62 protein-coding genes (2 of these 62 cut by a window edge) are annotated in these 53,986 nt (G+C 59.5%); 36 read left to right on the top strand and 26 right to left on the bottom strand.

What is annotated here, in order from left to right:
* A protein-coding gene (locus tag Q1A63_RS14895) for a hypothetical protein (protein ID WP_298973832.1) crosses the window boundary here: on the top strand, window positions 1-205 show its 3' end. Its footprint begins 359 nt before the window's first position; the window shows 205 of its 564 coding nt (coding positions 360-564); its start codon lies off the left edge, out of view; its stop codon occupies window positions 203-205.
* Entirely contained in the window at window positions 205-759 is a 555-nt protein-coding gene (locus Q1A63_RS14900; protein ID WP_298973833.1) for an SCO family protein, read from the top strand. The genes Q1A63_RS14895 and Q1A63_RS14900 overlap by 1 nt, the downstream gene beginning before the upstream one ends.
* A gap of 50 nt (window positions 760-809) precedes the next feature.
* Here Q1A63_RS14900 and Q1A63_RS14905 read toward each other — a convergent pair whose 3' ends face one another.
* Both Q1A63_RS14905 and Q1A63_RS14910 read right to left on the bottom strand, forming a co-directional pair.
* Window positions 810-2,039 carry a Coenzyme F420 hydrogenase/dehydrogenase, beta subunit C-terminal domain gene (locus tag Q1A63_RS14905; RefSeq protein ID WP_298973834.1) on the bottom strand — a complete coding sequence of 410 codons (1,230 nt, stop codon included), beginning with the start codon at window positions 2,037-2,039 and terminating at the stop codon, window positions 810-812.
* Window positions 2,036-2,797 (bottom strand): NAD kinase, encoded by a 762-nt coding sequence (locus Q1A63_RS14910; RefSeq protein WP_298973835.1) that lies wholly within the window; start codon window positions 2,795-2,797, stop codon window positions 2,036-2,038. The genes Q1A63_RS14905 and Q1A63_RS14910 overlap by 4 nt, the downstream gene beginning before the upstream one ends.
* A 220-nt stretch (window positions 2,798-3,017) precedes the next feature.
* On the opposite strand from Q1A63_RS14910, the gene glyA reads away from it, so the two are divergent.
* From glyA to Q1A63_RS14925, 3 genes are all read left to right on the top strand, one after another.
* Entirely contained in the window at window positions 3,018-4,313 is a 1,296-nt protein-coding gene (gene glyA / locus Q1A63_RS14915; protein WP_299632192.1) for a serine hydroxymethyltransferase, read from the top strand.
* A 140-nt stretch (window positions 4,314-4,453) separates the two neighbouring features.
* On the top strand, window positions 4,454-4,864 hold the full coding sequence (locus Q1A63_RS14920) for a cupin domain-containing protein (protein WP_298973838.1): 411 nt from the start codon (window positions 4,454-4,456) through the stop codon (window positions 4,862-4,864).
* A gap of 76 nt (window positions 4,865-4,940) precedes the next feature.
* Window positions 4,941-5,699, top strand: a complete 759-nt coding sequence (locus Q1A63_RS14925; protein ID WP_298973839.1) for a YHYH protein — start codon at window positions 4,941-4,943, stop codon at window positions 5,697-5,699.
* A 5-nt stretch (window positions 5,700-5,704) separates the two neighbouring features.
* Here the strand turns inward: Q1A63_RS14925 and Q1A63_RS14930 are convergent, their stop codons facing one another.
* Window positions 5,705-6,079, bottom strand: a complete 375-nt coding sequence (locus Q1A63_RS14930) for a hypothetical protein (protein ID WP_298973840.1) — start codon at window positions 6,077-6,079, stop codon at window positions 5,705-5,707.
* A 77-nt stretch (window positions 6,080-6,156) separates the two neighbouring features.
* Between Q1A63_RS14930 and Q1A63_RS14935 the strand changes: the two genes are divergently transcribed.
* From Q1A63_RS14935 to carB, 3 genes are all read left to right on the top strand, one after another.
* Window positions 6,157-6,915, top strand: a complete 759-nt coding sequence (locus tag Q1A63_RS14935; protein WP_298973841.1) for an alpha/beta fold hydrolase — start codon at window positions 6,157-6,159, stop codon at window positions 6,913-6,915.
* A gap of 185 nt (window positions 6,916-7,100) precedes the next feature.
* Complete coding sequence (locus Q1A63_RS14940) at window positions 7,101-7,766, top strand: VPLPA-CTERM sorting domain-containing protein (protein ID WP_298973842.1); 666 nt, start codon at window positions 7,101-7,103, stop codon at window positions 7,764-7,766.
* A gap of 180 nt (window positions 7,767-7,946) precedes the next feature.
* Window positions 7,947-11,306 carry a carbamoyl-phosphate synthase large subunit gene (carB, locus tag Q1A63_RS14945; RefSeq protein ID WP_298973843.1) on the top strand — a complete coding sequence of 1,120 codons (3,360 nt, stop codon included), beginning with the start codon at window positions 7,947-7,949 and terminating at the stop codon, window positions 11,304-11,306.
* A gap of 27 nt (window positions 11,307-11,333) precedes the next feature.
* On the opposite strand, the gene Q1A63_RS14950 is transcribed toward carB, so the two are convergent.
* Window positions 11,334-11,765: a hypothetical protein gene (locus Q1A63_RS14950; protein ID WP_298973844.1), complete on the bottom strand. Its 432-nt coding sequence runs from the start codon at window positions 11,763-11,765 to the stop codon at window positions 11,334-11,336.
* Between the two features lie 28 nt (window positions 11,766-11,793).
* On the opposite strand from Q1A63_RS14950, the gene Q1A63_RS14955 reads away from it, so the two are divergent.
* The 3 genes from Q1A63_RS14955 (at window position 11,794) to Q1A63_RS14965 (ending at window position 14,138) form a co-directional block, all read left to right on the top strand.
* Window positions 11,794-12,522: a Crp/Fnr family transcriptional regulator gene (locus Q1A63_RS14955; RefSeq protein ID WP_298973845.1), complete on the top strand. Its 729-nt coding sequence runs from the start codon at window positions 11,794-11,796 to the stop codon at window positions 12,520-12,522.
* Window positions 12,523-12,615: 93 nt separating this feature from the next.
* Complete coding sequence (locus tag Q1A63_RS14960; protein WP_298973846.1) at window positions 12,616-12,903, top strand: hypothetical protein; 288 nt, start codon at window positions 12,616-12,618, stop codon at window positions 12,901-12,903.
* 110 nt (window positions 12,904-13,013) lie between these two features.
* The gene (locus tag Q1A63_RS14965; protein ID WP_298973847.1) at window positions 13,014-14,138 is read left to right on the top strand and encodes a beta-ketoacyl-ACP synthase III; all 1,125 of its coding nucleotides are present in this window, start codon (window positions 13,014-13,016) and stop codon (window positions 14,136-14,138) included.
* 24 nt (window positions 14,139-14,162) lie between these two features.
* Here the strand turns inward: Q1A63_RS14965 and Q1A63_RS14970 are convergent, their stop codons facing one another.
* Window positions 14,163-14,627, bottom strand: a complete 465-nt coding sequence (locus Q1A63_RS14970; RefSeq protein WP_298973848.1) for a hypothetical protein — start codon at window positions 14,625-14,627, stop codon at window positions 14,163-14,165.
* A 287-nt stretch (window positions 14,628-14,914) separates the two neighbouring features.
* Between Q1A63_RS14970 and Q1A63_RS14975 the strand changes: the two genes are divergently transcribed.
* The gene (locus tag Q1A63_RS14975; RefSeq protein ID WP_298974374.1) at window positions 14,915-15,496 is read left to right on the top strand and encodes a thymidine kinase; all 582 of its coding nucleotides are present in this window, start codon (window positions 14,915-14,917) and stop codon (window positions 15,494-15,496) included.
* Between the two features lie 4 nt (window positions 15,497-15,500).
* Here the strand turns inward: Q1A63_RS14975 and Q1A63_RS14980 are convergent, their stop codons facing one another.
* The 5 genes from Q1A63_RS14980 to Q1A63_RS15000 form a co-directional block, all read right to left on the bottom strand.
* Window positions 15,501-16,439, bottom strand: coding sequence for a D-glycerate dehydrogenase (locus Q1A63_RS14980; protein WP_298973849.1), 939 nt, complete (start codon window positions 16,437-16,439; stop codon window positions 15,501-15,503).
* Between the two features lie 11 nt (window positions 16,440-16,450).
* Complete coding sequence (locus tag Q1A63_RS14985; protein ID WP_298973850.1) at window positions 16,451-16,789, bottom strand: tRNA-binding protein; 339 nt, start codon at window positions 16,787-16,789, stop codon at window positions 16,451-16,453.
* Entirely contained in the window at window positions 16,782-17,597 is an 816-nt protein-coding gene (gene proC / locus Q1A63_RS14990; protein WP_298973851.1) for a pyrroline-5-carboxylate reductase, read from the bottom strand. The genes Q1A63_RS14985 and proC overlap by 8 nt, the downstream gene beginning before the upstream one ends.
* A gap of 36 nt (window positions 17,598-17,633) precedes the next feature.
* Window positions 17,634-18,134, bottom strand: a complete 501-nt coding sequence (locus Q1A63_RS14995) for a YbjN domain-containing protein (protein ID WP_298973852.1) — start codon at window positions 18,132-18,134, stop codon at window positions 17,634-17,636.
* A gap of 301 nt (window positions 18,135-18,435) precedes the next feature.
* The gene (locus tag Q1A63_RS15000) at window positions 18,436-18,678 is read right to left on the bottom strand and encodes an accessory factor UbiK family protein (RefSeq protein ID WP_298973853.1); all 243 of its coding nucleotides are present in this window, start codon (window positions 18,676-18,678) and stop codon (window positions 18,436-18,438) included.
* A gap of 94 nt (window positions 18,679-18,772) precedes the next feature.
* On the opposite strand from Q1A63_RS15000, the gene lgt reads away from it, so the two are divergent.
* The 4 genes from lgt to Q1A63_RS15020 all read left to right on the top strand — a co-directional run bounded on the left by lgt (window position 18,773) and on the right by Q1A63_RS15020 (window position 22,964).
* On the top strand, window positions 18,773-19,657 hold the full coding sequence (gene lgt, locus Q1A63_RS15005; protein ID WP_299632200.1) for a prolipoprotein diacylglyceryl transferase: 885 nt from the start codon (window positions 18,773-18,775) through the stop codon (window positions 19,655-19,657).
* Window positions 19,654-20,712 carry an SAM-dependent methyltransferase gene (locus tag Q1A63_RS15010; protein ID WP_299632202.1) on the top strand — a complete coding sequence of 353 codons (1,059 nt, stop codon included), beginning with the start codon at window positions 19,654-19,656 and terminating at the stop codon, window positions 20,710-20,712. The genes lgt and Q1A63_RS15010 overlap by 4 nt, the downstream gene beginning before the upstream one ends.
* Window positions 20,709-21,464: a peptidoglycan editing factor PgeF gene (gene pgeF, locus Q1A63_RS15015; RefSeq protein ID WP_298973856.1), complete on the top strand. Its 756-nt coding sequence runs from the start codon at window positions 20,709-20,711 to the stop codon at window positions 21,462-21,464. Before Q1A63_RS15010 ends, pgeF begins: the two co-directional genes overlap by 4 nt.
* Window positions 21,465-22,208: 744 nt before the next feature.
* Window positions 22,209-22,964, top strand: coding sequence for a Hint domain-containing protein (locus tag Q1A63_RS15020; protein WP_298973857.1), 756 nt, complete (start codon window positions 22,209-22,211; stop codon window positions 22,962-22,964).
* Between the two features lie 8 nt (window positions 22,965-22,972).
* On the opposite strand, the gene Q1A63_RS15025 is transcribed toward Q1A63_RS15020, so the two are convergent.
* Entirely contained in the window at window positions 22,973-23,473 is a 501-nt protein-coding gene (locus tag Q1A63_RS15025; protein ID WP_298973858.1) for an Lrp/AsnC family transcriptional regulator, read from the bottom strand.
* A 199-nt stretch (window positions 23,474-23,672) separates the two neighbouring features.
* On the opposite strand from Q1A63_RS15025, the gene trxB reads away from it, so the two are divergent.
* From trxB to Q1A63_RS15040, 3 genes are all read left to right on the top strand, one after another.
* Window positions 23,673-24,674, top strand: coding sequence for a thioredoxin-disulfide reductase (trxB, locus tag Q1A63_RS15030; RefSeq protein ID WP_298973860.1), 1,002 nt, complete (start codon window positions 23,673-23,675; stop codon window positions 24,672-24,674).
* Between the two features lie 201 nt (window positions 24,675-24,875).
* Window positions 24,876-26,195, top strand: coding sequence for a cytochrome P450 (locus tag Q1A63_RS15035; protein WP_298973862.1), 1,320 nt, complete (start codon window positions 24,876-24,878; stop codon window positions 26,193-26,195).
* A 178-nt stretch (window positions 26,196-26,373) separates the two neighbouring features.
* Window positions 26,374-28,092, top strand: coding sequence for a bifunctional sulfate adenylyltransferase/adenylylsulfate kinase (locus Q1A63_RS15040; RefSeq protein ID WP_298973864.1), 1,719 nt, complete (start codon window positions 26,374-26,376; stop codon window positions 28,090-28,092).
* Between the two features lie 59 nt (window positions 28,093-28,151).
* Here the strand turns inward: Q1A63_RS15040 and Q1A63_RS15045 are convergent, their stop codons facing one another.
* The 3 genes from Q1A63_RS15045 to Q1A63_RS15055 form a co-directional block, all read right to left on the bottom strand.
* Complete coding sequence (locus Q1A63_RS15045) at window positions 28,152-29,024, bottom strand: PhzF family phenazine biosynthesis protein (RefSeq protein WP_298973866.1); 873 nt, start codon at window positions 29,022-29,024, stop codon at window positions 28,152-28,154.
* Window positions 29,025-29,097: 73 nt separating this feature from the next.
* Entirely contained in the window at window positions 29,098-29,322 is a 225-nt protein-coding gene (locus tag Q1A63_RS15050) for a DUF1150 family protein (RefSeq protein WP_298973868.1), read from the bottom strand.
* Window positions 29,323-29,326: 4 nt separating this feature from the next.
* Complete coding sequence (locus Q1A63_RS15055) at window positions 29,327-29,740, bottom strand: Hsp20 family protein (RefSeq protein WP_298973870.1); 414 nt, start codon at window positions 29,738-29,740, stop codon at window positions 29,327-29,329.
* A 159-nt stretch (window positions 29,741-29,899) separates the two neighbouring features.
* Here Q1A63_RS15055 and Q1A63_RS15060 point away from each other — a divergent pair, with 159 nt between their 5' ends.
* The 3 genes from Q1A63_RS15060 to Q1A63_RS15070 all read left to right on the top strand — a co-directional run bounded on the left by Q1A63_RS15060 (window position 29,900) and on the right by Q1A63_RS15070 (window position 31,764).
* Window positions 29,900-30,124, top strand: a complete 225-nt coding sequence (locus Q1A63_RS15060) for a DUF465 domain-containing protein (RefSeq protein ID WP_298973872.1) — start codon at window positions 29,900-29,902, stop codon at window positions 30,122-30,124.
* Window positions 30,125-30,215: 91 nt separating this feature from the next.
* Window positions 30,216-30,704 carry a 5-(carboxyamino)imidazole ribonucleotide mutase gene (gene purE, locus Q1A63_RS15065; protein WP_298973874.1) on the top strand — a complete coding sequence of 163 codons (489 nt, stop codon included), beginning with the start codon at window positions 30,216-30,218 and terminating at the stop codon, window positions 30,702-30,704.
* Window positions 30,697-31,764 carry a 5-(carboxyamino)imidazole ribonucleotide synthase gene (locus tag Q1A63_RS15070; RefSeq protein ID WP_298973875.1) on the top strand — a complete coding sequence of 356 codons (1,068 nt, stop codon included), beginning with the start codon at window positions 30,697-30,699 and terminating at the stop codon, window positions 31,762-31,764. Before purE ends, Q1A63_RS15070 begins: the two co-directional genes overlap by 8 nt.
* An 8-nt stretch (window positions 31,765-31,772) precedes the next feature.
* Here the strand turns inward: Q1A63_RS15070 and Q1A63_RS15075 are convergent, their stop codons facing one another.
* Both Q1A63_RS15075 and Q1A63_RS15080 read right to left on the bottom strand, forming a co-directional pair.
* Complete coding sequence (locus tag Q1A63_RS15075) at window positions 31,773-32,918, bottom strand: alpha-D-ribose 1-methylphosphonate 5-triphosphate diphosphatase (protein ID WP_298973877.1); 1,146 nt, start codon at window positions 32,916-32,918, stop codon at window positions 31,773-31,775.
* Entirely contained in the window at window positions 32,905-33,696 is a 792-nt protein-coding gene (locus Q1A63_RS15080; protein WP_298973879.1) for an alpha/beta fold hydrolase, read from the bottom strand. The genes Q1A63_RS15075 and Q1A63_RS15080 overlap by 14 nt, the downstream gene beginning before the upstream one ends.
* A 72-nt stretch (window positions 33,697-33,768) precedes the next feature.
* On the opposite strand from Q1A63_RS15080, the gene Q1A63_RS15085 reads away from it, so the two are divergent.
* Window positions 33,769-34,224, top strand: a complete 456-nt coding sequence (locus Q1A63_RS15085; protein WP_298973881.1) for an NUDIX hydrolase — start codon at window positions 33,769-33,771, stop codon at window positions 34,222-34,224.
* Here the strand turns inward: Q1A63_RS15085 and Q1A63_RS15090 are convergent.
* Both Q1A63_RS15090 and Q1A63_RS15095 read right to left on the bottom strand, forming a co-directional pair.
* A complete protein-coding gene (locus Q1A63_RS15090) occupies window positions 34,190-35,038 on the bottom strand; it encodes a DMT family transporter (RefSeq protein ID WP_298973882.1) in 849 nt (282 codons plus the stop codon). The two genes, Q1A63_RS15085 and Q1A63_RS15090, sit on opposite strands and share 35 nt — an antisense overlap.
* A gap of 113 nt (window positions 35,039-35,151) precedes the next feature.
* Window positions 35,152-35,871 (bottom strand): HAMP domain-containing sensor histidine kinase, encoded by a 720-nt coding sequence (locus Q1A63_RS15095; protein WP_299402793.1) that lies wholly within the window; start codon window positions 35,869-35,871, stop codon window positions 35,152-35,154.
* A 261-nt stretch (window positions 35,872-36,132) separates the two neighbouring features.
* On the opposite strand from Q1A63_RS15095, the gene Q1A63_RS15100 reads away from it, so the two are divergent.
* Window positions 36,133-36,555 (top strand): response regulator, encoded by a 423-nt coding sequence (locus tag Q1A63_RS15100; RefSeq protein ID WP_298973884.1) that lies wholly within the window; start codon window positions 36,133-36,135, stop codon window positions 36,553-36,555.
* A 134-nt stretch (window positions 36,556-36,689) separates the two neighbouring features.
* On the opposite strand, the gene groL is transcribed toward Q1A63_RS15100, so the two are convergent.
* The 3 genes from groL to Q1A63_RS15115 form a co-directional block, all read right to left on the bottom strand.
* On the bottom strand, window positions 36,690-38,333 hold the full coding sequence (gene groL / locus Q1A63_RS15105; RefSeq protein WP_298973886.1) for a chaperonin GroEL: 1,644 nt from the start codon (window positions 38,331-38,333) through the stop codon (window positions 36,690-36,692).
* 67 nt (window positions 38,334-38,400) lie between these two features.
* Entirely contained in the window at window positions 38,401-38,688 is a 288-nt protein-coding gene (gene groES, locus Q1A63_RS15110; protein WP_298973900.1) for a co-chaperone GroES, read from the bottom strand.
* 189 nt (window positions 38,689-38,877) lie between these two features.
* The gene (locus Q1A63_RS15115; RefSeq protein ID WP_298973901.1) at window positions 38,878-39,540 is read right to left on the bottom strand and encodes a DUF2161 domain-containing phosphodiesterase; all 663 of its coding nucleotides are present in this window, start codon (window positions 39,538-39,540) and stop codon (window positions 38,878-38,880) included.
* A gap of 276 nt (window positions 39,541-39,816) precedes the next feature.
* On the opposite strand from Q1A63_RS15115, the gene Q1A63_RS15120 reads away from it, so the two are divergent.
* From Q1A63_RS15120 to Q1A63_RS15155, 8 genes are all read left to right on the top strand, one after another.
* A complete protein-coding gene (locus Q1A63_RS15120) occupies window positions 39,817-40,530 on the top strand; it encodes a VPLPA-CTERM sorting domain-containing protein (protein ID WP_298973902.1) in 714 nt (237 codons plus the stop codon).
* Between the two features lie 99 nt (window positions 40,531-40,629).
* On the top strand, window positions 40,630-40,983 hold the full coding sequence (locus tag Q1A63_RS15125) for an MmcQ/YjbR family DNA-binding protein (RefSeq protein ID WP_298973903.1): 354 nt from the start codon (window positions 40,630-40,632) through the stop codon (window positions 40,981-40,983).
* Window positions 40,984-41,074: 91 nt separating this feature from the next.
* On the top strand, window positions 41,075-41,995 hold the full coding sequence (locus Q1A63_RS15130; RefSeq protein WP_298973904.1) for a manganese-dependent inorganic pyrophosphatase: 921 nt from the start codon (window positions 41,075-41,077) through the stop codon (window positions 41,993-41,995).
* 98 nt (window positions 41,996-42,093) lie between these two features.
* Complete coding sequence (locus Q1A63_RS15135; protein WP_298973905.1) at window positions 42,094-42,966, top strand: TIGR01459 family HAD-type hydrolase; 873 nt, start codon at window positions 42,094-42,096, stop codon at window positions 42,964-42,966.
* A 90-nt stretch (window positions 42,967-43,056) separates the two neighbouring features.
* Entirely contained in the window at window positions 43,057-43,500 is a 444-nt protein-coding gene (locus Q1A63_RS15140; protein WP_298973906.1) for a MaoC family dehydratase, read from the top strand.
* Between the two features lie 80 nt (window positions 43,501-43,580).
* On the top strand, window positions 43,581-44,513 hold the full coding sequence (locus Q1A63_RS15145) for a bifunctional riboflavin kinase/FAD synthetase (RefSeq protein WP_298973907.1): 933 nt from the start codon (window positions 43,581-43,583) through the stop codon (window positions 44,511-44,513).
* Window positions 44,510-44,980 carry a YcgN family cysteine cluster protein gene (locus tag Q1A63_RS15150; protein WP_298973908.1) on the top strand — a complete coding sequence of 157 codons (471 nt, stop codon included), beginning with the start codon at window positions 44,510-44,512 and terminating at the stop codon, window positions 44,978-44,980. The genes Q1A63_RS15145 and Q1A63_RS15150 overlap by 4 nt, the downstream gene beginning before the upstream one ends.
* A complete protein-coding gene (locus Q1A63_RS15155; protein WP_298973909.1) occupies window positions 44,980-46,020 on the top strand; it encodes a beta-eliminating lyase-related protein in 1,041 nt (346 codons plus the stop codon). The genes Q1A63_RS15150 and Q1A63_RS15155 overlap by 1 nt, the downstream gene beginning before the upstream one ends.
* Here the strand turns inward: Q1A63_RS15155 and Q1A63_RS15160 are convergent.
* Window positions 45,997-46,797, bottom strand: a complete 801-nt coding sequence (locus Q1A63_RS15160; protein WP_298973911.1) for an alpha/beta hydrolase — start codon at window positions 46,795-46,797, stop codon at window positions 45,997-45,999. The genes Q1A63_RS15155 and Q1A63_RS15160 overlap by 24 nt on opposite strands.
* Window positions 46,794-47,393: a 2-hydroxychromene-2-carboxylate isomerase gene (locus Q1A63_RS15165; RefSeq protein ID WP_298973913.1), complete on the bottom strand. Its 600-nt coding sequence runs from the start codon at window positions 47,391-47,393 to the stop codon at window positions 46,794-46,796. Before Q1A63_RS15165 ends, Q1A63_RS15160 begins: the two co-directional genes overlap by 4 nt.
* 112 nt (window positions 47,394-47,505) lie before the next feature.
* Here Q1A63_RS15165 and Q1A63_RS15170 point away from each other — a divergent pair, with 112 nt between their 5' ends.
* From Q1A63_RS15170 to Q1A63_RS15185, 4 genes are all read left to right on the top strand, one after another.
* Window positions 47,506-48,525, top strand: a complete 1,020-nt coding sequence (locus Q1A63_RS15170; protein WP_298973915.1) for a ribose-phosphate pyrophosphokinase — start codon at window positions 47,506-47,508, stop codon at window positions 48,523-48,525.
* A gap of 312 nt (window positions 48,526-48,837) precedes the next feature.
* The gene (locus Q1A63_RS15175) at window positions 48,838-50,094 is read left to right on the top strand and encodes a PQQ-dependent sugar dehydrogenase (protein ID WP_299632245.1); all 1,257 of its coding nucleotides are present in this window, start codon (window positions 48,838-48,840) and stop codon (window positions 50,092-50,094) included.
* Window positions 50,091-50,666: a c-type cytochrome gene (locus Q1A63_RS15180; RefSeq protein WP_298973917.1), complete on the top strand. Its 576-nt coding sequence runs from the start codon at window positions 50,091-50,093 to the stop codon at window positions 50,664-50,666. Before Q1A63_RS15175 ends, Q1A63_RS15180 begins: the two co-directional genes overlap by 4 nt.
* 253 nt (window positions 50,667-50,919) lie before the next feature.
* A complete protein-coding gene (locus Q1A63_RS15185; protein WP_298973919.1) occupies window positions 50,920-51,318 on the top strand; it encodes a hypothetical protein in 399 nt (132 codons plus the stop codon).
* Window positions 51,319-51,572: 254 nt separating this feature from the next.
* On the opposite strand, the gene Q1A63_RS15190 is transcribed toward Q1A63_RS15185, so the two are convergent.
* The 3 genes in view from Q1A63_RS15190 to Q1A63_RS15200 are tightly spaced (at most 21 nt apart) and all read right to left on the bottom strand, a layout consistent with a single transcriptional unit that may run on beyond the window.
* Window positions 51,573-51,998: a F0F1 ATP synthase subunit epsilon gene (locus Q1A63_RS15190; protein WP_298973921.1), complete on the bottom strand. Its 426-nt coding sequence runs from the start codon at window positions 51,996-51,998 to the stop codon at window positions 51,573-51,575.
* 12 nt (window positions 51,999-52,010) lie between these two features.
* Entirely contained in the window at window positions 52,011-53,435 is a 1,425-nt protein-coding gene (atpD, locus tag Q1A63_RS15195) for a F0F1 ATP synthase subunit beta (RefSeq protein WP_298973924.1), read from the bottom strand.
* Between the two features lie 21 nt (window positions 53,436-53,456).
* Window positions 53,457-53,986 carry the 3' portion of a F0F1 ATP synthase subunit gamma gene (locus Q1A63_RS15200; RefSeq protein ID WP_298973925.1) on the bottom strand. Its footprint extends 346 nt past the window's final position, so only the last 530 of its 876 coding nucleotides appear in the window; the start codon falls outside the window, past its right edge — the gene reads right to left on this strand; its stop codon occupies window positions 53,457-53,459.

Here is a 53,986-nt window from a genome sequence, read left to right on the forward strand (position 1 = left end):
TCTGGTGCAACGCATCAAAGCGGAGGATGCCGATTGGATCAAGGCGAACACCTGGACCAAGAAATGGGCGCAGAAATATCCCGAAGCGAAGGGCAAAGGCCCCTGGTTCCGCCGGGATCCGCGCGTCAAGGATGTCATTGCGTCAGAAGGCTACTTGGGTCTGGGGCTTGAGGCAGATGTCACCTATGCCGAAGAGAACTTCTGATGTGGCGTGCTGCCGCTCTGGTCTTGTTGGCCAGTACCGCTCAGGCGGAAGCGCCGCTGCCTTTTGATATCGGTGGGCCCTATACGCTGGTGGATCAGCATGGTCAGGTACGCACGCAGGCCGACCCCGAGGGTCATGCGCAGCTCTTGTTCTTTGGCTATGCCAATTGCCTGAACATCTGCTCTGCCGCCTTGCCGCTGATGGCGGAGGTGGTAGATGCGCTGTCCGAGGACGGCATCACGGTGACCCCGGTGATGATCACCGTCGCGCCGGATCAGGACCGGGTGGAGACAATGGGCGCGCCGCTGTCGGAGATCCATCCGGATTTCGTCGGGCTGACCGGTGATGAGGCAGCCCTGCAAGCCGCCTATGATGCCTTTTCGGTTGAGGTGGAGCCGCTGTTTCAAGATCCAGAATACGGCTGGATCTATGCGCATGGCAGCTTTGTGCATCTGCTGGATGGCTCTGGAGAAACCTTGACCTTGTTGCCCCCCATTCTTGACGGGGATCGCACAGCTGAGATTGTCCGTGGTTACCTGGCACCTCGCGGCTAGTTTTGAACGGGTGCCGCAGCAGGGGGCCAGCCCCCGCCTGAGCCTGTGGCTCAGTCTCCCCCGGGATATTTTTCGCCAGAAGAAGCATGGGTTTCGTTTTCTTCAGGCGTCAGATCGTAGGGTGCGGCGATTTTCCAGACATGGTCCGGGATCATGTTTTTCATCTTGGCCGGGGCTTCACGACGCAGGTGTAACACGGTCTCGGCGGCTTTCATCTCGACCCGGGCACGGGCGAATTCCAGGCCCCTTGGTCCAATGCGTGGCTGCAGCCAGCTGACCAGCGGGCGCAGCCAATCCGGCATGCGCCGCAATGGCAGGCCACCAGCAGCACGTTTGGTATTTGCCACAAAGCCCTTTACCGCGCTGGTGCGTTTTCCTGCGGTGCCCGGCGTGGACAGGCTGATCTCCTGCGACAGGGTTTCCAGCATTTCGGCACCCCGCGCGTTGCGCACCAGCAACCATTGCTCCCCCTGCCCGCCCATGTAGCCGACAGTGATGTCCGCAAGCGCGTTCGTGTAGTCCACGCAGGTGCGACAGGTCAGCGGGAAAAAGTCGGACGGCAGGTCGGAAATCGGCAGCGACAAAAACGGGATCAGACGCTGGCTGCCATCGGCAAATCGCAACTCGACTTTGTAATCCGCGCGGAACTCAAGGTAGGTGATGGTGTCTGGGTCTTCATCCAGCAGGCTGAGGAAATGGTGGAAGTTTTCCGTTGTCGTATTGTCCGAACACGGCGTGCCGATCACATAGAGCCGGTCCAGCCCCAGGTCCTTTTCCAGGACCCGCAGGGCGTAAATCTGGCAGGGGATGCCGATCACCGCAAGCCGGGTGAAGCCCTGGTCCTGCGCGTTTTCCAAGAGGGCCAGCAGTGGTGCGTAGCCCATGCGCATGCCGCGTGCCTTTGCCATATCTTCCGCGTTGGTGATCAGCGCAGGCCTGGGGCACCACCTGTCCCTTTCGTCCGGTACCATGGTCAGAACCGCCTGCACCTGACCCTTTTCCAGCAGCTTTGCCCCCAACGACGTGGTGATACCCGTCCATTGCGCGCCCGATTTGGGTGTCTTCATCCGCGCGCGGTACATCGCCTGAAACGGGCCAAAGAATTGCTCGTCGCCGTCTTGCCGGACGCGCCCATGCACCTTTGCTTCCAATCCCGGGTAGTCGGGCGCGATAAACTGGCAGGCCTGCCCGCAGGCCTTGTCATTTTTCATGCGGGAAACGCCGCAATCCGTGCAGAGCCCGCGCGGCGCTGCCGGACCGATATCGGGCGTTTGGATCACGTGAATTGCTCGTTGATCAAACGTTCCTCCAACCCATGACCGGGATCGAACAGGATGCGGTGCACCACACTGGGGTCTGATCTGATTTCAACACTGGTAACGCCCATGACTGAATTCGCATCGGCTTCGGCCATCACAGGGCGCTTTTCGGGCTCCAATACGTCAAAGCGCACCACGGCCTTTTTGGGCAGGAGCGCGCCGCGCCAACGCCGCGGGCGAAAGGCGCTCATCGCCGTCAACGCCAGTACTTCGGAGCCAATGGGAATGATCGGCCCGTGTGCGGAGTAATTATAGGCAGTGGAGCCTGCCGGGGTGCTGACCAACGCGCCGTCGCAGACCAACTCTGCCATGCGCAGACGCCCGTCCACCGTGATCTTGAGTTTGGCGGCCTGCGGTCCGGAGCGCAGCAGGGACACCTCGTTGATGGCCAATGCCTCGGTCATCGCACCATCCGCACATATCGCCGTCATGCTCAGCGGGTTCAGTTCCGCCTCTTCTGCGGCTTGCAACCGCGCGGGCAGATCGGTTTCCGAATAGGTGTTCATCAAAAACCCGATGGTGCCGCGGTTCATGCCGTAGACCGGCGTATCGAGGCGCTGCACATCGTGGAGAGTTTGCAGCATGAAGCCGTCCCCCCCGAGGGCGACAATCACATCCGCTTCTTCGGGCGCCACATTGCCATAGCGCGTGATCAGAGCTGCCCGCGCGGTTTGTGCAACCTCGGCACGACTGGCGGTAAAAGCGATCTTAGGGGCCATGCATGTTTCCGATCCGGGACTTTGTGATCCGAAACAAGCATATATCGGCTGCCATGGCCAGCATGCCCCTCAATACCACCTTTAGGCTGGATTGCGCCGGGGCATCCAGCATTCTATGAACGCCGCACAGGATCATCCATTGGTCGCTTTACACTCTTTCCGAGCGGCTTAGTTTCCGATAGGAAACAACATCTTTACTCTTTTGACAGGGAGACTGCCCATGAACGCGCCACACCGTGCCCCCGGCTTTTTCACCAAATCGCTGGCTGACAGTGATCCGGAAATCTTTGCCTCGATCACCGATGAGCTCGGCCGTCAGCGCGATGAGATCGAATTGATCGCATCCGAAAACATCGTATCCGCTGCCGTGCTTGAGGCGCAGGGGTCGATCATGACGAACAAATACGCGGAAGGCTATCCCGGGCGCCGCTACTACGGCGGCTGCCAATACGTCGACGTGGCCGAAGAGCTGGCGATTGAACGGGCGTGCAAGCTTTTCGAGTGTGGTTTTGCCAATGTGCAGCCGAACTCAGGCTCTCAGGCGAACCAAGGCGTTTTCCAGGCCCTGTTGCAGCCAGGCGATACGATCCTCGGCATGTCGCTGGACGCAGGCGGTCACCTGACCCACGGCGCCAAACCCAACCAGTCCGGCAAGTGGTTCAACGCGGTGCAATACGGCGTGCACAAGGAAGACAATCTGCTGGACTATGATCAGGTTGAGGCGCTGGCCAAGGAGCATCAGCCCAAGATGATCATCGCCGGTGGCTCGGCCATTCCCCGCCAGATCGATTTTGCCCGCATGCGCGAGATCGCCGATAGGGTGGGGGCCTATTTGCATGTGGACATGGCGCATTTCGCCGGTCTGGTGGCGGCGGGAGAACACCCCTCGCCGTTCCCGCATGCGCATGTGGCCACAACCACCACGCATAAGACCCTGCGCGGGCCACGGGGCGGCATGATCCTGACCAATGACGAAGCGCTGGCCAAGAAGTTCAACTCGGCGATCTTCCCCGGCATTCAGGGTGGGCCGCTGATGCATGTCATTGCAGGCAAAGCCGTCGCATTTGGCGAGGCGCTGCGCCCGGAGTTCAAGGACTACATCAAGCAGGTGATCGTCAATGCACAGGCGCTTTCGGATCAATTGATCAAAGGCGGGCTCGATACCGTGACCCACGGCACTGACACCCATGTGCTGCTGGTGGACCTGCGCCCCAAAGGCGTGAAGGGCAACGCCACCGAAAAGGCCCTGGGCCGCGCGCATATCACCTGTAACAAGAATGGTGTGCCATTTGATCCGGAGAAACCCATGGTCACCTCTGGCATCCGTTTGGGCTCCCCCGCCGGGACGACACGCGGATTTGGCGAACCGGAATTCCGCCAGATTGCCGATTGGATCATCGAAGTTGTCGATGGATTGGCGGCGAATGGCGAAGACGGCAATGCCGCGGTTGAGGCCAAGGTCAAAGCGGAAGTTGCGGCGCTTTGCGCCCGTTTTCCGATGTATCCAAACCTCTGAGGGAACCGGCATTGGCAGCCGCAAGCTGCCCGACTATCAAAACGGCTCCAGTTCGCAGAACGGGGCCGTTTATGCTTGCTTGAGGGCCGCGCTTCGGGTCACATTTGACGTGTAATGCTTCCGACAAAATGGGTGGTTCGATGGACGTCACACGTGCAGGCTCAAAACCGTCAGAAACAGGTCCCGCGGACTATTTTACCGGGGCCGTGCGGATGGACCCGGTGATCAGCGCCCCGGAGCCCGCACGCCTGCGTGCCGTGATGGTCACATTTGAGCCCGGTGCGCGCACGGCGTGGCACACGCATCCCTTGGGTCAGACCCTGATCGTCACCACCGGCGTCGGGCGCGCTCAAACCGAAGGCCAGCCGGTGCAGACATTGCGCCCGGGCGACGTCGTCTGGATCCCGCCTGGTGAAAAACATTGGCACGGTGCAGCACCGGATACCGGCATGAGCCATCTCGCCATGCAAGAAGCCCAGAATGGTGTTGCGGCGGTCTGGATGGAGCAGGTCAGCGAGGCAGATTACACGCAGGCAGCTGAAGACGGCTGAGAATTTCTTGCGTTTCCGCGACGGAAATCAGCCACCGCCGCGTATCACTCCTGTCCAACAGATAGGAGGTCCCCTTATGCGCTCCCCATGGCCTGCCCCGCTGCTGCTGACAGCTGTCGTCGTGCTGCTGGGTGTGATTGCAACAAGCGGCTTTGCCCGGATTGAAAGCCAGATAAATGGCTCGGAACGGTGCATCCAATCAGATGGCTTGCCCGATCACGCGACCGGACAATTCCCCAATTCAGGCAACCGCAACAGCATCAAACCGCAAAGCATTACCGTTTGCATCACCACAACCCCTGAACGCGGTACGCGCGCGCACCCTGTGCCTGTCACTGGCATTGCAGAGAATGGTGTGTTGATACGGCCCGGCACCGCAGATTACTATGACGCCAGCAGCCCTCGGGGCCATTCGCGTGATCGCAGTTCCGGATGGAACCTTGACGGCATGGGCGCGCGCGATCTTTTGGGGTTGGACGATCAGAATGCCCACGTCGGGCCAGATGGTCTGTATCACTACCACGGCGTGGCCCCGGCCCTTGCAGGCGCCAGCGACGATACGCTGATTGGCTGGGCTGCGGATGGGTTTGAAATTCACTACCTCGGCGATGCGGGCCGCTCCAGCTACATGCTGCTGCCTGGCGCCCGCGAAACCGCGCCCGGCGGCGCGCATGATGGGACGTATAACGAAGACTGGACCTATGTCCCGGGCGCGGGGAACCTGGATGACTGCAACGGAGGCATGATCGACGGGCAGTACGTCTATGTCGCGACGGATACCTATCCGTTCTTTCCGCGCTGCCTTTACGGCACGGACATCACACGCATCAGATGATCCGCTCAGACAATACCGCGCATGCGCAGAAAGACCACGAAGGCCACAAAGAGCAGGATAAAGTTGAAGGCGAGCACCGCCAGGATCGACAAGATGCGTCCGCGGCGGGCGTCCGCGCGGTCAATCGTTGCCAGATAGTCGGATACATGCTCGTAGGCGCGGGCGATTTGCGCCGCATCATACTGGCGGGATATCTTGATGTTGTCGCGCACGGCGTCGGCCTCGGCCAGCAGATGCGCGTGTTCGCGAATGCGACGCGGCAACCGCCGCCCGGCACGTCGCACACGGTGGGCAAGCGAACGTCCCTTCACGCCGAGGTGCTTTTCCAATGCCGCGCTCAGGTTCTGCGCCCTGGCCTCGATATCTAACGGATCCTGCATCGCGGCACCCTAATCACCCGCGCGCAAAAGGTGCAATAGCGCTGGCACCAACGCCGCAAATCCGCTAGCCCTTGCGCATGCTCGCCTATTCAGAATTCGGCGCCCAGGATGTGCCCACCGTCCTGATCGTTCACGGCCTTTATGGGTCAGGACGCAATTGGGGGGTCATCGCCAAACGTCTGTCAGATGTGGCGCACGTGGTAACGGTGGACCAGCGCAACCATGGTCAAAGCCCCTGGACCGACACCCATACCTACGCCGACATGGCCGGTGATCTGGCAGAATTGATCGAGCATCTTGGTGCGCCGGTTCACGTGGTCGGTCATTCCATGGGGGGCAAGGCCTCCATGGTGCTGGCGGTGCAGAACCCGCAATTGGTGGACCGCCTGATCGTCGCCGATATTGCGCCGGTGGCCTATAGCCACAGCCAAATTCAGTTCATTACCGCCATGCGCGCCGTGGACCTTTCCGCCATCACCCGCCGCTCGGAGGCCGAAGCGCAACTGGCGGAGCAAGGGGTTGAACCCGCGCTGCAGAGTTTTTTCACGCAATCGCTTGATGTGCCCCAAAAGCGGTGGCGTCTGAACCTCGATGTGCTTGCGTCCGAAATGGACGGCATCCTGTCCTTCCCGGACCTGTCGGGCCAGTTTGACGGGTCCACCCTGTTCCTGTCGGGTGCCGCGTCTGATTACGTCCTGCCCGCCCACCGGCCGCAGATCAAATCGCTCTTTCCGCAGGCGCGTTTTGCGAAACTGCCGGATGCCGGTCACTGGCTCCATGCAGATAAACCCCGTGAATTCGAAGCCGCTTTACGCACCTTTTTGAAACTGGCCTAGCCGGAACCGAGCAGTTTCCGGATCGGGAACAATGGGCAATGCGATACCCATCTGTTGCGGTCATACACCCAATTTTCTTCATATTTTCCGGAAATTGACCATAATTCTTGCAATCAACTCCAAATGAGGCAGGGTAATCGTCACGGATTGCGACAAGCGGTCCTGTTAGGATTTTGGGGAAGATAATGCGTAACCTTTTTACCTTGGTGTTCTCAGCCGCGCTCGGCCTGACCGCAGCCGTTGGCGCGTCATCGCTCGGGTTTGGCACGTTCACGGTAGGCGACAGCGTTGCGGGCGCACAAACGGCCAGCGCGCAGTTCAAATTCAACGCTGAAAATGCGGAGTTTGGCGCAACAGGTGGCGATGTAAATGTGCAATTGGCCCCCTTCTCGGACAGCACCATTTCGTTTTTCGAAGTGAATTCCATTGGCAAACCCTTCGAATTCCAATCCATCGACATCTTTGCTGCAGACGGCATTGACGAAGACCTGAAGTTTGTCGGCTTTCTGGACGGTGCCGAGATCGTCTCGGAAGTCTTGAATTTGCTGGGTGGGCCGGTCAGCTTTGCGCCGGGCAGCTTTGCCGGCAAGCCGATTGATCAACTGCGGATCGGGTCTGTGGCGTCCTTCGGAGGCGGTTCCGGTGGCTTCGGCGGTGCTGGTGGCGGCGGCACGGGCCAGCGCGCACTTGCGCAACTTGATTTCTCTGAGGATCAGGATGGCGACGCGCCGGTAGTCCTGGACAATCTGGAACTTGCCGAACTTGCGGCGGTACCCGTGCCTGCGTCGATACTCTTGTTTGGCACGGCGCTGGCTGGTTTTGGCGTGATGCGCCGCCGCCAGAAAACCTGACACCTGCAAAAGTCGGGACTGTTTGGGCGACCTCCTGAGGGTCGCCTTTTCGTTTGTCTTGCCAATGTCGTCCAATAACGCCGCTCAAGGGCCATTCAGCCCTTGCGCACCGCCCGCTCTTGCCTATAACGCAGGACAATTTGGACGCACGGGGGTGTCCAGAACATGAGGGGCCGGACCATGCCAAAAAGAACCGATATCAAATCGATCATGATTATTGGTGCAGGTCCTATTGTCATTGGTCAGGCCTGCGAGTTCGACTATTCCGGCGCACAGGCCTGCAAGGCGCTGAAGGAGGAAGGTTACCGGGTCATCCTGGTCAACTCCAACCCCGCGACGATCATGACCGACCCCGGCCTTGCCGATGCCACCTATATTGAACCCATCACACCGGAAATGGTCGCCAAGATCATCGAGAAAGAGCGCCCCGATGCGCTGCTGCCGACCATGGGCGGGCAAACCGGGCTCAACACCTCGCTGGCGCTCGAAGAGATGGGCGTTCTGGACAAATTCAACGTCGAGATGATCGGCGCCAAGCGCGACGCCATCGAGATGGCCGAAGACCGCAAGCTTTTCCGTGAAGCGATGGACCGGCTGGGCATCGAAAACCCCAAGGCAGCGATTGTCACCGCCCCCAAGGATGCAAACGGCAAGAAAGACCTCGCTGAGGGTGTTCGGCTGGCGCTGGAGACGCTGGAAGAGGTGGGCCTGCCCGCAATCATCCGTCCCGCCTTCACCATGGGCGGCACCGGCGGCGGCGTGGCCTACAACCGCGATGACTACGAGGCGATCTGCCGCTCGGGCATGGATGCCTCCCCCGTTGGGCAGATTTTGGTCGATGAATCCCTGCTGGGCTGGAAGGAATTCGAGATGGAGGTGGTGCGCGACACCGCCGACAACGCGATCATCGTCTGCTCCATCGAAAACGTGGACCCGATGGGCGTGCATACCGGCGACAGCATCACCGTGGCCCCGGCGCTCACGCTGACCGACAAGGAATACCAGATCATGCGCAACCACTCGATCGCAGTGCTGCGCGAGATTGGGGTGGAAACGGGCGGCTCCAACGTGCAGTGGGCGGTGAACCCCGTCGATGGCCGCATGGTGGTGATCGAGATGAACCCGCGGGTGTCGCGTTCCTCCGCGCTCGCCTCCAAGGCCACGGGCTTCCCCATCGCCAAGATCGCCGCCAAGCTCGCCGTGGGGTTCACGCTGGACGAGCTCGACAATGACATCACCAAGGTCACGCCCGCCTCTTTCGAACCGACCATCGACTATGTGGTCACCAAAATCCCGAAATTCGCGTTTGAGAAATTCCCCGGCAGCACGCCTGACCTGACCACCGCGATGAAGTCGGTGGGCGAGGCCATGTCCATCGGCCGCACAATCCATGAAAGCATGCAGAAAGCGCTGGCCTCGATGGAATCCGGCCTGACCGGTTTTGATGAGATCAACATCCCCGGCGTTGGTGTTGGCCATTGGGACACAGACGGGGCCGACCGTGCCGCCATTGTCAAAGCGATCAGCCAGCAAACACCTGACCGCTTGCGCACCATCGCGCAGGCCATGCGTCATGGCATGTCCGATGAAGATATCCACGGCGTGACCATGTTTGACCCATGGTTCCTGGCCCGCATCCGCGAAATCATCGACGCCGAAGGTGAGTTGCGGAAAAGCGGCCTGCCGGTCACCGAAAAGAACCTGCGCATGCTCAAGATGCTTGGGTTCACCGACGCGCGGTTGGCCCATCTGACCGGACGGGATGAGGCGAATGTGCGCAAGGCACGCCTGAACCTCGGGGTGACCGCCGTCTTCAAGCGTATCGACACCTGCGCGGCTGAGTTCGAAGCACAGACGCCCTATATGTACTCGACCTATGAGAGCCCGGTTTTCGGCGAGGTCGAATGCGAGGCGCGCCCCTCTGCCCGAAAAAAAGTGGTCATTCTGGGCGGTGGACCCAACCGCATTGGGCAAGGGATCGAGTTTGATTACTGCTGCTGTCACGCCTGCTACGCGCTGACCGATGCGGGCTATGAGACGATCATGGTCAACTGCAACCCGGAGACGGTTTCAACCGACTATGACACCTCCGACCGGCTTTACTTCGAACCGCTGACCTTTGAACATGTGATGGAAATCCTGCGCGTGGAGCAGGACAACGGCAATTTGCACGGCGTGATCGTGCAGTTCGGCGGTCAGACCCCGCTGAAGATTGCGCAAGCCCTGCATGCCGAGGGCATCCCGATCCTCGGGACCACCCCCGATGCCATTGATCTGGCCGAAGACCGTGAGCGGTTCCAGCAGTTGGTGCAGTCCCTCGGGCTCAAGCAACCACATAACGGCATCGCGCACTCGGATGCTGAAGCACTTGAAATCGCTGCAGATATCGGCTTCCCCCTGGTGATCCGCCCTTCTTACGTGTTAGGCGGCCGCGCGATGGAAATCGTGCGCGATCAATCTTCGCTCGAACGCTATATCACCTCCGCCGTTGTCGTTTCGGGTGACAGCCCCGTGCTGCTCGACAGCTATCTCGCGGGCGCGGTGGAATTGGACGTGGACGCGCTCTGCGATGGCACAGACGTGCACGTCGCAGGCATCATGCAGCACATCGAGGAAGCCGGCGTGCACTCTGGTGACAGTGCCTGCTCGCTGCCGCCTTACTCCCTGCCACGTGACATCATCGCCGAGGTTGAAAAACAGACCCACGCGCTGGCAAAGGCGCTCAATGTCGTGGGCCTGATGAACATCCAGTTCGCGATCAAAGACGGCGAGATTTACCTCATCGAGGTCAACCCCCGGGCCTCGCGCACCGTGCCCTTCGTCGCCAAGGCAACCGACAGCGCCATCGCCTCTATCGCCGCGCGCATCATGGCCGGTGAACCCCTGAGCCATTTCCCGCAACGCGCGCCCTACGATGCCGACGCGGCCTACGACGCCACGCTGCCCCTGGGCGATCCGATGACGCTGGCCGATCCCAACATGCCGTGGTTCTCCGTGAAGGAGGCCGTGCTGCCCTTTGCCCGCTTCCCCGGCGTCGATACCCTGCTGGGTCCGGAAATGCGCTCCACCGGCGAGGTCATGGGGTGGGACCGCGACTTCCCCCGCGCCTTCTTGAAGGCGCAGATGGGGGCGGGCACGATCCTGCCGTCCAAAGGCTGCGCATTCCTGTCGATCAAGGACATGGACAAAACCGACGATATGCTGTCAGCGGCGCGCATCCTGCTCGATCAGGGTTTCACACTGGTCGCCACCCGCGGCACCGCCAAATGGCTCGCGGATCACGATCTGGCCTGTGGTGTGGTCAACAAGGTCTATGAAGGTCGCCCCGACGTGACCGACATGATGAAAGACGACGCCATCCATCTGGTCATGAACACGACAGAAGGCGCGCAAGCGGTCGAAGACAGCAAATCCATCCGGTCCATCGCGCTCTACGACAAGATCCCCTATTTTACGACCGCCGCGGGCAGCCATGCCGCCGCACTGGCGATCCGCGCGCAAGCAGATGGGGATGTCGGGGTGAAGGCGCTGCAGGGGTAAATCGAGGCCAAGGCCCGACCTGGGCCCCTATTCCACCTCGGCCCGCTGCGGACCATTTGCCTCCATCAGCCGACGCACCGCGTCAATCACCTGCGCCTGGGTGAACGGGCGTGACAGGTGTTGCCAATGCGGGAACTGAGATCGATCGCGCAGATCGAGCGTTATCACCGCGCGTTCATCCAACCACGCGAGCTCTTGCCCAGATACATCGAGGGCACCCCCGCGCGCCGCTGCGACAAACAGCAACGCAGGATCAAAATCCCCACGCGATACATCGCGGGCATCCCCAACCGTTTCGAAAATCCTGCAGACCGATCCGGCCTGCCAATAGGCGAAGGTATCCGCGATGTCCTGAGACACCAGCGGATCGCCCCCAATGATGCCAACGAAAAGTGTTTTGTCCAATGCGCAATCCCCGGTTTCCATGTGCACCATGGAACCCTTTTCGCCTTCTTGCATTAATCTATGACATAGCAAGGAGAGATTTATGACGACTGACTGCACGGCATGTCCGCTTCGCAGGCAATCATTTTTTGACGAGATGACTCAGGATGAACTCGACAAGACCAAACGCTTCAAGTCGGGTGAGCTGGCCGTCGATCCGGGCACGCCGATCTTGATGGAAGGGTCGAATGCGCCGCAGCTCTATACCGCCCTGCGCGGCATGGGTTTGCGGTACAAAACGCTGCCCGACGGGAACCGCCAGGTGGTCAATTTTATCTTTCCGGGGGATTTCATTGGCCTACAGGCCGGGATGCTGGGCGAAATGGGCCATTCTGTCGAGGCGACAACGCATATGACGCTTTGTGTCTTTGACCGAGGTGATTTTTTTGACTTCTTCCGCAGCTCAACCTCACGCGCGTTCGACATTACCTGGCTCGCCGCGACCGAAGAGCATTTTCTGGGGGAGACCCTGACCACTGTTGGCCAGCGCGACGCATTGACGTCGGTTGCATGGGCGCTTGTGCGGATGTTCCAGCGTGGCGACGCGCTTGGCATGGTGCAAAACGGCACGATGCCCTTTCCATTCAAACAACAGGATATCGCAGATGCGCTCGGGCTGTCCCTGGTACACACCAACAAAACACTCGCGCGGTTGAGAGAGCGACAGTTGGCGGTTTGGTCCGATGGCACGTTGAAAATACACGATCTGGGTGCGCTTGCAGAGGTCGCAGATCTGGAGTTGGAGGCCCTCAGAACGCGGCCTCTGATTTGACAATTTCAGCAAAACGCAGCCGTATGGGCGTGGATTATTGGCGTCTGCAGGGGCGCCATGCGATGCTCGGATCGGAATTGCAAAGGAAACCCCATGCGCTTGATCATTGCCGCCAGCCTCGTCCTTTTGAGCGCTTGTGTTCCAGTGCCTGACCCTGCGACCACGGGACTACCGCTTTTTGGCAACGGCTACCGTTTTGAAGGTGATACCTGCCGTCGCGTGGGTGAGGATGATTTCACCAATCAGTTTCTGGATGACGCCGCCGATCTTGTGGCCTGTCCGAGCGATGCGGAAAACATCGGTGTTTTTGTCACTGACACTGGCGCCCGAGAAGTCGGGCGGCGCGACGGCTATACGCTGTTCTCGGTGCCCATCCGCTAGCGGCACAGCTGCGTTGAAACACCTGCCGACGCTGCGTCACCCTGACCGGCATAACTTGACGCGCTCTTTGGTTTGCGTGCAAAACGGTCCATCCTGTTGGAGGCTCAAAGATGTATACACCCGCGATAACCGGCACCGGCGTTTTCACACCGGACAACGTGATCACCAACGCAGAACTGGTGACCGCATTCAACGCCTACGTGGACTTGTTCAATGCGGAAAACGCGGCGGAGATCACAGCAGGATCCGTGTCGGCAAAGGAGTATTCCTCAGAGGAATTCATCGTCAAAGCGTCGGGCATCAACCAACGCTATGTGATTGATAAAAAAGGCGTACTTGATCCAACCGTGATGCATCCGCTGTTGCGGCAGCGCACGGATGAGGAGCCTTCACTGATGGCGGAAATGGGTCTGGACGCCGCGCACAAAGCATTGCAGATGGCCGGTAAAACAGTACAGGACGTCGGGCTTGTTATCTGTGCCGCCTCCAATATGGAACGCGCCTACCCGGCCGTCGCAATCGAGATACAGCAACTGCTGGGTGTTGAGGGCTTTGCCTTCGATATGAATGTGGCCTGCTCGTCGGCAACCTTCGGTATTCAGGCGGCAGCGGATATGGTCAGATCCGGCAGTGTCAAAAGTGCGCTCGTAATCAACCCGGAGATTTGTTCCGCACATCTGGAATGGCGCGACCGCGATTGCCATTTCATCTTTGGTGACGTCGCAACCGCCACCCTGATCGAACGCAGCGAAGATGCGACGGGTGCATATTTTGAGATCAAGTCGACCCGCTGTGCCACCGAGTTTTCAAACAACATCCGCAACAACAACGGCTACCTGCGCCGCTCACGCCCGGATGGGATGGCAGACCGGCGGGACATGCAATTCATGCAGAACGGGCGCAAGGTCTTCAAAGAGGTCCTTCCCATGGTGTCCGATCATCTCGCAGCGCATATGCGCGACGAAGGCGTAAAAGCGGACGACCTCAAGCGCCTTTGGCTGCACCAGGCGAACAAGACAATGAACGACTTTATCGGGCGCAAGGTTCTGGGGCGAACACCCGAACCACAAGAGCAACCCAACATTTTGCAGGACTATGCAAACACCTCCTCCGCCGGATCGATCATCGCCTTCTCAAAGTATTCGGATGACATGACGGACGGCGACAAGGGGCTGATATGCTCCTTCGGCGCAGGGTACTCGGTCGGCTCCGTCCTTGTTGAACGGCACGACTGACGGGCGATCAACCCATCGTAGAGGTCACGCTGCGCCGTGATCGTTTTCCAGATGCAGCTTCATATCGATCAGCACCTGCTGCAACAGGCCGGTTTCGCGTAGCAGCCGTTTGGCCTCGTTGACCGTGATTTTACCGTCTTCCATGGATTGCTGATATTCCCCCATCAGCATTGCAAACCGCTGGCTCAGCGCGATGACATCGGCGTTTACACCCCCGGGACGCTCCGCATTGGGGCGGCGCTCGTCATATTGCAGGGACGTCCCCGCAAGTTCCGCCAGCGCACCGGTCACATGCGGGTATTTGGCCGCCTGTTCCAGCAAGGCGACCGTTTCAATGGGCATATAGCGGTCAGAATGCTCATCATGGTCAGAGTAATAGCGGCCAAGTGTTGCCTTTGATTTTCCGGTAATCTGGCAGGCTTGTTCAATGCCAACGTCCTTGACCAGCGACTCCGTGTGCTTCTTCAGGTATCTGCCGATCGCCGTCATATCGTCCTCATCCAGCTCAAATTTTACATATCCACCGCTAGGGGGAAAACCGTCTAGGGTTTTCCATTAATCGGATGTCAGGGAAATGTCATTTATAAAAGTGCTCCCATTGTTCGGGGGATTAGCGAGTTGCCGGTGTTCCCTACACCGGTTTTGGGTCGGAGCTTTGTTGCGCTCCGCCGGTTTGGGAGCGGCGGGTCGGCTGAAAGGCCGACAGCCGCGCACTGGCTCCTGTTTGATATCCTCAGATGCTTGCAGCCGCTTTTGACCACGCCTATCAAGCGATTATGGCCAAGCTCTATTTTCACTACTCCACCATGAATGCCGGGAAATCCACGGTGCTGTTGCAAGCCGCGCATAACTACCGCGAGCGGGGCATGGTGCCCTATCTGTTGACCGCCCGGTTTGACAAGCGCGCAGGCGAGGCCTGTATCGCCTCGCGCATCGGGATCCGCGAAGAGGCCGATACCTTCGCCTCCAAAGACGACCTCTTTGCACGTATCGCCCAGCGCCAAAATGAGGGGCCCATCGCCTGCGTCTTCATCGACGAGGCGCAATTTCTGACGGAGGAGCAGGTCTGGCAACTGGCCCGCGCGGTGGATGATCTGGGCGTGCCCATTATGTGCTTTGGACTGCGCGTCGATTTTCGAGGCAAGCTGTTCCCAGGATCCGCCACGCTTCTGGCATTGGCCGACGAAATGCGCGAAGTCCGCACCATCTGCCATTGCGGGAAAAAGGCGACGATGGTGGTGCGGATGGACGCCAGTGGCAAAGCCCTGCGCGATGGCGCACAGGTGCAGATCGGCGGCAATGAAACCTATGTTTCCCTCTGCCGCCGCCACTGGCGCGAAGCGGTTGGCGACAGCTGAAACATCAGACCTTGTTGGGCGGCGCTTCCCCTGCAAAGAAGGCCTTGAGGTTATTGACGGTCATCATCCCCATGTCTTCGCGCACTTCCAGCGCGGCGGTGCCGATGTGCGGCAGCAACACGACGTTTTCCATCGCCTTCAGCGCATCCGGCACGGCAGGTTCGAATTCATAGACATCCAGACCGGCCCCGCCAATCTGACCTGACGCAAGCGCGCTGATCAGGGCCGCTTCCTCGACCACATTACCGCGCGCAATGTTGATCAGATGCGCATGGCCCTGCATGGCGGCCAGGACATCTGCATTGATCAGGTGATGGGTCTCGTCCCCGCCCGGCACCGCGATCACCAACACATCAACGGCCGCGACCAGGGCCAGCAGGCTGTCCTTTTGCTCCGCCGGGAAATCGAGCGTTTTCGCGGACCGGCTGTGGTAGGCCACATTCATGCCAAATCCGAAATGGCAGCGTCGCGCGATGGCCTGGCCAATACGCCCCATGCCGACGATACCGACTGTCTTGCCACCCAGGTGCATGCCCAGCAGTTGGGTCGGATGCCAACCATCCCAATGGCCCGCGCGCACCATACGTTCGCCTTCGCCGGCACGGCGCGCGCTCATCAGCATCAAGGTCATCGCGGTATCGGCGGTTGCATCCGTGACCGCACCCGGCGTGTTTGTGACGGTCAGCCCTGAGGCCGCAGCTGCATCCACATCAATGTGGTTATACCCCACCCCGAAATTCGCGAGGATCTGGCAGCGCCACGCAGGTTCTGCGGCAAAAATCTCTGCCGTGAACATATCGCCCAGCGTCGGCACAACACCATCATAGTCGCTGAGCGCCGCGCGCATCTCTTCAACGGTTAGGGGCGTCGTCATGGGCCGCACGGTCAGATCAAAAAGCGCCGCCGCAGCCGCTTGTACGCTGTCCGGCAAAGGCCGGGTCATGAAAACCTTGGTCAATGCATTCGCCCTCCTCCGGGCACTTCAATATCCGGTGTGATCAATACGATTTCGCCGGTGTCATCCGGCAGGCCAAGCACCAGCACTTCTGACATGAAGGGGCCGATTTGCCGTGGCGGGAAATTCACCACCGCCAGGACCTGTTTCCCAACAAGCGCCTCGGGCGTGTAATGCGCGGTGACCTGTGCAGAAGACTTGCGCTCGCCGATCTCATCTCCGAAATCGATCCACATCTTGATGGCGGGTTTGCGCGCCTCGGGAAAGGGTTCGGCGCGCAGCACCGTGCCACACCGCACATCGACCTTCAAAAATTCGTCAAAGCTGATGTTATCCATTTGCCAACTCCCGTGATCTGTCAGTGGCCGCTTTGACCGCGCGCGCCAACAGCGCAGGAAAGCCGGTCTCTTCATCCATCAGAACCTCAAGCGCTGCCTGCGTCGTGCCATTGGGCGAGGTGACATTGATGCGCAATTGCGTTGGGTCCTCCTGCGCAGATTGTGCAAGCGCGCCAGCACCGGCCACCGTTGCCTTGGCCAATTGCATCGACAGATCGGCAGGCAGCCCCTGTGCTGCGCCGGCGGCCGCCAGTGTTTCGATCATGTGAAAGACATAGGCCGGTCCTGATCCACTGACCCCGGTGACCGCATCGATCTGGCTTTCGGTCTCCAGGCGGACAACCTCACCGACCGCGCTCAAAAGGGCTTCTGCCTCATCAAGGGCCGCAGCCTCCACAACCGAATTGCCGACAATTGCGGTGATGCCGCGCGAGATCGCAGCTGGCGTATTGGGCATGGCACGCACAATTGGCGTTTGCACGCCCAGGATGCTCTCGAAAGTGGCGATCGTGATCCCGGCCGCAACGCTGACAAAGACGGTTGTGCCATTGCCCATGGCTTTGAGTGTTGGCAACGCATCGGCCATCATCTGAGGTTTCACCGCCACCAGAACAACCGCGGGGGCCGCTGGCAGGGAGTCGCCGAGATGCACGCCAGTCGATGTCAGCCAGTCGGAAGGATTTGGGTCAACCACCCAGACGGAGGAGGCGGGCAAACCCTTCGCAAGCCACCCGGCAAGCATCGCAGAGCCCATCTTGCCGCAGCCCAACAGGACAAGGCCGCTTTGCGCAATACGACTGTCTTTCATGTGATACCCCCGCACCTTTCGCGTCAGGGGTGAGTGTTACGCGCGACCGTAGGCCTCTGCAATGGCGACCTGCAGCGCCTGCGTTGGTGTCTGGTTGCCCCAGACCAGCAATTGCATCGCGGGATAGTACCGCTCAGCACTCATCACCGCAGCCCCGATCATCGTATCGATCTGATCGGCGCTGGCCACATGACCACCCGCCAGCACCAGGCCATAGCGGTAGACCATCAGCTTTTGTTCGTCCCAATAGGTAAAGGCACCTGCCCAGCACTGGTCATTCACGTGATTGAGCAACTCGTATAGCTCGGGCAGTTTTTCCTCTGGCGGCTCCATGTCGAAGGTGCAGATCATGCGCAGCGTCTCATCATAGGCCGACCAGGCCAGCGTTAGGGAATAGGTGCGCCACTGGCCTTCCACGGCCATCGCGATCTGCTCGTCCGAAATACGGTCGAAATCCCAATCATGATGGGTTGCAAGATGCTCTACAATGTCGATGGGGTGAATATCGTCTTCCAGATACTGCTCTGACAGGGCCATGATGCCACCTCTTTTTATCGCGCTAGCGCTGCGGACCGGTGACGGCCCCAAAGCTAGGCGCCTGCTCTACAGACCGGGGCGATCCCCCGTGCCCATACCAGATATGGTGCGGTGTGAAATGCGCTGTGGCAACCCCTATTCTTGTGGGTAACCGCAATAAGTTGTGGATGTTTGGGATTTCGGCGCAAAATGTCACCAATCGTAACGATTGGTGATCGTGCTTAACCAGATCTTAACTGAGGTTAACCCAAAAAGCGGCCAAAAGGGCCGCTGGTGCTTCGTCATCACGGTAGATTTTGGGTCAGTCTTTCGCGTCCAACGCGTCGAGACGGGCCTTGAGCGCTTCGTTTTCTTCGCGGGCCTTCTGTGCCATCGCGCGGACCGCATCAAATTCTTCCCGCGTGACAAAATCACGATCCGCAAGCCAGCGATCCATCATGCTCTTCATCGCGGTTTCGGCCTCATCGCGTGCGCCTTGGGCCACGCCCATCGCATTTGTCATCAACTGCGAGATATCGTCGAAAATCTTATTGCGCGTTTGCATCTGTCGCCTCCGGCTGTTCACAAATGACATATGGTGGCAAACTGCGGCCGCTGCAAGGTTGACTTCCACGCCTCACCGCCCGAAAGGATGCGCCATGCGTGCTCTGCTGCCTTTCCCCGACATCTCGCCGGAGATCTTTTCGATCTCCATTTTTGGTTTCGAGCTGGCACTGCGCTGGTACGCACTGGCCTATATTGTCGGCATCCTGATCGGCTGGCGGCTGGTGGTGCGCGCGGTCAGAACGCAACGCCTTTGGCAAGACAACAGCCCGGTCATGACAACCCAACAGATCGAAGATTTGCTGACCTGGGTGATTATTGGCGTGATCCTCGGCGGACGGCTGGGTTACGTCGCCTTTTACCAACCGGCCTATTATCTGCAGCACCCGGCTGAAATCCTCGCGGTCTGGCAGGGCGGCATGGCTTTCCACGGTGGCTTGCTGGGCGTAATCCTTGCCGGCTTGATCTACACCTGGCGCCATAGCATTCCCCGGCTGAGTGCTGCCGACATCATGGCATTGGGCGTGCCGCCGGGGCTGTTGCTGGGACGCATTGCGAATTTCATCAACGCCGAGCTTTGGGGCCGCCCGACGGATCTGCCATGGGGCGTGGCCTTTCCGACCGAAGCTGCGCAATACTGCCCGGATGTGGTCGGCATCTGCGCGCGCCACCCCTCGCAACTTTACGAGGCGGCGCTTGAAGGTTTGCTTTTGGGCGCAGTCCTCATCTGGCTGGTCTGGCGCTCCGGCGCCCTGAAAACACCGGGGCTGGTGGCTGGCGTCTTCTTTGCGGGCTATGGCATGGCGCGGTTCGCGGTCGAATTCGTCCGCCAGCCCGATGCTCAATTTATCACAGACGGCAACCCGCTGGGACTGGCATGGCATATAGGCGGATGGGGGCTGACGATGGGTCAAATCCTTTCGCTCCCCATGATCTTGCTGGGCATTTGGCTTGTTTCCAGAGCCCGCCGGATGTCATGAGCCTGCGCGACCGTCTTTGTGCCCGCATCGCCGCGCAGGGCCCCATCTCTCTGGCCGACTACATGGCCGACTGTCTGCTGCATCCCGAGTTCGGATATTACACAACCGGCCTGCCCATCGGTGCAGCGGGTGATTTTATCACGGCACCGGAGATCAGTCAGATGTTCGGGGAACTCATCGGGCTTTGTCTGGCGCAGGCCTGGATGGACCAGGGGAGCCCCGACCGGTTCACATTGGCTGAATTGGGACCGGGTCGCGGCACCCTGATGGCGGATCTGCTGCGTGCCACGCGCGGTGTCCCGGGGTTTCATGACGCCGCTGATATCTTTCTGATCGAAGCCTCCGCGCCACTCGCCGCCCAGCAAAGGCAGGCCCTGGCGGACCATAGCGTCAGCCACAAGGCTCATGTCGACGCACTCCCGGACGGCCCCTTGTTTGTCGTGGCAAACGAGTTTTTCGACGCACTGCCGATCCGGCAATTCACGCGCGCTGAAAGCCACTGGCGCGAAACCCAGATCGGCGCGCAGGATGGGGTTTTGACGCTGGGCCTCGGCCCCGAACTGCCGCAACCCGCGCTCGCCGACCGGCTGGGCGACACCCGCGCAGGTGACGTGATCGAATATGCACCCTTTGCGGCGCCGATAATCGACACGCTGGGCAGCCGGATCGCGCGGCACGGGGGGGCTGGTCTTATCATAGATTACGGCGATTGGCACAGCCTGGGAGACACCTTTCAGGCCCTGCAAAACCATCAGCCGGTTGACCCTTTGGCGGAGCCTGGTCGGGCGGACCTCACCGCACATGTGGATTTTGAAGCCCTGGCCGTCGCAGCACCCTGCCCGACAACCCGCCTGACGCCGCAGGGCGTTTTTCTGGAACGCCTCGGGATTACCCAGCGCGCGCAAGCGTTGGCTGCAGGTTTGAACGGCACCGCCCTCGACCGGCACATCGCCGCGTATCGGCGCTTGACGCACCGGGATGAAATGGGAAACCTGTTCAAAGTAATTGGCCTGTTTCCCAAAGACAGCCCACCGCCGCCTGGGTTGGAGATATGACGCTCGAAATTTTGACCTCTGAAAGCCTCGCGTCTGTCCGACATGGCTTTTTCACGCGGCGCGGTGGCGCATCGTCCGGCGTTTTTGCCGGGCTGAACTGTGGGCAAGGCAGTTCCGATCAATCCGAAATCGTCGCGATCAACCGCGCCCGTGTTGCAAAGGCCATGGGCGTGCCGCCTGAAAATCTGCTCAGCGTGCATCAGGTGCATTCAGCAACCGCTGTCACGGTGGCGGATACCTTTGAGGAAAAACCCCGCGCTGATGCGATGGTCACGAACACACCGGGTTTGGCCCTGTCGATCCTGACCGCCGACTGCCAGCCGGTTCTCTTTGCCGATACGGACGCCGGCGTCATCGGTGCCGCCCACGCAGGATGGCGCGGCAGCCTGGAAGGCATCCTAGAGGCAACCATTGATGCAATGTGTACCCTGGGCGCGAGCCGCGACGCGACTGTAGCGGTGATTGGCCCCGCCATCTCCCAGCGCGCCTATGAAGTCGGCCCTGAGTTTTTCGAGATTTTCCTTACCGACGATCCGGGCAACGCCCGTTTCTTTGCCAATGGCCGGGAAGACCGTATGCACTTTGACCTTCCCGGATACGGGCTGCACCGCTTGCGCAATGCTGGAATTGCATCCGCAGAATGGACACGACACTGCACCTACGCCGATCCGGATCGCTTTTATTCTTATCGTCGCACGACACATGAAAAAGAGGCGGACTACGGTCGCCTGATTGCCGCCATCACATTGTGAAACATCTGTGAACTGGGCGAGAATTCGGCACATCTCGCCGCTTCATCGCCGCATTCTGCGTCAACAATCCGCATCTTCTGGCATGATTGGCGTCGATTCAAACCCCTGATGTGGCGTTTTCCTCTTAAAAATAAGCGCGCACTCCAATTGCGGCAAATTCTGCGCAATTTGCTGAATTACGGCGAAAGTTTTTCGAAAATTTTTTTCAGTTGGTCAAAAAGCGGCCAGAATGGCCTGCCAGTTTGATCATCAACAAGAGGCAAACGCCCAGATCAACATTGAGCAGGAAAACCGATGCACACCAATAAACGCTTTATCAAATCAGTCGTCGAAGCGGCCGCACAAGCAGACGTCGAAATGCCATGGGCACGCGGCAAACGTCGGGCAGCCTTTGTCGCAAAACGCGCAGAGGCACAGAAAACATCACGCAAAACAGGCTAATAAGAAGGCCACCTCCAGGGTTATCTCTGGAAAAAAGAACCCTCCAATGGAAACGCCCCCAGCTTCGAATCGCCGGGGGCGTTCTCGTTTGGAATGTGGCAAACTTTGCAGATAACGGGAAACAAACCCTGTGAAACCACAAAAACTATGTCCCCGCCTCGGCCAATCGAGCCCGTACTTTGACACGCTCTGACTGACGAAGGTATTTTGAGAGATCAAAGAACACGAAAGTACGCGTCCCGTCCTTTCCGTGTGCGTCGGTGGGGCCGACATGGAATGCGACCAACTTGAAAAGCGGATTGTATGAAGTCCAAGTTCCCCAATGCCACTGGTTCGGCATCCCCCCGGTCTGCAGATGTGCCGTCTGACCCCGTTCAAAACACACTTGGTGTTCGCATCGCCGATATTGCAGCGCTGCGCACCGATGGCAGCATTGTGATCGGACAACGCAAAATACCCAGTCTGCCCCTGTTCGATGAGGCATTTTCCGCTTTTGCGCATGGGACAAATTTGCAATCGGATAAGGGCCCGATCGCAATCGAGGATTTGCAACCTGGCGATCGTTTGTTGACCGCTGACGGCGGATCCAGTGAAATTTCGTGGATTGGGTCTTCTACGTTCATGCCCTCGGACAAGGGCAATTTCACGCCGCTGACACGCATCATGGCCGATAGTTTTGGGGTCAGCAGGCCGGACAGTTTTCTGAGCCTCGGCCCGGCAGCGCGCCTGTTGCAGACGCCTGCGCATTTACGCAGCGAGGTGGGTGAAAAACGTGTGTTTACCCCTGCCCGCGCGTTTGTCGATGGTGTGAATGTCATCGAGGTCACGCCGCCGACACCGATCCGCATGTTTCACGTGTGCCTGCAGCGTCATGCGGCCGTTATTGCCGGTGGTTTGGAGATAGAGACCTATCATCCGGGTGCCAACCCCATGCGACTGTTGTCACATACCCTGCGCACGGTGTTCATGTCCGTCTTTCCGCAGATCAGCCACGTCAGCGACTTCGGGCCAATGAATTATGCGCGCGCCTCAGTGGAAGACGACCTGACCGCCGCCTGACAACCCGATTACGCCGAATTGCTGAGACGTTCTTCCAGCACCTCAAAGGGCACGCCGGGTTCATCCTTTGCGCCGCGGATGACCAAGGAGGTCTTGACGCTTTCGACATTGGGTGTGGTCAGCAAGTCGCCCGTCAAAAACCGCTGAAACGTCGAAAGATCCGGTGCTGCGCATTTGAGGATGAAATCCACCTCTCCGTTCAGCATATGACACTCGCGCACCAGCGGCCAGGCGCGGCATCGGTCCTCAAATGCCGTGAGATCGGATTCGGCCTGGCTCGCAAGGCCAACCATCGCGAACACCTGCACTTCGAACCCCAACTCGCGGGCATCTACATCCGCATGGTAGCCTTTGATATACCCGGCCTCTTCCAGCGAGCGCACGCGGCGCAAACAGGGCGGTGCAGAGATGCCAACACGATTGGCCAATTCCACATTGGTCATACGTCCGTCGGCCTGAAGTTCCGCAAGGATTTTTCGGTCAATCGGATCTAGTCGTGTTCCAGCCATTTCACCCCCAATATTTGCGGTTGTTATAACACCGCCCAAGCTATGCGCAATATTCTTTCGCTCCAGCGCAAGATTCTTTCCTCAACTCCCGAAACATGCAAGGCCGGGTTGCAGCCAACGCCTGCACGCGGGGGGTTTAAGCTTGGCCCACCCCACTATATATCCGTTCTCGCTGCTATGATATTCTTTGGGGGTCCTTATGGCCGAGACAAGACAAACACGCGTCCTCATCATCGGATCAGGACCGGCAGGCTATACCGCCGGCGTCTATGCAAGCCGGGCCATGCTGAACCCCATTCTTGTGCAAGGGATCGAGCCGGGCGGTCAGTTGACAACCACCACGGAAGTGGAGAACTGGCCCGGTGACACCGAAGTGCAGGGCCCGGACCTGATGGTGCGCATGCAGGGGCACGCCAAGGCCATGGGCACCGAGATCATTGGTGACATCATTACCGATCTGAACCTGGATCAACGCCCCTTCGTTGCCAAGGGCGACAGCGGCACAACCTATATTGCCGATGCGGTCATTCTGGCGACCGGCGCGCGGGCCAAATGGCTAGGATTGCCCAGCGAAGAGAAATTCAAAGGCTTCGGCGTGTCGGCCTGCGCCACCTGCGATGGGTTCTTTTATCGTGGACAGGAAATCGCGGTGATCGGCGGCGGCAATACCGCGGTGGAAGAAGCGCTGTTTCTGACCAACTTTGCCTCCAAGGTCACGCTGGTTCACCGCCGCGACGAGTTGCGCGCGGAAAAAATCCTGATCGACCGGTTGATGAAAAACCCCAAGATCGAACCCCTGTGGTTTCACGAGTTGGACGAGGTTGTCGGTACAGAAAGCCCGCTGGGCGTGGAAGGCATCCGCGTCAAACACACCAAGACCGGCGAGATCACCGAAATTGCGGCCAAGGGGGTCTTTGTGGCCATCGGGCACGCGCCCGCAAACGAATTGGTCAAAGACGTGCTGGACACTCACATGGGCGGCTATGTCGTCACGAAACCCGACAGCACAGAAACCTCGATCCCTGGCGTTTTTGCAGCGGGTGACCTGACTGACCACAAATACCGTCAGGCGGTGACGTCTGCGGGTATGGGATGCATGGCCGCGCTGGAAGCGGAGCGGTTCCTGGCCGAGCATGAGGACGCCGATACCTCCCTGCCCCTTGGCTACGGCGCAGAGGTTGCAAACAGCGCTGCCGAATAGCGACACACCGAATTTGTAGCAGTCAGCACGCGCCGGGCAACCTCCCGGCGCGATGCTAATGGTCGCGCCATGCCCACGTGAAATCCACATGGTGTTGCGTGCGCACGGTGGGTTAAGACGCCTCTCACTTCGTGACCGGATAAGTCAGCCGGTGCCCGCCTTGGCACGCCCTGATTTCTCCATGTCCACGAGGTCTCTCCCATGCCCACCAAAGCCGCCCTGGCCCATATTCCCGGCCCGCCCGCACTGCCGCTGATCGGTCACACGCTGAAAATTGCCCGTGACAGCTACGGCACGCAGCAGGATTACATCGCGCGCTATGGATCAGTGTACAAGACCAACATGCTGGGGGTGTGGCGGGTGAACCTCTGTGGCGCGGATGCGATGGAAATGGTGCTGATGGACAAGACCCGCATCTTTTCATCCCAAGGCGGGTGGGATGCGCTGCAACGCATCTACCCCGGCGGTTTGTTGCTGCAGGATTTTGATCACCATCGCGCCAATCGCCGGATCATGCAGGCGGCCTTTCGCGCTGCGGCGATCCGCGACTACCGGGTGCGTATGACCGGTGCGATGAAGACATTGCTGGACACCTGGCCCGATGGAGAGACGTTCTGTTTCTACACCGCCATCAAGAGCCTGACCCTCCGGTTGGGCGGCGCGGTCTTCATGGGCCTGCCGCTGGACGGGGACCTGGCGAATAAGGTGAACCGCGCCATTCAGGACGAAATCAGAGCGGCGATTGCCGTTATCCGACGCCCGGTTCCTTTCACGCCAATGTGGCGCGGTGTACGTGGACGGCGGTTCCTGCGCGAAACCTTCCGTACCCTGATCCCGGAGCGTCGGGCGCAAGGCGGCGATGATTTCTTCTCGCAGATGTGTCTGGCCACCGATGAAAACGGCCAAGGGTGGAGCGAGGATGAAATCCTCGATCAGTTCAACCTGCTGATCATGGCAGCACATGACACCACGGCCACGGCACTTTCCGTCATGATCGCAGCCCTTGGCGCCCATCCGGCGTGGCAGGACCGTCTGGCACAGGAAGTAGCAAACCTAAGCGACGGCCCGTTGGACGAAGACGCCCTGGGCAAGATGGTGCAGACCAATCTGGTTTTCCGCGAAGCCCTGCGGCTGGTGCCGCCCGTGCCCTTTATCCCCCGCTTGGCGGTAAAGGATTTCCACTGGAAAGGGTTCGACATTCCGGCCGGTACGTCCATCACGCTGAACCCCGGTGTGACCATGCTATCGGCTGAACACTTCAGCAACCCGACCGAATTTGATCCCGAAAGGTTCGCGCCGGGGCGCAACGAAGATCAAAGCCATAAATTCGCCTGGAGCCCATTTGGCGGTGGCGCACACAAATGTATCGGCATGCATTTCTCTAGCATGCAGGTGAAGCTCTTTGTCGCGACCCTACTGCGCGACCATCGGGTGCAATTGGCGGGCAAAGCGCCAGAGTGGCAACGCATGCCGATCCCCAAACCCAAAGGCGGTCTGCCGGTGATTCTCACCAAAGCATAGCGCCCCTGCCAAAGCCGTAGGCGACACTGAACTCGCGGTGTGCGGAAATCAGCGCCCACTGGCCAAATTGCCAGAATTTGCCGCACTCTCCACTTGAAAGAGCCATACGACACGCGTTAAAGGCCTCGCGAGGGCATTTTGGGGGGAAATGCCACACCTTTATTAAGCGAGTAATTTGATGACCACACCAAACCTATCACCGATCCCCGAGCTCTATGTTTCCTACGACTCCGCGCAGAAGCTGAAGAGCGAAGCAGGCGACCTGCTGAGCTGGGATCTGACCCCCCGTCAGATCTGCGATCTTGAGCTGCTGATGAACGGCGGCTTCAACCCACTCAAAGGGTTCCTGACGGAAGCAGATTACGATGGCGTTGTCGATAACATGCGTATGGCGGATGGCGCGCTCTGGCCGATGCCGATCACGCTGGATGTAAACGACGCCTTTGCCGATCAGTTGGAAATTGGTCAGGACATCGCGCTGCGTGATCAGGAAGGTGTCATCCTCGCCACCATGACCGTGACCGACCGCTGGACGCCGAACAAGGCAAAGGAAGCGGAAAAGGTATTCGGCGCGGATGACGATGCGCACCCCGCAGTAAACTACCTGCACAATCAGGCGGGCAACATCTACCTCGGCGGTCCGGTGACCGGCATTCAACAGCCCGTGCACTATGATTTTCGCGCCCGTCGCGACACGCCGAACGAATTGCGCGCCTTCTTCCGCAAGGTGGGCTGGCGCCGCGTGGTTGCCTTCCAGACCCGGAACCCGCTGCACCGCGCGCACCAGGAACTGACCTTCCGGGCGGCCCGCGAAGCCCAGGCCAACCTGCTGATCCACCCGGTCGTCGGCATGACGAAGCCCGGTGACGTCGATCACTTTACCCGCGTGCGCTGTTACGAGGCGGTGCTGGATAAGTATCCGGCGGCAACAACGTCGATGTCACTGCTGAACCTTGCCATGCGCATGGCGGGCCCGCGCGAAGCCGTCTGGCATGGTCTGATCCGCAAGAATCACGGCTGCACCCACTTCATCGTGGGGCGTGATCACGCCGGTCCTGGCAAGAACTCCGCCGGTGACGATTTCTATGGCCCCTATGACGCGCAGGAGCTGTTCCGCGCGCATCAGGAGGAAATGGGCATCGAGATGGTGGACTTCAAACACATGGTTTGGGTCCAGGAACGCGCGCAATACGAACCCATGGACGAGATCAAGGACAAGGATGACATCACCATCCTCAACATCTCCGGCACCGAACTGCGCCGCCGTCTGGCCGAAGGTCTGGAAATCCCCGAGTGGTTCTCCTTCCCCGAGGTGGTCAACGAGCTGCGCCGCACACGGCCACCGCGCGACCAGCAAGGGTTCACGGTGTTTTTCACCGGTTTCTCCGGTTCCGGCAAATCCACCATTGCCAACGCTTTGATGGTCAAGCTGATGGAAATGGGGGGCCGTCCCGTCACGCTGCTGGATGGGGACGTGGTGCGCAAAAACCTCAGCTCCGAGCTTGGTTTCTCCAAGGAACACCGCGATCTGAACATTCGCCGCATCGGCTATGTGGCCTCCGAGATCACCAAGAACGGTGGTATCGCGATCTGCGCCCCGATTGCGCCTTATGCCACCACGCGCCGCGCGGTACGCGAGGACATCGAAGCCTTTGGCGCCTTTGTCGAGGTTCACGTGGCCACCTCGATCGAGGAATGCGAACGTCGGGACCGCAAGGGGCTCTACAAGCTGGCGCGTGAGGGCAAGATCAAGGAATTCACAGGCATCTCAGATCCCTATGACGTGCCGCAGAATCCTGAACTGAGCGTCGAGACCGAGAATGTCGAGGTCGACAACTGCGCGCATCAGGTATTGTTGAAACTGGAAAGCATGGGGTTAATCAGCGGTCGCGTCTGATCGGTTCTGCAGCAGATCGAAAGCCGCCCGCATACCCATGCGGGCGGCTTTTTTATTGGCTAAGACAGGAATGCCTTACCGGACATCACCAATGCGCCCTGTCCAGAAACTTCCACACCTGTGATCGCATCGCGCGCGCCGAGGACCCTAACCGATGCCCTGCCCGATCGGCCCATGCCATGCCCCTGCTCCGCCACGAAAGCCGGTTCAGGGATCATGCCCTGCGCCCAGAGATAGGCCGCCATCGCGCCGGTGGCGGAGCCGGTGAAGGCATCTTCCGGCGGGCTGGGTGGGGCCAGCAAAAGCCGGCTGAACGTATCGCCATGATCCGTGGCCCCGGACAGGGTCACCCAAAACGGCTCCATCATATCCGTGTCGGGTTGCCCCAGAAATGTGCTGAATCTGCGCAGGGCGTCCACGTCAAATTTGAGCCGCTCCAGCGTCGCGCGATCCTTGAGGACAGTGACGCAAAATGGCAGGCCGGTTGAGACCACCTGCGGCTGTCCAACGATGTCGTCGGGCGCGATCCCGCCCACTGCGGCCACCACGTCAGCAGGAACTGTTGGACCGAAAGTCGGCGCGATCTGGGTCATCTTCACGTGATCGCCTGTCACTTCGACCGGAATGACACCGGCCTGCGTCTCCAGCGTCAAGGGTCCATCGGTCACCAGACCCCGCGCACGTAGCGCCATAACGGTCGCGACTGTCGGATGACCGGCAAAAGGGATCTCCCGACTTGCCAGAAAATACCGCACCCGCACGTCCGCAACATCGGATGGGCCGGTGAATGTGCATTCGACCAGCGACGTTTCCCGCACATAAGCCATGCAAACCGCATCAGGCAGGTCGGCCCCTCCGTGTACGACGGCGCAGCCGTTGCCGCCAAAGACGACATCCGAAAACGCATCCACCCAATCAAAATCATAGCTCATGGCAGCCCCCAAACCAAAAAAGGCCGCAGCGATCTGCGGCCTTTGTCATCAATTTCACCCTGCGGGTCGGGCGTCAATGCACCGCCACAGGCGCATAGTCATTTTGCCGTGCCAGGCGAAAGGCGAGGCCGCGATCCGCTACCAAGGCCAGTTGTTGGCCATCGCTGTCGTGCACCGCATAGAGATGGTCCAGATCACCCGCCTGATCGCGGACTTCACTGGGCAATTCGGTCACATCAACTGTTTTGACGTAGACGATGCGATTTTCAGCTGGCGCTGTTTCAAATGGTTCTTGCATGTCGTCACCCTTTCTTGATGTTGATGGTTTGCACCACCGTCTGCGGTTTGGCGCGGCTGAGGTCCACGTGCAGCAGACCGTTTTCCATGATCGCTTCGCCGACATCGACACCGTCTGCGAGCACGAAGCTGCGCTGAAACTGGCGCGCTGCGATCCCGCGATGCAGAAACACGCGGCCTTCACTGTCATCTGTCTGCCGCCCCCGGATCACCAGTTGGCGATCTTCCACGGTGATCGACAGGTCATCTTCGGCAAATCCCGCCACCGCCAGCGTGATCCGGTAGGAATAGTCGGAGGTTTGTTCAATATTAAAAGGTGGGTAGCCTTCATTGCCGGATTTCGCGGTGCGTTCCAGCAAACGCTCAAGCTGTTCAAATCCCAGCATATGGGGATAGGAAGCAAGGGTCATCTTCGTCATGCGACACGTCCTTATTCGTCAAGCGACAGTCAGATAAAGGCCCCGTTATGGCGACCTTTGGTATGAATATGGGTAGCAATCATGCCGGACGCAAGGGCTAGGCGTATTGATGGTGAATGCTTATGATAAGACCTATATCTTGTACGGAATCACGCGCCCATGAATGCTCCAACCGATCTGTCGATGAAAACGGACGAAGTGCTGCGGGTTGAGCTCGCCGTCTTCCGCCGCGAGCACCGCGATCTGGATGAGGCGATTCACGCCCTTGTGGACAAGGGGATGGGGGATCAATTGACGCTGCAACGGCTGAAAAAGCGCAAATTGCGGCTCAAGGACATCATTGCGCAGATCGAAGACCGGCTGACCCCGGATATTATCGCCTGAGCCGTTTTCACGCAGATTTTCAACGCATTGCCTACGCCCCGCGTTTGGCTATAGTGCCGCTTCCAGAAATCGGGCCAGGGGAGCCTTTGACATGACCGCACCCGTTGTTGGGATCATCATGGGCAGCCAGTCCGACTGGCCCACGATGCGCGAAGCCGCCAACCTGCTGGATGAATTGGCCGTCCCTTATGAGACCCGCATCGTTTCGGCGCACCGCACCCCGGACCGCTTGTGGGACTACGGCAAAAAGGCCGCGGCACGCGGTTTGCAGGTGATCATCGCAGGCGCGGGCGGGGCGGCGCATTTGCCCGGTATGATGGCATCAAAAACCCGGGTGCCGGTGATTGGCGTGCCGGTCCAGACCAAGGCGCTTTCGGGTGTGGATTCACTTTATTCGATTTTGCAGATGCCGCGCGGATACCCGGTTGCGACAATGGCCATTGGCGCAGCAGGCGCGGCCAATGCGGCTCTGATGGCCGCAGGCATCCTGGCGCTGCAGGATAATGCCTTAGCTCAGCGACTGGATGCCTGGCGCGAAGCCCTATCTGCGTCGATTCCCGAGGCTCCCACGGATGACTGACCCATTGGAGACCGGCGCCACGATCGGCATTCTGGGGGGCGGACAACTGGGGCGGATGCTGTCGGTTGCGGCGTCCAGACTTGGGTTAAAAACGCATATCTTTGAGCCGGGTGCCGCACCGCCTGCCGGACAGGTGGCCGACCGCGTCACAACCGCGTCTTATGAGGATATAGACGCCTTGACCGCCTTCGCCCAAAGCGTCGACGTGGTGACATATGAGTTCGAGAACATTCCGACCTCGGCATTGGACACCATCGAAGAGATCACCCCGATCCGCCCGGGTCGTGAAGCGCTGCGGGTCAGCCAGGATCGGCTCACCGAAAAGACATTTCTGCAAGATCTCGGCCTGACCGTTGCCCCCTTCGCCGACATTCCGACCCGCGACGCGCTTGAAACCGCAGTGCGAGACATCGGCTTTCCCGCAATCCTGAAAACCCGCCGGTTTGGATACGACGGCAAGGGTCAGGCGCGCCTGGGATCGCTCGATGATGTCGATCAGGCCTGGGCCGAGATGGGCGGAAATCCGAGTATTCTCGAAGGCTTCGTTGACTTCGATTATGAGGTTTCGGTCATCGCCGCCAGAAGTCCGAACGGAGATGTCGCCTGCTATGATCCCGGTGAAAACGTGCACCGCAATGGTATTTTGCACAGCACAACCGTGCCTGCGCGGTTGTCCGTGGCTCAGCGCACGGATGCAGTTTTGATGGCGGCCAAGGTTCTGAACGCTCTGGAGTATGTGGGGGTCTTGGGGGTTGAACTCTTCGTCACGCGTGGCGGATTGGTCGTGAATGAAATCGCGCCGAGGGTGCATAATTCAGGTCATTGGACACAAAACGGATGCACGGTTGATCAGTTTGAGCAGCATATCCGCGCGGTCGCAGGCTGGCCGCTGGGCGACGGGACGCGTCATGCGGATGTGACGATGGAAAACCTCATTGGTGCGGACATGGCCCGCGTTGCGGCCCTGGCGAAAGAGCGAAACTGCGCGCTGCATCTTTATGGGAAGGCGGAAACCAAACCGGGGCGCAAGATGGGCCATGTAAACCGGATCGTTACGTGAAACCCACGCTAGAGGGACATAAAGCGCTCCGCGATCTCACCTGACATATAGCTGAACCTGCCGGCGGCAATGGTCGCCGCGACACGCTGCGTTTCGGCATCTAAAATCACGATGTCCGCCCGTTTGCCGGGCTCCAGCCTACCACGATCTTGCAATCCCAAAACCCGCGCGGGCCCTTCGGAGACCAGTTGCCAGCAGGTCGCAAAATCAGCCACACCGCCTTGCGCCAGCATCAACGCCGCGCGCCGTAGACTTGGGTAATGATAGTCTGAGGCCACTGCATCGCACAGCCCCATGGCGATCAGTTCAAGCGCGGACACATTGCCCTTGTGCGACCCACCGCGCACAACATTCGGCGCACCGAGGATCACCGCATCACCTGCACCCCTGGCCGCCTCTGCGGCTTCCAGAGTTTCGGGGAATTCCGCAATCGTGATGCCGCGACGATGCCAGGTATCACGAGCCGCTTTCGTGGCGTCGTCATGGCTGCCCATGCGCACCGCTTTTTCATGCAAATGCGCGCAGAGCTGGTCCAGCGCCTCTGGGACCTTGTCGGCCTGTGCGTGCAACCGCATCATCATATCGAAATGGTCGTCCGGATTGCGCCCGGCCTTCAGCGCCTGCCCGACCATACGAGGCGGTTTGCGGCCCTGCGACAGCCGGTCATGCGGCAGGTGATCGTTGAACACAACGTAGTCGACGCCCCATGCCGTCACGAGCTCCGGCAAGCCGTCGTACAAGTCCAAAAGGTGGATTTCGAGCCGCAGCTGCGCGCGCAAATCTGTTACCAGAGCAGGCGCTGTATCCCGGATCGCGGTAAAAACCTGATCTGCGAATTCAGGGCCGCGCAGCCCCCCTTCCCAGCTGACAAATTGCGCCAGCACCGCCGTCGTGATCCCATTTGCGGCCAACTCGGCCTCTGTCGCGACAATCCCTTCGGCCATTTCCTTCATGGCACCCCGGCGCGGGGCAAGATGACGTTCAAAACCGTCGCCATGCAGGTCCACAATGCCCGGCAATACCAAAAAGCCATCAAGGTCCACCGCGCGTCCGGTCGACCCCTCGCCAATCAGATCACCGGCAATAGACAAGTCTGCGCATGCGAGACCCTCCGAGCCCAGAACCTGCGCACCTTGAAGCTTAAGGTCGGCCAATCATCTCTCCTACGCTCGGCACGCAACTGCCATCGGGGCAGCCAAGTTGCGACAGCACCGCGTCGAACCAGGTGAGCGTCCGGTCGAATTTACCGGAATTCAGAAAGGAGACCGTTTGAGCAATCACGCGTGGATTGTTCATCATGAACGTATGCGTCACGGGCAAAACGATATGGTCATTCATCCCCGCAACGCGCGTAGAAGCGACCGACACCTTGCCATCGTCCCGCCCCGGCAACAGCGATGAAAAATAGGGATTAAGCGATTGATCCCCAGCAATCACGCCGAGGTCAAAGGTCACAGGCGGCAAGCGTTGTGGCAGATTTCCGGGGCCCGTACCCAATTGCGCACCAGCTGGGCCATTGATCCAATCAAAGGCTTCGATATCGGAAAATGCATCCACAACCTCGCTGCCCTGATTGGGCGGTGCAAGCATCACCACGCGACCGATCCGATCCGGGTTGGCATCTGCAACCCACTGGCGCAACAGGATCCCCCCCATGGAGTGCGTCACGAAATCAACCTGCCCCCGCGGGCCGCATTTGGCCATGGCATCGGGCAAGGTCCGGGCAACGAGCTCCGCCACCGGCGCAGTTGTCGAAGGGTAACCGGGCCGCACAACGGTGTAGCCCTCGGCCATCAAAGCCGTCTCCATCAGGGCAAATGAAAACTCCGTCCGCGCCAGCCCGTGCAAGAGCACGGCACATCGCGCATTGGCTGTGGTTGCAGCCAAGACGACGGCACAAGCGGCCAAAAGAATTCTCACGGTACTAGTCATGCTCCTTCAGATAGTGTCATTGTTGGCCTTGCGAAAGTGTAACGTCACGCGCTTTTAACGGAACCTGAATTTATGCCTCCAAACCCTGTTCGCCTGGCTGCTCGCGCGGTGATTGTTCATGAGGCGCGCCTGCTGTTGGTGAATGCCTGGCCAAAGGGGCGCAGCACCCTGCTTTGCGCGCCCGGTGGCGGTGTCGAACCCGGGGCCTCCTTACCGGATAATCTGGCGCGTGAAGTCCACGAAGAAACCGGCCTGCGGGTTGATGTCACGGAACCTTGCCTTGTTAATGAGTTTCACGATCCGCGCAGTGGATTTCACCAGGTGGAGGTATTTTTCCGCTGCAAGATCATAGGCGGGTCCCGGATTTCAGCGGATTGGCAGGATCCGGAGAATATTGTCACGCATCATATCTGGGCAACGCAGGAAGATATGGCAGAGCTTAATTTCAAGCCAAGCAGCCTTGGCCAAGTCGCTTTTGCGGACCCCGATGCGCTCAGCTACGATCCGCTTGAGACGATCGTGATGTGACGGCGATGGCGATCCCGCTGACCACCAGAACCGTCGCCAGAACAACAAGAATAGATACCGGCTCGCGCAGCAAAACAGCACCGCCCAGCAGCGCGATGATTGGGACACTCAACTGCACCACCGCGGCGGTATTTCCCTGCAACTGGGGCAACACCCGGTACCACAAGGCATATCCAAGGCCGGACGTCACGCCACCGCAGATGATGGCCAGAGCCCAACCGATGGGCGATGAATGGGTCGCCAACCCGGCCAGTATGATGGTGAGCACCGGCAGGCATAGGATGAAGTTGGCCGTTGTCGCCGCCAGCGGATCTTCGGCGGTACGGCCCGAAATCGTGTAGGCCGCCCATCCCAAACCCGCCAAGATCATGAACCCGGCGCCAATCGGGTCTGATTGTCCCCCAGGTCCAGGCCAGAGCGCAAAAAGCAGACCACAAAACGCAAGCGATGCACCACCAAGCTGGCGCGATGTGGGTCGCGCATTGGTGGCCGCGCCATAGGCAAACATTGACATCTGAACGACACCAAAAAGGATCAAGGCGCCGAGACCTGCGTCCAGCGTCAGGTAGGCCAGTGAAAATCCTGCCATGTAAGCCGCCAGGCTGAAAGCCCCCACGAACCGCGCGCGCGCAAACAAATGCATCCTGCCGCCCCTGACTGACAAAATCATGCTAAGTACAACCGCGCCAGCCAAAACGCGGATCAGGGCAAAGCTGCTGGGATCAATGTAGCCGCCATCGACGGCAAACCGTGTCAGAACCGAGTTCGCCGCAAAAGCGACCATGGTAAAGGAAATCAGCAAAACCAAACGCATGTATGCGCCTTAGCGGTTCTTTTGAGCAAGGCCAACTACGTGTTGGGTGTCAGATCGCTTGCGAAGGCAAACCGCGTTCACTTTCACGGGAAGACTGCTGAAATTGGTGTCGCCTATGCAACAATCCGTACTTCGAGCGTTGTGCCACGGTTCTCCGTGTTTTCTATAACCTTCGCGTCACCGTCGTAGAGTTTCGCGATTTTTCTCGCAATCGCGAGCCCCATGCCGCTTCCCTCGACTTCATCGCGCGGTTTCAGCGTTGTCATCGCGCCAAATACGCGCGCGTGATAGCCAGACGGGATGCCCGGCCCATTGTCGCGCACCGTCAACACCACCTGGCTGCCTTCGCGGTAGCAGGACACAATGATTTTGCCGACCGAACGGTCATGATGTTTGACGGCATTCGAGATCAAGGCCGTCAACAGTGTCAGCACATCCCGTTCGCCCATTGTCAGCCGCGCGCAATCGAGGGCACGCACAACCTTGAAACCAGACGGAATGCGTACTTCTTCCAGCACCTCATCTAAGGCATCGTTTAGGTCCACCTCTTCGATGGCCTGCATGCGCCCGATCCGTGAAAAGGTCAGGAGATCGACCAGCATGCGGTCCAACCTGCCGGTATGCTTGTTCATGAGATCGATGCTTTCGGCGACAGAGCCATCAACTTTAACGCCCGCTTCCGCCAGATCATCTTCGATCCATTGCGGCAATTCGATCAGAGCACGGACAGAATTGCGCACATCATGACTGATCAAATAGATGAAATCCTCAAAGTCCTGCGACCCCGCAGGCAAAGATGTTTCGATGTCGTTGATGGCAATATTGCGGGTCATGAAGTCGCGATCCTTAGAAGTGTCTTTTGCCGCACGCTAGCACCACCCGCTGAATACACCGTTAACAGGTGACACTTCGGGGAGAGGCAAATCAAATAGGGCGACTTGGCCGCAGGACCTGCCTCTTTGCATGCATTTTTGCGATCTGAAACTGGCAATCATCCGTAAACAGGTTGTCAGGTATAATCCTGCAACGCCTGACGCACGACCGGAGCCCAAGAACGACTTGGCCAGATTTAGACAGCCGCAGAGGATCACGATGTGATAACAGACGCGACATTCCTGCTGGTGGACGACGATGCGGTCGCCATTCTGGCCGTGCGGCGCGCGTTGAAAAGGCTGAAGATCACCAGCACTACACTTGCGGCAAGCGACGGCCAGGATGCCTTGGCTGTGCTGCGCGACGCTGAACCCGCAGAAAATAGCGCCGTGGTCCCGTTTATCGTTATCCTGGATTTGCAGATGCCGCGCATGGGTGGCTTGGAATTCCTGGATGCGCTGGCTGGTGACGAGCGCCTGCAAGATGTCATGGTTCTGGTTTTTGCGCCTCCAGAAATGCACCACCTGATCAAATCCAAATATGACCAACACGTTCACGGTTTTTTGGACAAGGACAGGACCGAAGAGACGTTGGCGCAGGCGCTGACCAAACTGCGGGACAGCAATGCGACCGTTTCGGGATAGGTGACCAGAACCCTCTCGATGCGAACAGAAAACACTTTGAAGCCATCCAAAATCGCCGCTTGATTGACTGATCCTGACCATAAAAAAGGGCCCGCCAAAAGGCGAGCCCAATTCTTTCACCAGATCGGCGTGGCTTACATCATGCCGCCCATGCCGCCCATGTCGGGCATGCCGCCTGCTGGCGCCGCGCCTTCTTTCGCAGGCTTGTCGGCAACCATGGCTTCGGTGGTGATCAGCAGACCGGCAATGGAGGCCGCGTCCTGCAGCGCTGTGCGCACCACTTTGGCCGGGTCGATCACACCGAAGGCAAACATGTCGCCATACTCTTCGGTCTGAGCGTTGAAGCCAAAGGCTGCGTCGTCGCTTTCGCGGATCTTGCCCGCGACAACGGAACCGTCCACACCAGCGTTTTCAGCGATCTGACGCAGCGGCGCTTCCAGTGCCTTGCGCACGATGGAGATGCCGACGCTCTGATCGTTGTTTTCGCCAGCGAGGCCTTCGAGTGTCTTACCGGCCTGAACCAGTGCAACACCACCGCCCACAACGATGCCTTCTTGTACGGCAGCGCGTGTCGCGTTCAACGCATCGTCCACTCGGTCCTTGCGCTCTTTCACTTCCACTTCGGTCATGCCACCGACGCGGATGACAGCAACACCGCCCGCCAGTTTGGCAACGCGCTCTTGCAGCTTCTCACGGTCGTAGTCAGATGTGGTTTCTTCGATCTGCGTGCGGATTTGCGCCACACGTGCTTCGATCTCGGCTTTCTCGCCGGACCCGTCAACGATGGTGGTCTCATCTTTGGTGATCTGAACTTTCTTGGCCGAGCCCAGCATGTCCATGGTCACGGATTCAAGCTTCATGCCCAGATCTTCGGAGATCACTTGACCGCCGGTGAGGATCGCAAGGTCCTGCAACATGGCTTTGCGGCGATCGCCGAAACCAGGTGCTTTGACCGCTGCGATTTTCAGACCACCGCGCAGTTTATTGACCACGAGGGTTGCGAGCGCTTCGCCTTCAACGTCTTCTGCAACGATCAGGAGTGGTTTTTGCGACTGGATCACTTGCTCCAGCAGCGGCACCATGGGCTGCAGCGAAGACAGCTTCTTCTCGTGCAGCAGCACGATGCAGTCTTCCAGCTCAGTGGTCATCTTGTCAGCGTTTGTGACAAAGTAAGGCGACAGGTAGCCGCGGTCGAACTGCATGCCTTCGACAACGTCTGTTTCTGTTTCCAGACCTTTGTTTTCCTCGACGGTGATCACACCCTCGTTGCCAACCTTCTGCATTGCACCAGCGATCTGGCTGCCGATGTCGGCTTCGCCGTTCGCGGAAATCGTACCGACCTGTGCAACTTCGTCACTGTCGGATACGGGGCGCGACGCGGATTTGATGGCTTCGATCACGGTCGAGGTTGCGGTGTCGATCCCACGCTTGAGGTCCATCGGGTTCATGCCAGCGGCAACAGATTTCATGCCTTCCTTGACAATCGCCTGGGCCAGCACGGTCGCGGTGGTTGTGCCGTCGCCCGCTTCGTCAGCTGTGCGCGAGGCCACTTCTTTGACCATTTGTGCGCCCATGTTCTCGAACTTGTCTTCAAGCTCGATCTCTTTGGCAACGGAAACACCGTCCTTGGTGATGCGCGGCGCGCCGAATGATTTGTCCAGAACCACGTTGCGGCCCTTTGGACCAAGCGTGACTTTGACCGCATCTGCAAGGATGTTCACACCCTTGAGCATACGGTTACGGGCATCGGTGTCGAATTTGACGTCCTTAGCAGCCATGTTGTTTTCTCCTCTTGAGAATATCTAGTTTGAGTTCAGCGAGTGAAGGTCAGAGCAGCCAGAGGGCTTACTCGATGATCCCCATGATGTCGCTTTCCTTCATCATCAGCAGTTCCTCGCCGTCGAGCGTGACTTCTGTGCCGGACCATTTGCCGAACAGGATCTTGTCACCGGCCTTCACGGCCATCTCGATCAGCTCGCCGCTGTCTTTGCGGGCACCCTCGCCACAAGCAACAACTTCACCTTCGGAAGGTTTCTCCTTCGCGCTATCGGGGATGATCAATCCGCCAGCGGTTTTTTCTTCGCTTTCCGTGCGGCGTACCAGCACGCGGTCATGAAGCGGTTTCAATGCCATCTTTGCAGCTCCTTAAGGCTCAAAGTTTCTCCCATTGGATCCGGGCGATACTCTTTTTCGCCCAAACCGTTATCACTCACCTCTATCGAGTGCTAACGCGGCATAGCTAGGCACCATCCGCCAGCGAGTCAACAGCGCGATTTGGAAAAATGTGCGGGTTTATGCACAGCCCTAAGATCCCAAGGGCCGCTAGGTGTCTTCCCAGCTATACGCCCAGTGGACAAGGCCCTCGCGCCCGGCGGCGGTGAGCGCGTAAATGCCCTTGGACACACGTTCAAACCATCCGTAATGATTGTCCGCCATCAGGCGCGTCGCCGTCGCAACCCCGGTTGCTTTCGCAACCTCCGAGCCCTTGCTTGCCCCCTGTTCGGCGAGATGTGCGGCGCAGCGCAACGCGTCCTGTCTGTAGGAAGTCACCAATCCCAAACGGGCCTGACCACCCGCGTTCGGATCCCCCCGGCGTCGCGCGAACTCTTTGATGAGGGCGGTTTTGCGCTTGGCCGATTTACGCGGCGCGTAGGGCCCAGGGTCACAATGCACCTCCACGAAACCGTCTTTCAGCCGCACGGTCATGACGCCCAACCCCAGCCTGCGGGCCATCGCGATGGTCTGCTTGCGGGACTTCTGGCCCCGCTTTCCGGCTTTTCGCTCGAACACCATATAAACAGCGTCCGTCAGGGATAATCGCTCAACGCATTGGTGGAACAAGGCCAATGACGGCGCGAGCTTCAACTCTACGACCACAAGGTCACTTTCGCCACGCATTGCCACGACATCCGCCGCGCCAACCTCGGCCTTGACGTCATAGCCCTGGCTTTCGAGCAGCCTCTTGATCGGCGGATAGAGATCCATTTCCCGAGGCGCGTTCGATGGGGGATTTTTCGACCTTGGAATGATTCGTTCCCTTCGCGGATTTCGCAGACCAGCCACCCGTTTCAGGAGGGTATTCTCGCCTCGCGAGAGCCATTCCCGGCAGGGTCGAAAATTAACCTTAAGTGCCACAGATTTCACGGCATTAAACCAACCTCCGCGCTATGAACAAGGCATGATGTCATGCTAGCGTCCGCTCACTAAAACAACATAATGCCAAAACGACGGCAAAAAAAACGGTGTAAAGAGGGTACCAATATGAAGATTAAGACACTCATCTCCGCGGTGGCGGCGGTCGTGATTTCCGCGACGGCGAGCCATGCTGCGGTTTTTGACGGTAAATATCGCGCAACATCTGCCGTCGGCAATGGCGCAGACCACAGCGTGTGGTTGCAAGGCGGGCTGGGAACGGTCCACGGGCAATTCTTCGGGTCCGACTTCGATTTCGCTCCGGCTGCGGGCAAGCTGATGTTGAACAGTGACGACAGCGGGTATCTGAAGGGCCGGGCACAGTCGCAGAACGATGCGACCAGCGGTTTTGACGTGATGTTCAATTTCGGGTCGGTGCCCGGCACGGAAAACCCGGTTTTCAAGAATGAGGGTGTCGATCCCATTGGTCCGATCCGGCTTCTGGATATGACCGGCGGCATGCTGGTTGGGTTTGGCAAACTGGCCGGTTTGAACCTGAACGCGGTGCTGAAGCCAGCCAACTATCAATTTGCGGTTCAAGTTGGTGAAGGCGCCAACAACAAGAACCAAAAGCTTGGCCAAGCCTTCTGGTTCTCGCTCTCTGCGGGCAAGGGCTGTACCTTATGTGACGAGAACGCTCAGATCCGCCGTTTACAAACATCCAGCTATCGCGGCGACGTGAACATCGAGCTGGCGCCAGTGCCGCTGCCTGCGGGTGCTTTGCTGCTGCTGACCGGTCTGGGCACCGTGGGTGTGATGCGCCGGCGGCGCAAAGCAGCGTAAGCGGCCCACTTTGACCTACAACAGAATGTCGCGCTGCCTTCGGGGGGCGCGACTTTCGTTTGAGATGACAGAAACCGCACCACGTCCTATCCTGGCCAGATGACACGCGATGACTTCAACGCCTTTTGCGCGGCGCTCCCCGCGACAACCCATGTGGTGCAATGGCGCAACGCTGATGTCTGGAAGGTGGGCGGCAAGGTTTTCGCCATTTGTGGCTGGAATGACGGGCTGGACGCCTTTACCTTCAAGGCCTCCGATCTCGCATTCGAAGTTCTGCAAGATACGCCGGGCGTGCGCCCGGCCCCCTATATGGCCTCGCGCGGGCTGAAGTGGCTGCAACACTATGCGGCACCTGGCCTCTCGGACAGTGAGCTTCAAAATCACCTGAAAGCATCATATGACATGGTCATCGCCGGATTGACCAAGAAGAAACGCGCCGAATTGAAGCTGTGATGCTGCGCCGCAGCAGAGGCGGGGTGACACCGGTGATGCCCGTGTTATAAGGCGCGAAATTTTTAGTTCCGCAACTGTAGGATTCCCCAGTATGACAACCCTCGTTTTTGGCCACAAATCTCCGGATACCGATAGCACCGGCTCGCCCATCATCTGGGCGTGGTACCTGAACCAGATCAAAGGCGTCGACGCCAAACCGGTCCTTCTGGGAGAGCCAAACACCGAAGCGTTGTTCGTTTTGGACCGCTGGTCGCTGGACAAGCCCGAGATCATCTCTGAGGTTGCCGCGGACACGCCCGTGGTGATCGTGGACACAAACAACCCTGCGGAACTGCCGGACAACATCAATGATGCCGATATCCAGGGTATCATTGATCACCACAAGCTGGTGGGCGGGCTGGAAACCAAAGGGCCCATCGACATCCGCATCGAACCGCTCGCCTGTACCGCGACGATCATGTGGAAAATGATCGGCAAGGACTTGGCGCAGATGCCGCAGAGCATCCAGGGCGCGATGCTGTCCTGCATTCTCAGCGACACGCTGGAGTTCCGCAGCCCGACGACGACAAACGAGGACAAGGCCGTGGCCTGGGATCTGGCGCAGGCGCTGGATGTCAATATCTCTGAATATGCCGCAGAGATGTTTGCCGCGAAATCCGACGTCTCGGCCTTTTCCGAAGCCGAACTGCTGCGCATGGACAGCAAGGAATACGAAGTCGGCGGCAAACAGTTCCGCGTCTCCGTTTTGGAAACGACCTCGCCAAAAATGGTGCTGGATCGCAAGGATGCGTTGATGGCGGCGATGCCCGGCGTCGCCGATGAGGACGGCGCAGATCAGGTCTTGCTGTTTGTCGTCGATATCCTGCAGGAAGAAGCGACGCTGATGGTCCCGAATGACCTTGTGAAATCCGTGGCTGAAAAGAGCTTTGACGCTAGCGTGGATGGCGACACGGTCGTTCTGCCCGGCATCATGAGCCGCAAGAAGCAGATCATTCCCAATCTGAAGGTCTGATATCCCGGCCCGCAGCTCCGGCGGCGGGCTTTTCAACAGGTGGGCCGGTCGTGGGTTGATCGACCGTGCCTGACAGCAGCAATAAAGCGGGCCGGAACATGACACGCATCATCACTTCTCTCAGCGAGATCTCCGCGCAATATGATGCGCTCTTCGTCGATCTGTGGGGGTGCGTTCACAACGGCGTCTCCGCCCTGCCCAAAGCGGTCGCCGCCCTGAAAGACTATCGTGCATCCGGCGGCAAGGTTGTCCTGGTGACAAACTCGCCCCGCCCCCGCGCTGGCGTCGAAAAGCAACTGGTGGCTTTTGGTGTGCCGGACGACAGTTGGGACACCATCGCCACCTCGGGCGACAGCGCGCGCTCGGCCATGTTTCGCGGTGTGGTGGGGGAAAAAGTCTGGCACATCGGCTATCCTGGGGATGAACGGTTCTTTGAACCCATCGGTGTGGTGCAAAACCCTGTGAACGTATGCGCCGTGCCTCTGGAAGAGGCCGAGGGTATCGTCTGCACGGGCCCGCGCGATCCGCTGGCCGACCCCGACGTTATGCGCCCCGAGTTTCTGATGGCCAAACAGCGCGGGTTGAAACTGCTCTGCGCCAATCCCGACATCGTTGTCGACCGGGGCGAGCAACGAGAATGGTGTGCGGGCGCGCTGGCGCAACTCTATACCGACATGGGCGGTGAGAGCCTCTACTTCGGTAAACCGCACCCGCCGATCTATGATCTGGCGCGCCGCAGGCTCTCCGCGCTCGGCACGGATGTGCCCGACAATCGCATTCTGGCGATCGGGGACGGCGTGCTGACGGACATCGCAGGCGCCATGGGGGAGGACATCGATTCGCTGTTCATCTCCGGCGGTCTCGCCGCGGCGGAGACCAAAACAAACAGCGATCCCGATCCAGATGCGCTAAAGGATTATTTACAAAGGGAAATGTCCAACCCAACCTATACGATAGGGTTCCTGCGCTGACCTATTTTTTCCTTGCTTTTCTGCAGTTGCGAAGTAATAAAGTTTCAACCGTTACATCGTAATGATCAGAAAATTACCGGAAGGGTCATCATGTTGGACAATCTGCCCCGCGGCACCATCTGCATCGAGGACATCGAAATGGGCATGTCGCGCCACCTGCAAAAGGTGGTGACGGACGAAGACATCGAGATGTTTGCCCAGATTTCGACCGACCGGAACCCGGTGCATCTGGATGATGACTACGCCCGCGACACGATCTTTGAGGGGCGTATTGCCCATGGGATGCTGACCGCGGGCCTGATCTCGGCAGTGATCGGCGAGCAACTGCCCGGGCACGGCACCGTCTACATGGGCCAGTCCCTGAAGTTTCTGGCCCCGGTCCGCCCGGGCGATCTTGTCTACGCCGAGGTGAAGGTCATCGACATCGAAATGGCCAAACGCAGGGTCAAGCTGGAATGCCACTGTTCGGTAGACGGCAAGAAAGTCCTGATCGGCGAAGCCACTGTGATGGCACCGTCACGCAAGTTCGACTGACCTCACCCCTGCTGCGCCACCACCCTTTCTGACAGGTCAGAGCGCTTGCGTGTCTTGCGCGTCGAGGCTACGCAAGGCGGATGAGGATTATCCGCGACTACCAATTTGTTGACCCCGAAAACCGCGGCGCCAGCGCGGCGATTGGCAATTTTGACGGCGTGCATCTGGGCCATCAATCGGTGATCGATCTGGCCCGGCAGGTTGAACCTGATGCGCCGCTGGGGATTGTCACCTTTGAGCCGCATCCGCGCGTGCATTTCGCCCCCCACGCCGCCCCCTTTCGGCTGATGAGCCGCGAAGCCCGCGCCAGCCGCCTGGAAAAACTGGGGGTGCAACGGCTCTATGAGTTGAACTTCAACGCCGCACTGGCGGCGCTCACGCCAGAAGAGTTCGCCCGCAAAGTCATTGCCGATGGGTTTGGCCTGAAACACGTGATCGTGGGCGCTGATTTCTGTTTCGGCAAGGGGCGTGCCGGTACCATTGATGATTTGCGACAGTTTGGCCAGGATATGGGCTTTGGCGTCACCATTGCGCCGCTGATCGAACAAGCGGACAAGACAGTTTCCTCCACGGCGATCCGCAAGGCGCTGAGCGATGGCGATCCCCGGCTCGCCGCGGATATGCTGGGCCACTGGCACCGGATCGAAGGACCGGTGATTGGCGGCGAACAGCGCGGGCGCGAGCTGGGCTATCCCACGGCCAACATGTCCATCGAAGGGCTGCATCCGCCCGCCTTTGGTGTCTATGCGGTGTTGGTCGACGTGCTGGAAGGCCCGCATCAGGGCAGCTATCACGGCGTTGCCTCCATGGGGGTGCGTCCGATGTTCGGGGAAAATCGCCCCAACCTGGAAACCTTCATCTTTGACTTTCAGGGGGACCTCTACGGCACGCCGCTGTCGGTTGCGCTTGTCGAGCATCTTCGCCCGGAAGAAAAGTTCGACAGTCTGGACGCGCTGATTACGCAAATGGACGCGGATAGCGCACAGGCCCACCGCATTTTGGGGGCGCTGTGAGCGATCCCATCGACCGCAGTGGCCTGAAAGACAGGTTCTGGGAGCGCAAACCGCTGACCAAGATGTCCCAGAAGGAATGGGAATCGCTCTGCGATGGCTGCGGCAAATGCTGCCTCAACAAACTCGAGGATGAAGAGAGCGGTGCCGTTGCGCTGACCCGCATTGCCTGCCGCCTGCTGGACGATAGCACCTGCCGCTGTGCGCATTATGAAAACCGCCACCAGTTCATCCCTGAATGCATCGTGCTGAAACCTGACAATCTGGACACGCACGCCTATTGGATGCCTGAAACCTGCGCCTACCGGCTGCTGTGGCAAGGGGATCCCCTGCCCGACTGGCACCCGCTGATCAGCGGCACGGCGCAATCGGTACATGACGCGGGCGTGTCTGTGCAGGGCTGGACGCTCAGCGAATTTGACATCCCCGAAGACGAGTGGGAAGAGCATATCATCGAGGAGCCTGTCTGATGTTTTTTGCCTCCGACAACGCAGGGCCTGCGCTGCCGCAAGTGATGCGCCGCATGGCGGAAGCCAACACCGGCTATGCGATGCCCTATGGCGCGGATCCGGTCATGGAGGAGGTCCGGCAGCAGATCCGCGATATTTTTGAAGCCCCGGAGGCCGCCGTATATTTGGTTGCCACGGGCACGGCCGCGAACGTGCTGGCGCTGGCCTGTTACTGCCAACCTTGGCAGACGGTGTTCTGCAGCCACATCGCGCATATTCAGGAGGATGAGTGCAACGCCCCTGAATTCTACACCGGCGGCGCCAAGCTGTGCCTCGTGGACACACCCGACAAGATGACGCCCGGCGGATTGCGCGCCCGGATCAAGGCGGAAGGCGTGCGTGGCGTGCACGGGCCCGAACGCGGGGCCGTTTCGATCACCCAGGTGACGGAACGCGGCAGTGTCTACACGCCGGACGAACTCCAGGCCCTGACTTCAGTGGCCAAAGACTTCAACCTGCCGGTGCATCTGGATGGCGCGCGTTTCGCAAATGCGCTGGCGGCGCTGGGATGCTCAGCGGCGGAGATGACGTGGAAAGCAGGCATTGACGTGGTCAGTTTTGGCGGCACGAAAAACGGCTGTCTGGGCGTCGAGGCCGTGGTGTTCTTCGACTCTGAAAAGGCGTGGGAGTTTGAGCTGCGGCGCAAACGCGGGGCGCATCTCTTCTCCAAACACCGGTTCCTGTCGGCGCAAATGGCTGGCTATCTGCAGGACAATGCCTGGCTGGAGGCCGCCAGAAACGCCAATGCCAACGCCGCCCGGCTCACAACTGGGCTGCGCGCGGCGGGCGCAGTATTCGAACACGAACCGCAGGCAAACATGATCTTTGCCCGCTTTGCCCGCCGGGTGCACCAGCGCCTGCACGATGCGGGTGCCGTCTACTACATCTGGTCGGGCAGACTCGCGGGCGATGACCCGGACGAGTTGCTGACGGCGCGGCTGGTATGTGACTGGTCGATGACGGCGGAGCAGATCGATCTATTCCTCAGCCACTTCGAGTAGTGCTGCAATCTCTTGCGCTACCGCGCCGGGGTGGGTGATCGGCGACATGTGCCCGGCGCCCGCAATGGTCGCGCGCCGCACATTGGGCAACCGGCGCGCGAGACTGGCATTGACCGCGTCAATGATATCGGCGGTTTGGTCCCCTTCGACCAGAAGGCAGGGCATCGCGGCCCGCTCGAGCCGCCCCGGCGTCATCAGCCCTGCGGCGTCGTCGATGATCACAGGCGACTGACCCGGCACCACATACATGCGGTCCGCAAGGTAACGGCGCGTCGTCTCCGGCATCTCGTCCCATTTGGTGCCGTCGCCCCAGAACCGGTTGAAAAGGCGGGCGGCCTTTGCCGTGTCACCTGCTGAAAGGGCCGTAAAATAGGGTTCAGCTTCGACCTCATGCGCCTGCATCCGCTTGGGCGTGTCCTTGATGGCGGCTGCAAAGAATACGGGTTCGATCAGGGTCAGACTGCGCACCCGTTCCGGATGCTCCACCGCAAGGCGCAGCGCGATCGTGGCGCCAAACGAATGACCGATCACATCCCGGCGCACCGGCAAATGCGCCCGTGCGGCCATCATGCACAGGTCATGCAGATCAACCGTGCCGTCCCAATCGTCGCTTTTGCCATGACCGGGCAGGTCGATCGCCGTCAGTGTCACACGATCTTCCAGCGCCCTGCCGACGCCCCGCCAGGCGCCAGCATGCGCCAGGGTGCAATGGATCGCCAGCGCCTCTCTCGCCCCATGCCCAAAGGTCCGGGCATGGGTGAAATGGCCTGACGTCATATCGTTCCGGCGAGATGCGCATCCAGATCGGCGATCCGGTCCTGCCCCCAGAACCGCTGCCCGCTGTCGGTGATGTAAAAGGGCGAGCCGAACACACCGTGCTCCACCGCCTCTTCCAGATTGGCCGCATAGGTTTCCGCCCCGACCAGCAGCCCGCTGTCCGCCAGCCCGGCGTCAAACCCGGCCTCCTGCAGACAGGACCGCACCACCGCGTCCTCGGCGATGTCCTTGTCCTCCGCCCAGACCGACCGGCAGATCGAAAACATGAGCTTGCCCAGATCCCCGCCGCCCGCGTTCTGCGCCGCAATAAAGGCATAGGACGACGGGGCCGCGTTGGTCGGCCAATGGGCGGGCTTCAGGTTGAACGGCATGTCTAGCAGCTTGGCCTGCCGCACCAACTCCTGCGCGCGATATTCAACGCGGCTTGGATGGCGATCCTTGGGTGGGGTGCCCCCGGTCCGGGCAAAGAGCGCCATGATGTCGAGCGGCTTGTAGGTGATGGAGGCCCCGTGTTTTTCCGCCACCTTTTCGGCGCGATTCCCGGCAAGGTAGGCATAAGGAGAAAGCGTTGAGAAAAAGAGGTCGATATGTGCCATTTTGGGGCTCCTTATGGGTGCGAGGTTCTTTGCCGATTGGTAAGGCCGTGCTAGGTGAAGTCAACATCACGAATCTGTCACATTTGCTCGACGCAACCCAGGATCGCCCCCCATGCCAGAATTCCAAGAACCGAAACTGATCGCCGGCAATGCCAACATGCCATTGGCCAATGCCATCGCCCGGCGGATGTCGATGCATCGCGGCAAACAGGTGGGGCTTGTGGATGCAAGGGTTGAGCGGTTCAACGATGGTGAAATCTTTGTCGAAGTCTTCGAAAACGTCCGGGGCGAGGACATGTTCATCGTCCAATCCACCTCCAACCCCGCCAATGACAACCTGATGGAACTCCTGATCATGGCGGATGCGCTGCGCCGCTCGTCTGCCTCGCGCGTTACGGCGGTACTGCCCTATTTTGGCTACGCGCGGCAGGACCGCCGCACCAAGGCGCGCACCCCCATCACCGCCAAGCTGGTCGCAAACATGCTGGTGGGCACCGGCATCGAGCGGGTCCTGACCATGGATCTACACGCGGCACAGATCCAGGGTTTCTTCGACATCCCGGTGGACAACCTCTATGCCTCGCCGATCTTCGCGCTCGACATCAAGGACGCGTTCAAAAACAAGATGAACGAGCTGATGATCGTCTCCCCGGACGTCGGCGGCGTAGCCCGCGCCCGCGAGCTGGCCAAGCGCATCGGATCGCCGCTCGCCATTGTGGACAAGCGCCGCGAAAAGCCCGGCGAAGTTGCAGAAATGACAGTGATCGGCGATGTGACCGGGAAAACCTGCCTGATAGTGGATGATATCTGCGACACTGCCGGTACGCTCTGCAAAGCCGCAGAAGTGTTAATCGAGAACGGCGCCAAGGAAGTGCACTCCTATATCACCCACGGCGTGCTGTCCGGCCCCGCGGTGGAGCGTGTTACCAAATCGGTGATGAAGTCGCTGGTGATCACGGATTCGATTGCGGCAACAGAGGCAGTGAAGAACGCCAAGAACATCCGCATCGTGCCCACCGCGCCCGTTTTCGCTCAGGCGATCCTGAACATCTGGAGCGGCACCTCCGTCTCCTCCCTGTTCGAGGCGGAAACGCTGAGCCCGATCTACGATGGCATGTACGCCGCTGAGTAATCTCACACAGGGTTCGCCAGCCAAAAAACGCTAGCGACGACATCCGGCCGGAGAACAGCCCGCGACGATCTGCGCGCCCCTGGGGCGTTCTCGGATCCAGGCGCTTCTACCTCAATATCCTATCTCGAAACGCCATGCCCTAGTCCGGTTTTCCCAATCGAAAAGACCGACCAAAGTCGGTGTGCGCACCGTGCGTGCAACACGCGGTGGTTGTTGACAGGTCGGCTTTGACTACGCTGTTATATCGGATGCGGGGCGTTGCGGGTCCGCAGTGTGGGGTGTGTAGCCGCAATTCAATCAACTGGGAGGATGATCATGAAGCTACTGAAACTTGCCGCTGGACTATTGTTAAGTACGGGGCTGGCCGGCACGGCCAGTGCACAGGATAACATGGACAAGCTGTCCAATATGCAACGCACCGATGCGACATTCACGATGGTCGATCAGTCCGGAGACCGGGCAGAGGCGCTCAAGAACATCATTCCACATATCAAGGTCCCGGACGGTTTCGAGGTCAGCCTCTATGCGGTTGTGCCGGACGCGCGCTCCATGGCGGTGGCGCCACAGGGCACGGTGACATTTGTGGGCACGCGCAAGGACAAGGTCTGGTCCGTGGTGGACCGTGACCGCAACCGGGTGGCGGATGAGGTCAAGGATTTCGCACCCTCGATCACCTTCGACATTCCTAACGGGCCCTGCTTCTCGAAGGATGGCTTCCTGTTCATTGCCGAGCGCAACCGGGTGCTGAACTTCCCCGCTGCGGAATTCTTCTTTGAAGGGCCCGATCCCGCGGTCGCCGTTGTGGTCGAGCAGGGCGATCTGGTGCCGGTGGAGGAAGAAAGCTTCAACCACACCGCACGGGTCTGTGACGTGGGCCCGGACGGCAAGCTCTATATCTCGCTGGGCCAGCCGCACAACGTGCAGCCCGCGGAGAAGGTCGAGATGTACGACAAGATCGGCATCGGCGGCATCATCCGCATCAACACCGATGGCACGGGCCGCGAGGTCTTTACCCGTGGGGTCCGCAACTCGGTGGGGCAGGATTTCCACCCCGAGACCGGTGAGCTGTGGTGGACCGACAACCAGGTGGACGGCATGGGGGATGACATCCCGCCGGGCGAGCTGAACCGCCAGACCGAGGCGGGCCAGCACTTTGGGTTCCCCTGGACCAACAGCCGTGTCGAGATCATGTCCGAAGCCGAGCATCCACGTCCCGAAGGCGTCACCTTCATCGAACCGCAGCTGGAGCTGACCGCCCATGCCGCCGATCTGGGCATGAAGTTCTACGAAGGGTCCAGCTTCCCCGATGCCTATGAGGGCGGCATCTTCTGGGCGCAGCATGGCTCGTGGAACCGCACGACGCCGGTGGGCGCGCGGGTTATGTTCACGGCGCTGGATCCGGAGACCGGCGATGCGGTCGAAGCGCAGGTCTTTGCCGATGGCTGGCTGAACGAGGAAACAGGCGAATATCGCGGGCGGCCGATGGACATCGCCTTCCTGAAAGATGGCTCGATGCTGGTCTCGGATGACTTCGCCGGTGCGATCTGGCGGATCGCATACACCAAATGAGGCTTACAAGCCTTCTGGTGCTCGGCGTGGGGTTACACGCCGGGCCCATTTTTGCGGATATCATCGGTGACCGGGACGCCGGGCGCCAAATCTCTGGTCAGTGCCGGACCTGTCACGGGTCAGATGGGTTTGCCACCATTCCTATTGCGCCACATATCGGCGGTGAGCCCGAATCCTATCTGCGCGCACAGCTGACCGCCTTTCGCGATGGCACGCGTGAGCATGAGATGATGACCATCGTTGCCGCCAACCTTTCAGATCAGCAGATCGCCGATCTTGCGGCCTGGTACGCGGGGCATTCTGCAACGGCAGAGTTGACCGCAGACCCTGCTGGTGCCCCGGAGGCTTGTGTCGCCTGTCATGGAACAGATGGCATTCACCTCTTCGACGATGCGCCCAATCTGGCGGGAGAGACCAACATTTACATCGACACACAGCTCAAAGCCTTTCGAAGCGGCCAGCGGACACACGAGGTAATGAGCGAGGTGGCCGCGGAGCTTACCAACGAAGAGATCCGCGCCTATGCCGATTGGTACGCAGCGGTGAAGCTGTACATCGAGACGGTGGAGTAAGAGCGACCAGCGAGTGGTGGGTGATCCGGCGCACTTTCGCGCAGCCCCCCATAAGCCTCTTGATCGACAAAACCGCAAGTCGCGCGCCGCAGTGTAACACCTTATTTTTATTTCGCCTTTCCAGTCGAAACAAGAGACGTCGCCGCTCCGACGACCCGACCCGCATATTCAAAAACGACGCGAAGAGGAAAAAGAGAGGAATAACCGCTCATCTCACCCGTTCTCCCCACACGCAACTTGAATGGAGAGACAGATGAAAACCCTTCTTATCGCTGGTCTGACCAGCCTTGTTCTCGCGAGTACTGCCGTCGCCGGCAACACCAGCCAGAAATCCACATACACCCAGATGACCGGGCAAGAGATCAAAAGCGCGCTTGTCGGTAACTCCCTGCGCGGCGTAGACCGGTCGGGAAAATACGTTATCCACTACAGTTCCGACCGGAAAATGAAGATCGTGTACAACAAAAAACGGATCGAATCCGGTGTCTGGCGGATCAAGGGCAACAAGTATTGCCGCCGCTGGGCGAAGCTTGGCGGCGGCAAGGAACGCTGCGTGACCTTCCATCGCAACGGCAACAAGATCGTCTGGGTCCAGACGGGCAAGATTACCGACCACTCGGTTCTGCTGCGCGGCAACCCCGCCAGATTGTGATGCGGCACCTTTCAACGGCCCCTGGCGACAGGCAGTAGGCATGGCATCGGGTCTGGCAACACAGAGTGTGATCCCGCTTTATGCCTCCCACCCGGAACGCCGTCGCACACCACTTACGACCGCGGCTGCGGTACCGGACGTCGTAACATGGGCCAAGAGAATCGGACCCATCCAACGCCGGTCGCAACGAGCAAAAATGGAAAGACCCCGCCGCGCAATGCGAGCGGGGTCTTTCGTCTGTAATCAGGCGTTGTTCAGCGTGCTGAGATGCCGATGTGATCGCCTACCGCAACCATATCGGCGAGCAGTTTGGCGGCATCGTCGACCGGACCGGGTTCGTTCTCAAAGGCCGCTTTGGCGTTGTTCAACGCGTCTTCGGCCTCTTTGACCATTTCGGCCAGATGCTCCGCCGTCACCTCGGCGCGTGGCAACGCGCGCTCGGCCAGAACCGTGACACCGGCTGCCGTGATCTCGGCAAAACCACCGGTGACGACATATTCCGACGTCCCATCCGGGCCTTCGGTGCTCAGCAGGCCGGGGCGCAATGTCGTGATGGTGGGCGCATGGCCCGCCATCGCTGTCATATCGCCATCAGCGCCCGGGATCTGGACCGACACGACCTGCGCAGAGGCAAGCCGCCGCTCGGGCGAGACCAGGTCAAATTGCGTCGTATCTGCCATTAATCCGGCTCCTTAAGCAGCGTCAGCCGCCATTTTTTCAGCTTTCGCTTTCACTTCCTCGATGCCACCGACCATGTAGAAGGCGCCTTCGGGCAGGTGGTCGTATTCACCGGCCACAACCGCTTTGAAGCTTTCGATGGTGTCAGCGAGCGGCACCTGCACACCGTCGGACCCGGTGAAGACCTTCGCCACGTCGAAAGGCTGGCTGAGGAAACGCTGGATTTTCCGGGCACGGGCCACGGTCAGCTTGTCCTCTTCGGAGAGTTCGTCCATGCCGAGGATCGCGATGATATCTTGCAGCGACTTATAGCGTTGCAGGATCCCCTGCACGTCACGGGCAACCGCATAGTGCTCGTCACCCACAACCGCAGGGTCCATCAGACGCGATGTGGAATCGAGTGGGTCCACGGCGGGGTAGATGCCCAGCTCCGAGATCGCACGGCTGAGAACTGTTGTCGCGTCGAGGTGCGCAAAGGACGTCGCAGGCGCGGGGTCGGTCAAGTCATCCGCAGGCACGTAAACCGCTTGCACGGAGGTGATCGAACCGGCTTTGGTCGAGGTAATGCGTTCCTGCATCGCGCCCATGTCGGTGGCCAGTGTCGGCTGGTAGCCCACAGCGGAAGGAATACGGCCCAGAAGGGCCGACACTTCGGAACCCGCCTGCGTAAAGCGGAAGATGTTGTCGACGAAGAACAGAACGTCTGTCCCGGACTGGTCGCGGAACTGCTCGGCCAGCGTCAGACCGGTCAGCGCCACACGCATCCGCGCGCCTGGAGGCTCGTTCATCTGGCCGTAGACCAGGGCCACCTGCGAGTTTTCCAGGTTCTCGGGATCGATCACGTTGGATTCGATCATCTCGTGGTAAAGGTCGTTGCCCTCACGGGTCCGTTCCCCCACGCCCGCGAACACCGAATAACCGGAGTGCACCTTGGCGATGTTGTTGATCAGTTCCATGATCAGAACGGTCTTGCCCACACCGGCACCACCGAAGAGGCCGATTTTGCCACCCTTGGCGTAGGGGGCCAACAGGTCGATCACCTTGATGCCGGTTTCCAGCACTTCGGAGGTGGTCGACTGCTCGGCGAATTCAGGCGCGTCCTGGTGGATGGAGCGTTTCTCATCCGCGTTCACGGGGCCCTTCTCGTCCACGGGTTCGCCCACCACGTTCATGATCCGGCCCAGCGTGGCGTTGCCCACCGGGATCGAGATCGGGCCATCCGTGTCGGTCACGGTCTGGCCGCGTACGAGGCCTTCGGTGGCATCCATGGCGATCGCACGCACGGTGTTTTCACCAAGGTGCTGGGCCACTTCGAGCACCAGACGGTTGCCGTTGTTGTCGGTTTCCAGCGCGTTGAGGATCTCCGGCAGGTGATCTTCGAATTGAACGTCAACGACCGCGCCGATGACCTGAGTTACTTTGCCGACTGCATTTGCCATGTCGTTTCTCCGGTTTGTTCTTTAGAGCGCTTCCGCGCCCGAAATGATTTCAATCAGCTCGTTGGTGATGACGGCCTGACGTGAGCGGTTGTACTGGATGGTCAGCTTGTCGATCATCTCACCCGCGTTGCGTGTCGCGTTGTCCATCGCAGACATCCGCGCGCCCTGTTCCGACGCGCCGTTCTCCAGCAAGCCCGCAAAGATCTGCGTGGCCACCCCGCGCGGCAGCAGATCCGCAAGGATCGCCTCTTCGGAGGGTTCATAGTCGAAGAGCGTTGAGGCCTCGTCACCCTCTTCCGCTTCGAAGGATGCCGGGATGATCTGCTGTGCGGTCGGGATTTGCGTGACCACATTCACGAACTTCGAATAGAAGAGCGTGGCCACGTCGAAATCGCCGCCATCAAACCGGCCGAGCACGTCTTTGGCGATGCCTTGAGCATCGACGTAGCCGACGCGCTTGACCTCCGTCAGGTCGACATGGCCGATGTAGTACTGGCCATAGTCCCGCTTCATCTGGTCGCGGCCTTTTTTGCCGACGGTAAGGATTTTGA

The sequence above is a fragment of the uncultured Roseobacter sp. genome (genome assembly GCF_947499265.1).
GTDB lineage: Bacteria > Pseudomonadota > Alphaproteobacteria > Rhodobacterales > Rhodobacteraceae > Roseobacter.

Bases quoted from the DNA above. Each gene is read 5' to 3' on its own strand.
- Q1A63_RS14900 (WP_298973833.1), top strand. From the start codon at position 205: ATGTGGCGTGCTGCCGCTCTGGTCTTGTTGGCCAGTACCGCTCAGGCG.
- Q1A63_RS14910 (WP_298973835.1), bottom strand. From the start codon at position 2,797: ATGGCCCCTAAGATCGCTTTTACCGCCAGTCGTGCCGAGGTTGCACAA.
- glyA (WP_299632192.1), top strand. From the start codon at position 3,018: ATGAACGCGCCACACCGTGCCCCCGGCTTTTTCACCAAATCGCTGGCT.
- Q1A63_RS14920 (WP_298973838.1), top strand. From the start codon at position 4,454: ATGGACGTCACACGTGCAGGCTCAAAACCGTCAGAAACAGGTCCCGCG.
- Q1A63_RS14925 (WP_298973839.1), top strand. From the start codon at position 4,941: ATGCGCTCCCCATGGCCTGCCCCGCTGCTGCTGACAGCTGTCGTCGTG.
- Q1A63_RS14930 (WP_298973840.1), bottom strand. From the start codon at position 6,079: ATGCAGGATCCGTTAGATATCGAGGCCAGGGCGCAGAACCTGAGCGCG.
- Q1A63_RS14935 (WP_298973841.1), top strand. From the start codon at position 6,157: ATGCTCGCCTATTCAGAATTCGGCGCCCAGGATGTGCCCACCGTCCTG.
- Q1A63_RS14940 (WP_298973842.1), top strand. From the start codon at position 7,101: ATGCGTAACCTTTTTACCTTGGTGTTCTCAGCCGCGCTCGGCCTGACC.
- carB (WP_298973843.1), top strand. From the start codon at position 7,947: ATGCCAAAAAGAACCGATATCAAATCGATCATGATTATTGGTGCAGGT.
- Q1A63_RS14950 (WP_298973844.1), bottom strand. From the start codon at position 11,765: ATGCAAGAAGGCGAAAAGGGTTCCATGGTGCACATGGAAACCGGGGAT.
- Q1A63_RS14955 (WP_298973845.1), top strand. From the start codon at position 11,794: ATGACGACTGACTGCACGGCATGTCCGCTTCGCAGGCAATCATTTTTT.
- Q1A63_RS14960 (WP_298973846.1), top strand. From the start codon at position 12,616: ATGCGCTTGATCATTGCCGCCAGCCTCGTCCTTTTGAGCGCTTGTGTT.
- Q1A63_RS14965 (WP_298973847.1), top strand. From the start codon at position 13,014: ATGTATACACCCGCGATAACCGGCACCGGCGTTTTCACACCGGACAAC.
- Q1A63_RS14970 (WP_298973848.1), bottom strand. From the start codon at position 14,627: ATGACGGCGATCGGCAGATACCTGAAGAAGCACACGGAGTCGCTGGTC.
- Q1A63_RS14975 (WP_298974374.1), top strand. From the start codon at position 14,915: ATGGCCAAGCTCTATTTTCACTACTCCACCATGAATGCCGGGAAATCC.
- Q1A63_RS14980 (WP_298973849.1), bottom strand. From the start codon at position 16,439: ATGACCCGGCCTTTGCCGGACAGCGTACAAGCGGCTGCGGCGGCGCTT.
- Q1A63_RS14985 (WP_298973850.1), bottom strand. From the start codon at position 16,789: ATGGATAACATCAGCTTTGACGAATTTTTGAAGGTCGATGTGCGGTGT.
- proC (WP_298973851.1), bottom strand. From the start codon at position 17,597: ATGAAAGACAGTCGTATTGCGCAAAGCGGCCTTGTCCTGTTGGGCTGC.
- Q1A63_RS14995 (WP_298973852.1), bottom strand. From the start codon at position 18,134: ATGGCCCTGTCAGAGCAGTATCTGGAAGACGATATTCACCCCATCGAC.
- Q1A63_RS15000 (WP_298973853.1), bottom strand. From the start codon at position 18,678: ATGCAAACGCGCAATAAGATTTTCGACGATATCTCGCAGTTGATGACA.
- lgt (WP_299632200.1), top strand. From the start codon at position 18,773: ATGCGTGCTCTGCTGCCTTTCCCCGACATCTCGCCGGAGATCTTTTCG.
- Q1A63_RS15010 (WP_299632202.1), top strand. From the start codon at position 19,654: ATGAGCCTGCGCGACCGTCTTTGTGCCCGCATCGCCGCGCAGGGCCCC.
- pgeF (WP_298973856.1), top strand. From the start codon at position 20,709: ATGACGCTCGAAATTTTGACCTCTGAAAGCCTCGCGTCTGTCCGACAT.
- Q1A63_RS15020 (WP_298973857.1), top strand. From the start codon at position 22,209: ATGAAGTCCAAGTTCCCCAATGCCACTGGTTCGGCATCCCCCCGGTCT.
- Q1A63_RS15025 (WP_298973858.1), bottom strand. From the start codon at position 23,473: ATGGCTGGAACACGACTAGATCCGATTGACCGAAAAATCCTTGCGGAA.
- trxB (WP_298973860.1), top strand. From the start codon at position 23,673: ATGGCCGAGACAAGACAAACACGCGTCCTCATCATCGGATCAGGACCG.
- Q1A63_RS15035 (WP_298973862.1), top strand. From the start codon at position 24,876: ATGCCCACCAAAGCCGCCCTGGCCCATATTCCCGGCCCGCCCGCACTG.
- Q1A63_RS15040 (WP_298973864.1), top strand. From the start codon at position 26,374: ATGACCACACCAAACCTATCACCGATCCCCGAGCTCTATGTTTCCTAC.
- Q1A63_RS15045 (WP_298973866.1), bottom strand. From the start codon at position 29,024: ATGAGCTATGATTTTGATTGGGTGGATGCGTTTTCGGATGTCGTCTTT.
- Q1A63_RS15050 (WP_298973868.1), bottom strand. From the start codon at position 29,322: ATGCAAGAACCATTTGAAACAGCGCCAGCTGAAAATCGCATCGTCTAC.
- Q1A63_RS15055 (WP_298973870.1), bottom strand. From the start codon at position 29,740: ATGACGAAGATGACCCTTGCTTCCTATCCCCATATGCTGGGATTTGAA.
- Q1A63_RS15060 (WP_298973872.1), top strand. From the start codon at position 29,900: ATGAATGCTCCAACCGATCTGTCGATGAAAACGGACGAAGTGCTGCGG.
- purE (WP_298973874.1), top strand. From the start codon at position 30,216: ATGACCGCACCCGTTGTTGGGATCATCATGGGCAGCCAGTCCGACTGG.
- Q1A63_RS15070 (WP_298973875.1), top strand. From the start codon at position 30,697: ATGACTGACCCATTGGAGACCGGCGCCACGATCGGCATTCTGGGGGGC.
- Q1A63_RS15080 (WP_298973879.1), bottom strand. From the start codon at position 33,696: ATGACTAGTACCGTGAGAATTCTTTTGGCCGCTTGTGCCGTCGTCTTG.
- Q1A63_RS15085 (WP_298973881.1), top strand. From the start codon at position 33,769: ATGCCTCCAAACCCTGTTCGCCTGGCTGCTCGCGCGGTGATTGTTCAT.
- Q1A63_RS15090 (WP_298973882.1), bottom strand. From the start codon at position 35,038: ATGCGTTTGGTTTTGCTGATTTCCTTTACCATGGTCGCTTTTGCGGCG.
- Q1A63_RS15095 (WP_299402793.1), bottom strand. From the start codon at position 35,871: ATGACCCGCAATATTGCCATCAACGACATCGAAACATCTTTGCCTGCG.
- groL (WP_298973886.1), bottom strand. From the start codon at position 38,333: ATGGCTGCTAAGGACGTCAAATTCGACACCGATGCCCGTAACCGTATG.
- groES (WP_298973900.1), bottom strand. From the start codon at position 38,688: ATGGCATTGAAACCGCTTCATGACCGCGTGCTGGTACGCCGCACGGAA.
- Q1A63_RS15115 (WP_298973901.1), bottom strand. From the start codon at position 39,540: ATGGATCTCTATCCGCCGATCAAGAGGCTGCTCGAAAGCCAGGGCTAT.
- Q1A63_RS15120 (WP_298973902.1), top strand. From the start codon at position 39,817: ATGAAGATTAAGACACTCATCTCCGCGGTGGCGGCGGTCGTGATTTCC.
- Q1A63_RS15125 (WP_298973903.1), top strand. From the start codon at position 40,630: ATGACACGCGATGACTTCAACGCCTTTTGCGCGGCGCTCCCCGCGACA.
- Q1A63_RS15130 (WP_298973904.1), top strand. From the start codon at position 41,075: ATGACAACCCTCGTTTTTGGCCACAAATCTCCGGATACCGATAGCACC.
- Q1A63_RS15135 (WP_298973905.1), top strand. From the start codon at position 42,094: ATGACACGCATCATCACTTCTCTCAGCGAGATCTCCGCGCAATATGAT.
- Q1A63_RS15140 (WP_298973906.1), top strand. From the start codon at position 43,057: ATGTTGGACAATCTGCCCCGCGGCACCATCTGCATCGAGGACATCGAA.
- Q1A63_RS15145 (WP_298973907.1), top strand. From the start codon at position 43,581: ATGAGGATTATCCGCGACTACCAATTTGTTGACCCCGAAAACCGCGGC.
- Q1A63_RS15155 (WP_298973909.1), top strand. From the start codon at position 44,980: ATGTTTTTTGCCTCCGACAACGCAGGGCCTGCGCTGCCGCAAGTGATG.
- Q1A63_RS15160 (WP_298973911.1), bottom strand. From the start codon at position 46,797: ATGACGTCAGGCCATTTCACCCATGCCCGGACCTTTGGGCATGGGGCG.
- Q1A63_RS15165 (WP_298973913.1), bottom strand. From the start codon at position 47,393: ATGGCACATATCGACCTCTTTTTCTCAACGCTTTCTCCTTATGCCTAC.
- Q1A63_RS15170 (WP_298973915.1), top strand. From the start codon at position 47,506: ATGCCAGAATTCCAAGAACCGAAACTGATCGCCGGCAATGCCAACATG.
- Q1A63_RS15180 (WP_298973917.1), top strand. From the start codon at position 50,091: ATGAGGCTTACAAGCCTTCTGGTGCTCGGCGTGGGGTTACACGCCGGG.
- Q1A63_RS15185 (WP_298973919.1), top strand. From the start codon at position 50,920: ATGAAAACCCTTCTTATCGCTGGTCTGACCAGCCTTGTTCTCGCGAGT.
- Q1A63_RS15190 (WP_298973921.1), bottom strand. From the start codon at position 51,998: ATGGCAGATACGACGCAATTTGACCTGGTCTCGCCCGAGCGGCGGCTT.
- atpD (WP_298973924.1), bottom strand. From the start codon at position 53,435: ATGGCAAATGCAGTCGGCAAAGTAACTCAGGTCATCGGCGCGGTCGTT.